This window comes from Pseudomonas sp. Arb-4-2C (assembly GCF_055755015.1).
The window spans coordinates 3,286,488-3,342,640 of the sequence record NZ_CM146899.1 but is presented as its reverse complement, the minus strand read 5'-3'; the positions used below and the strand labels follow the sequence as shown (position 1 = coordinate 3,342,640).

Annotated in this window: 53 protein-coding genes (2 of these 53 cut by a window edge); 23 read left to right on the top strand and 30 right to left on the bottom strand. The window is 60.9% G+C overall.

The genetic code is table 11. The features are described 5' to 3' along the window. From AC0J41_RS14835 to AC0J41_RS14825, 3 genes are all read left to right on the top strand, one after another. Positions 1 to 348, top strand: the 3' end of a protein-coding gene (locus tag AC0J41_RS14835) for an AzlC family ABC transporter permease (protein WP_025111402.1). 351 nt of this gene lie to the left of the window's left edge; the window shows 348 of its 699 coding nt (coding positions 352-699); the start codon falls outside the window, past its left edge; its stop codon occupies positions 346 to 348. Next, positions 348 to 659 (top strand): AzlD domain-containing protein, encoded by a 312-nt coding sequence (locus tag AC0J41_RS14830; RefSeq protein WP_177327350.1) that lies wholly within the window; start codon positions 348 to 350, stop codon positions 657 to 659. Before AC0J41_RS14835 ends, AC0J41_RS14830 begins: the two co-directional genes overlap by 1 nt. A 65-nt stretch (positions 660 to 724) precedes the next feature. Continuing rightward, positions 725 to 868, top strand: a complete 144-nt coding sequence (locus AC0J41_RS14825) for a hypothetical protein (RefSeq protein ID WP_177327347.1) — start codon at positions 725 to 727, stop codon at positions 866 to 868. Between the two features lie 49 nt (positions 869 to 917). Here the strand turns inward: AC0J41_RS14825 and AC0J41_RS14820 are convergent, their stop codons facing one another. Further along, on the bottom strand, positions 918 to 1,190 hold the full coding sequence (locus tag AC0J41_RS14820; protein ID WP_025111404.1) for a hypothetical protein: 273 nt from the start codon (positions 1,188 to 1,190) through the stop codon (positions 918 to 920). Positions 1,191 to 1,521: 331 nt separating this feature from the next. Beyond that, complete coding sequence (locus AC0J41_RS14815; protein WP_473012849.1) at positions 1,522 to 2,625, bottom strand: cytochrome P450; 1,104 nt, start codon at positions 2,623 to 2,625, stop codon at positions 1,522 to 1,524. A 78-nt stretch (positions 2,626 to 2,703) separates the two neighbouring features. On the opposite strand from AC0J41_RS14815, the gene AC0J41_RS14810 reads away from it, so the two are divergent. From AC0J41_RS14810 to AC0J41_RS14800, 3 genes are all read left to right on the top strand, one after another. Continuing rightward, positions 2,704 to 3,423: an ArsR/SmtB family transcription factor gene (locus AC0J41_RS14810; protein WP_473012848.1), complete on the top strand. Its 720-nt coding sequence runs from the start codon at positions 2,704 to 2,706 to the stop codon at positions 3,421 to 3,423. A gap of 112 nt (positions 3,424 to 3,535) precedes the next feature. Next, a complete protein-coding gene (locus AC0J41_RS14805; protein WP_025111407.1) occupies positions 3,536 to 4,756 on the top strand; it encodes a putative DNA modification/repair radical SAM protein in 1,221 nt (406 codons plus the stop codon). After that, entirely contained in the window at positions 4,753 to 5,574 is an 822-nt protein-coding gene (locus tag AC0J41_RS14800; protein ID WP_473012847.1) for a TIGR03915 family putative DNA repair protein, read from the top strand. Before AC0J41_RS14805 ends, AC0J41_RS14800 begins: the two co-directional genes overlap by 4 nt. Before the next feature lie 20 nt (positions 5,575 to 5,594). On the opposite strand, the gene AC0J41_RS14795 is transcribed toward AC0J41_RS14800, so the two are convergent. Continuing rightward, positions 5,595 to 6,203 (bottom strand): LysE family translocator, encoded by a 609-nt coding sequence (locus AC0J41_RS14795; protein ID WP_025111409.1) that lies wholly within the window; start codon positions 6,201 to 6,203, stop codon positions 5,595 to 5,597. A gap of 105 nt (positions 6,204 to 6,308) precedes the next feature. On the opposite strand from AC0J41_RS14795, the gene AC0J41_RS14790 reads away from it, so the two are divergent. Next, positions 6,309 to 7,187, top strand: coding sequence for a LysR substrate-binding domain-containing protein (locus AC0J41_RS14790; RefSeq protein WP_473012846.1), 879 nt, complete (start codon positions 6,309 to 6,311; stop codon positions 7,185 to 7,187). Positions 7,188 to 7,241: 54 nt separating this feature from the next. Here the strand turns inward: AC0J41_RS14790 and AC0J41_RS14785 are convergent, their stop codons facing one another. The 5 genes from AC0J41_RS14785 to AC0J41_RS14765 form a co-directional block, all read right to left on the bottom strand. Beyond that, entirely contained in the window at positions 7,242 to 8,261 is a 1,020-nt protein-coding gene (locus tag AC0J41_RS14785; protein ID WP_473012845.1) for a branched-chain amino acid aminotransferase, read from the bottom strand. A 233-nt stretch (positions 8,262 to 8,494) separates the two neighbouring features. Then, entirely contained in the window at positions 8,495 to 9,868 is a 1,374-nt protein-coding gene (gene lpdA, locus AC0J41_RS14780; RefSeq protein WP_473012844.1) for a dihydrolipoyl dehydrogenase, read from the bottom strand. A gap of 7 nt (positions 9,869 to 9,875) precedes the next feature. Continuing rightward, positions 9,876 to 11,150: a dihydrolipoamide acetyltransferase family protein gene (locus AC0J41_RS14775; RefSeq protein WP_473012843.1), complete on the bottom strand. Its 1,275-nt coding sequence runs from the start codon at positions 11,148 to 11,150 to the stop codon at positions 9,876 to 9,878. Next, a complete protein-coding gene (locus tag AC0J41_RS14770) occupies positions 11,151 to 12,209 on the bottom strand; it encodes an alpha-ketoacid dehydrogenase subunit beta (protein WP_003224000.1) in 1,059 nt (352 codons plus the stop codon). It lies immediately after the preceding gene. Position 12,210: 1 nt separating this feature from the next. Beyond that, positions 12,211 to 13,446, bottom strand: a complete 1,236-nt coding sequence (locus AC0J41_RS14765) for a 3-methyl-2-oxobutanoate dehydrogenase (2-methylpropanoyl-transferring) subunit alpha (RefSeq protein WP_003224001.1) — start codon at positions 13,444 to 13,446, stop codon at positions 12,211 to 12,213. A 185-nt stretch (positions 13,447 to 13,631) separates the two neighbouring features. Between AC0J41_RS14765 and bkdR the strand changes: the two genes are divergently transcribed. Further along, positions 13,632 to 14,120, top strand: a complete 489-nt coding sequence (gene bkdR / locus AC0J41_RS14760; RefSeq protein ID WP_025111414.1) for a Bkd operon transcriptional regulator BkdR — start codon at positions 13,632 to 13,634, stop codon at positions 14,118 to 14,120. Positions 14,121 to 14,133: 13 nt separating this feature from the next. Here bkdR and AC0J41_RS14755 read toward each other — a convergent pair whose 3' ends face one another. Then, a complete protein-coding gene (locus tag AC0J41_RS14755; protein ID WP_025111415.1) occupies positions 14,134 to 14,997 on the bottom strand; it encodes an MBL fold metallo-hydrolase in 864 nt (287 codons plus the stop codon). Between the two features lie 91 nt (positions 14,998 to 15,088). Here AC0J41_RS14755 and AC0J41_RS14750 point away from each other — a divergent pair, with 91 nt between their 5' ends. The 5 genes from AC0J41_RS14750 to AC0J41_RS14730 all read left to right on the top strand — a co-directional run bounded on the left by AC0J41_RS14750 (position 15,089) and on the right by AC0J41_RS14730 (position 20,772). Next, a complete protein-coding gene (locus AC0J41_RS14750) occupies positions 15,089 to 15,430 on the top strand; it encodes an ArsR/SmtB family transcription factor (RefSeq protein ID WP_003224002.1) in 342 nt (113 codons plus the stop codon). Positions 15,431 to 15,598: 168 nt separating this feature from the next. Next, positions 15,599 to 16,843 carry an NAD(P)/FAD-dependent oxidoreductase gene (locus AC0J41_RS14745; protein WP_473012842.1) on the top strand — a complete coding sequence of 415 codons (1,245 nt, stop codon included), beginning with the start codon at positions 15,599 to 15,601 and terminating at the stop codon, positions 16,841 to 16,843. 9 nt (positions 16,844 to 16,852) lie between these two features. Next, the gene (locus AC0J41_RS14740; RefSeq protein ID WP_025111417.1) at positions 16,853 to 17,653 is read left to right on the top strand and encodes a sulfite exporter TauE/SafE family protein; all 801 of its coding nucleotides are present in this window, start codon (positions 16,853 to 16,855) and stop codon (positions 17,651 to 17,653) included. A 324-nt stretch (positions 17,654 to 17,977) separates the two neighbouring features. Next, entirely contained in the window at positions 17,978 to 19,633 is a 1,656-nt protein-coding gene (locus AC0J41_RS14735) for an MFS transporter (protein ID WP_473012841.1), read from the top strand. Continuing rightward, complete coding sequence (locus AC0J41_RS14730) at positions 19,630 to 20,772, top strand: HlyD family secretion protein (protein WP_473012840.1); 1,143 nt, start codon at positions 19,630 to 19,632, stop codon at positions 20,770 to 20,772. The genes AC0J41_RS14735 and AC0J41_RS14730 overlap by 4 nt, the downstream gene beginning before the upstream one ends. A gap of 116 nt (positions 20,773 to 20,888) precedes the next feature. Here AC0J41_RS14730 and copD read toward each other — a convergent pair whose 3' ends face one another. Next, positions 20,889 to 21,746, bottom strand: coding sequence for a copper homeostasis membrane protein CopD (copD, locus tag AC0J41_RS14725; RefSeq protein ID WP_473012839.1), 858 nt, complete (start codon positions 21,744 to 21,746; stop codon positions 20,889 to 20,891). 3 nt (positions 21,747 to 21,749) lie between these two features. Further along, the gene (copC, locus tag AC0J41_RS14720; RefSeq protein ID WP_473012838.1) at positions 21,750 to 22,112 is read right to left on the bottom strand and encodes a copper homeostasis periplasmic binding protein CopC; all 363 of its coding nucleotides are present in this window, start codon (positions 22,110 to 22,112) and stop codon (positions 21,750 to 21,752) included. A 140-nt stretch (positions 22,113 to 22,252) separates the two neighbouring features. Here copC and AC0J41_RS14715 point away from each other — a divergent pair, with 140 nt between their 5' ends. Further along, positions 22,253 to 22,873, top strand: coding sequence for a TetR/AcrR family transcriptional regulator (locus AC0J41_RS14715; RefSeq protein ID WP_025111422.1), 621 nt, complete (start codon positions 22,253 to 22,255; stop codon positions 22,871 to 22,873). 299 nt (positions 22,874 to 23,172) lie between these two features. Here AC0J41_RS14715 and preA read toward each other — a convergent pair whose 3' ends face one another. From preA to hydA, 3 genes are all read right to left on the bottom strand, one after another. Continuing rightward, positions 23,173 to 24,447 carry an NAD-dependent dihydropyrimidine dehydrogenase subunit PreA gene (gene preA, locus AC0J41_RS14710; protein ID WP_473012837.1) on the bottom strand — a complete coding sequence of 425 codons (1,275 nt, stop codon included), beginning with the start codon at positions 24,445 to 24,447 and terminating at the stop codon, positions 23,173 to 23,175. After that, positions 24,448 to 25,815 carry an NAD(P)-dependent oxidoreductase gene (locus AC0J41_RS14705; protein WP_473012836.1) on the bottom strand — a complete coding sequence of 456 codons (1,368 nt, stop codon included), beginning with the start codon at positions 25,813 to 25,815 and terminating at the stop codon, positions 24,448 to 24,450. 157 nt (positions 25,816 to 25,972) lie between these two features. Next, positions 25,973 to 27,412, bottom strand: coding sequence for a dihydropyrimidinase (hydA, locus tag AC0J41_RS14700; protein WP_473012835.1), 1,440 nt, complete (start codon positions 27,410 to 27,412; stop codon positions 25,973 to 25,975). A 624-nt stretch (positions 27,413 to 28,036) separates the two neighbouring features. Between hydA and AC0J41_RS14695 the strand changes: the two genes are divergently transcribed. The 3 genes from AC0J41_RS14695 to AC0J41_RS14685 all read left to right on the top strand — a co-directional run bounded on the left by AC0J41_RS14695 (position 28,037) and on the right by AC0J41_RS14685 (position 31,926). Beyond that, a complete protein-coding gene (locus AC0J41_RS14695) occupies positions 28,037 to 29,521 on the top strand; it encodes an NCS1 family nucleobase:cation symporter-1 (RefSeq protein WP_473012834.1) in 1,485 nt (494 codons plus the stop codon). 132 nt (positions 29,522 to 29,653) lie between these two features. Next, positions 29,654 to 30,937, top strand: coding sequence for a Zn-dependent hydrolase (locus tag AC0J41_RS14690; protein WP_473012833.1), 1,284 nt, complete (start codon positions 29,654 to 29,656; stop codon positions 30,935 to 30,937). A gap of 71 nt (positions 30,938 to 31,008) precedes the next feature. Then, positions 31,009 to 31,926: a DHH family phosphoesterase gene (locus AC0J41_RS14685; RefSeq protein WP_473016007.1), complete on the top strand. Its 918-nt coding sequence runs from the start codon at positions 31,009 to 31,011 to the stop codon at positions 31,924 to 31,926. 8 nt (positions 31,927 to 31,934) lie between these two features. Here AC0J41_RS14685 and AC0J41_RS14680 read toward each other — a convergent pair whose 3' ends face one another. The 9 genes from AC0J41_RS14680 to AC0J41_RS14640 form a co-directional block, all read right to left on the bottom strand. After that, entirely contained in the window at positions 31,935 to 32,144 is a 210-nt protein-coding gene (locus AC0J41_RS14680) for a hypothetical protein (RefSeq protein ID WP_473012832.1), read from the bottom strand. 230 nt (positions 32,145 to 32,374) lie between these two features. Beyond that, positions 32,375 to 33,763, bottom strand: coding sequence for an amidohydrolase family protein (locus AC0J41_RS14675; RefSeq protein WP_473012831.1), 1,389 nt, complete (start codon positions 33,761 to 33,763; stop codon positions 32,375 to 32,377). 13 nt (positions 33,764 to 33,776) lie between these two features. Further along, positions 33,777 to 35,129, bottom strand: a complete 1,353-nt coding sequence (locus AC0J41_RS14670; RefSeq protein ID WP_473012830.1) for a nucleobase:cation symporter-2 family protein — start codon at positions 35,127 to 35,129, stop codon at positions 33,777 to 33,779. A 255-nt stretch (positions 35,130 to 35,384) separates the two neighbouring features. After that, positions 35,385 to 36,425 (bottom strand): CobW family GTP-binding protein, encoded by a 1,041-nt coding sequence (locus tag AC0J41_RS14665; protein WP_473012829.1) that lies wholly within the window; start codon positions 36,423 to 36,425, stop codon positions 35,385 to 35,387. Positions 36,426 to 36,471: 46 nt separating this feature from the next. Further along, positions 36,472 to 37,110 (bottom strand): UbiX family flavin prenyltransferase, encoded by a 639-nt coding sequence (locus tag AC0J41_RS14660; protein WP_473016006.1) that lies wholly within the window; start codon positions 37,108 to 37,110, stop codon positions 36,472 to 36,474. 11 nt (positions 37,111 to 37,121) lie between these two features. After that, positions 37,122 to 38,507, bottom strand: a complete 1,386-nt coding sequence (locus AC0J41_RS14655; protein WP_473012828.1) for a UbiD family decarboxylase — start codon at positions 38,505 to 38,507, stop codon at positions 37,122 to 37,124. 260 nt (positions 38,508 to 38,767) lie between these two features. Further along, complete coding sequence (locus tag AC0J41_RS14650) at positions 38,768 to 39,673, bottom strand: amidohydrolase family protein (RefSeq protein ID WP_007952854.1); 906 nt, start codon at positions 39,671 to 39,673, stop codon at positions 38,768 to 38,770. Between the two features lie 4 nt (positions 39,674 to 39,677). After that, on the bottom strand, positions 39,678 to 40,607 hold the full coding sequence (locus tag AC0J41_RS14645; protein ID WP_064587109.1) for an amidohydrolase family protein: 930 nt from the start codon (positions 40,605 to 40,607) through the stop codon (positions 39,678 to 39,680). Between the two features lie 705 nt (positions 40,608 to 41,312). Beyond that, positions 41,313 to 42,203, bottom strand: coding sequence for a LysR substrate-binding domain-containing protein (locus AC0J41_RS14640; RefSeq protein ID WP_473012827.1), 891 nt, complete (start codon positions 42,201 to 42,203; stop codon positions 41,313 to 41,315). Positions 42,204 to 42,321: 118 nt separating this feature from the next. On the opposite strand from AC0J41_RS14640, the gene AC0J41_RS14635 reads away from it, so the two are divergent. From AC0J41_RS14635 to AC0J41_RS14615, 5 genes are all read left to right on the top strand, one after another. Then, complete coding sequence (locus AC0J41_RS14635) at positions 42,322 to 42,786, top strand: (2Fe-2S)-binding protein (RefSeq protein ID WP_473012826.1); 465 nt, start codon at positions 42,322 to 42,324, stop codon at positions 42,784 to 42,786. Further along, on the top strand, positions 42,786 to 44,999 hold the full coding sequence (locus AC0J41_RS14630) for a xanthine dehydrogenase family protein molybdopterin-binding subunit (RefSeq protein ID WP_473012825.1): 2,214 nt from the start codon (positions 42,786 to 42,788) through the stop codon (positions 44,997 to 44,999). Before AC0J41_RS14635 ends, AC0J41_RS14630 begins: the two co-directional genes overlap by 1 nt. Positions 45,000 to 45,005: 6 nt before the next feature. Beyond that, entirely contained in the window at positions 45,006 to 45,899 is an 894-nt protein-coding gene (locus AC0J41_RS14625) for a LysR substrate-binding domain-containing protein (protein WP_025111439.1), read from the top strand. Positions 45,900 to 46,079: 180 nt separating this feature from the next. Next, a complete protein-coding gene (locus AC0J41_RS14620; RefSeq protein ID WP_473012824.1) occupies positions 46,080 to 47,576 on the top strand; it encodes a helix-turn-helix transcriptional regulator in 1,497 nt (498 codons plus the stop codon). 135 nt (positions 47,577 to 47,711) lie between these two features. Then, the gene (locus tag AC0J41_RS14615; protein WP_025111441.1) at positions 47,712 to 47,969 is read left to right on the top strand and encodes a DUF1652 domain-containing protein; all 258 of its coding nucleotides are present in this window, start codon (positions 47,712 to 47,714) and stop codon (positions 47,967 to 47,969) included. A gap of 975 nt (positions 47,970 to 48,944) precedes the next feature. Here AC0J41_RS14615 and AC0J41_RS14610 read toward each other — a convergent pair. Continuing rightward, a complete protein-coding gene (locus AC0J41_RS14610; protein WP_025111442.1) occupies positions 48,945 to 49,712 on the bottom strand; it encodes an SDR family oxidoreductase in 768 nt (255 codons plus the stop codon). Positions 49,713 to 49,734: 22 nt separating this feature from the next. Then, positions 49,735 to 50,802 carry a phosphotransferase family protein gene (locus AC0J41_RS14605; protein ID WP_473012823.1) on the bottom strand — a complete coding sequence of 356 codons (1,068 nt, stop codon included), beginning with the start codon at positions 50,800 to 50,802 and terminating at the stop codon, positions 49,735 to 49,737. A gap of 190 nt (positions 50,803 to 50,992) precedes the next feature. Between AC0J41_RS14605 and AC0J41_RS14600 the strand changes: the two genes are divergently transcribed. Then, positions 50,993 to 51,388: a DUF4280 domain-containing protein gene (locus AC0J41_RS14600; RefSeq protein WP_025111444.1), complete on the top strand. Its 396-nt coding sequence runs from the start codon at positions 50,993 to 50,995 to the stop codon at positions 51,386 to 51,388. Positions 51,389 to 51,503: 115 nt separating this feature from the next. On the opposite strand, the gene AC0J41_RS14595 is transcribed toward AC0J41_RS14600, so the two are convergent. From AC0J41_RS14595 to tssH, 5 genes are all read right to left on the bottom strand, one after another. Continuing rightward, complete coding sequence (locus AC0J41_RS14595; RefSeq protein WP_473012822.1) at positions 51,504 to 52,046, bottom strand: toxin-antitoxin system YwqK family antitoxin; 543 nt, start codon at positions 52,044 to 52,046, stop codon at positions 51,504 to 51,506. 12 nt (positions 52,047 to 52,058) lie between these two features. Next, on the bottom strand, positions 52,059 to 54,068 hold the full coding sequence (locus AC0J41_RS14590) for a type VI secretion system Vgr family protein (RefSeq protein WP_473012821.1): 2,010 nt from the start codon (positions 54,066 to 54,068) through the stop codon (positions 52,059 to 52,061). An 83-nt stretch (positions 54,069 to 54,151) separates the two neighbouring features. After that, positions 54,152 to 55,033 (bottom strand): F-box protein, encoded by an 882-nt coding sequence (locus AC0J41_RS14585; protein ID WP_473012820.1) that lies wholly within the window; start codon positions 55,031 to 55,033, stop codon positions 54,152 to 54,154. A gap of 57 nt (positions 55,034 to 55,090) precedes the next feature. Continuing rightward, complete coding sequence (locus AC0J41_RS14580) at positions 55,091 to 56,053, bottom strand: hypothetical protein (RefSeq protein WP_473012819.1); 963 nt, start codon at positions 56,051 to 56,053, stop codon at positions 55,091 to 55,093. 30 nt (positions 56,054 to 56,083) lie between these two features. Next, on the bottom strand, positions 56,084 to 56,153 hold the 3' portion of the coding sequence (tssH, locus tag AC0J41_RS14575; RefSeq protein WP_473012818.1) for a type VI secretion system ATPase TssH. Its footprint extends 2,471 nt past the window's final position; 70 of the gene's 2,541 nt are visible here — the last part of the coding sequence; the start codon falls outside the window, past its right edge; its stop codon occupies positions 56,084 to 56,086.

The window sequence follows — 56,153 nt, the reverse complement described above, 5'->3', positions numbered from 1 at the left end:
GCCCTGACCAGCCAGCATGACCGCCAGCAGTTCAATCGCTGGTATGCGTTGGGCGTCGGCCTGACGTTCTACGTTGCCTGGAACCTCTTCACCCTCGCCGGCATCGTGTTGGGCAGCAGCATTCCGGGGCTGGAGCATCTGGGCCTGGACTTCTCGATTGCTGCGACGTTTATCGCGCTGATCACGCCGGTGGTGCGCAATGTGCCGACCGTGGTTTGCGTGGCAGTGTCGTTGTTCTGCTCGGTGCTGTTCAGTTATTGGCAGTGGGGCTCGGCGCTGGTGCTGTCGGGGCTGGCCGGGATGACCGCAGGGTTTGTCTGCAACAAGTTGTACAGGGAGCGCACATGATCATCTGGGCAGTGATTTTCGGCATGGGGATCCTGGTGTTTCTCAACCGTTACGTGTTTCTCGAACCGCGCCTGCCGGTGCGTTTGAGCAGCAATGCACGGCAGTTTCTCGGTTTTGCCGTGCCGGGAATGTTGACGGCGATCTGCGGGCCGATCGTGTTCATGCCTGATAAACAGCTGAATTTGCAGTGGGATAACCCGTATCTGCTTAGTTCGCTGGTGGCGATCGGGCTGGTGCTGTACACGCGCAATACTTTGCTCAGCATGTTATTGAGCATGGCGTTTTTCTTTTTGTTGCGCTGGTGGTTGTAAGTTGCACTGGTAAAATTGTTCTACGCTTTAAGGATTCAGGTTCTTTTTATTCAGGCGAGGTGCACATGACAACCGAGCAAGAGCGAGCGGATGAAGACGAAGACGTCGATGAGCCGACGGAAGAAGAGATCGAGCGCGAGAAGCGCAAGGAGCAGACCTGGAAGCACGATGATGACAAGGAACTCACAGGTCCCGACGTGAAGTTCTGAAGCCATTTTGCAAAAAAAAGCCCCGCAATTGCGGGGCTTTTTCGTTGTGTCAGAGGTCTTCCAGCGACGGGAAGTCCGGGTGTGACGCCCGATAGCCCAAGGTCCTGTCGATCCACGCGTTGAGTTCGTTGACCATCACCGGCGGGTGGCCGGGGTAGCTTTCGAGGGTGGTGCGCAGGATGCGTTCGATGTCCGGCACTGAACGCAGGTTTCGGGTCTTGATGTAGTGGCCGATAAAACAGTCGAGTTGAAAGCGTTCTGTCATCGACAGATAGATACACTCCAGGCCGTTGGCCTGTTTGATTGCAAAATCGTCGCGCAACTTAGTTCTCTGCAAGGCTTGTTAAAGTTGTAGGGGATTCCTGGTTTTGTTGACTCTTTGGTCAACTGATATGCCAATTGGAAATGCGGCGCGCATGCTATCCGTAGTGCATCTAAATGTATGTATGACGGTTGAAATGTCAGACAGGCGGTTAGTTCGCTCAAACGACTGTTTTGTCGATGTCTGTATCGCCATTGAAACACCCGGTGTAACGCCCGGGAATCACTTTGCAGCGCGTCCTCTTTTAACGCTTCAGAGGAGCGGATCTTTAGGCCTCTCGGCCTACGCGTTTGCCCGGCTTCGCCAACAACCCCATCGAGCTGCACAGCGCTTAAAGCTGCACCGCGCTGAACAGCGCAATCCGCCCATTGAGCGATGGGCGGTAATGCCAGGCCAGTTGCTGCAGATTCACACCCTGATCAAGGATTTCTCTGACCGTCGCAGCGGCAATGCTCAGCGCCAGCGCTTGCCCCGGACACTGATGCCGGCCGCTGCCGAAACTGAAGCTGCGCCGACTCGGGCGATCGAGCAGGAATTGGTCAGGCTGTTCATTCAACAGGGGATCGCGGTTGGCTGAAGCCAGCAGCACCAGAATCACCTCGCCGGCCTCGACCCGCACGCCATCGATCTCACACGACTGCGCGACAAATCGCCGGGTGTTCTGCACCGGCGGATCAAAGCGCTGAACCTCGGCCAGCAGCGCATCCAGCGAGGCTTCGCGCAAGCCAGGCTGACGCCGCAGTGCGATCAAGGCATTGCCGATCAGCCCGGCCGTCGCTTCAAACGTCTGCGAACAGAGGCCGATCAGGTTGGCGATCAGCGTATCTTCATCGCCCTCAAAGCGCTGGCCGATGGCCTTGAGCAAGTCGCTGTGCGGTTCTGCCAGCAGTTCGATGAAATAACCGCGTAACTGCTCAGCGGCGATATGGGCCGCCGCCAGTTGCAGATCATTGCTCAGTGGCGAAAGGCAGGCGACGAAATCGGCCGTGAGTTCACTGATCGCTCGACCCTGCGTCGGGCTCAAGCCCAGCAGCGTTGAAACCACGGACACCGGGCCACAAAACATCGCCTTATATAAGCCGTCGGCATCGGCTGTCATCAATCGTGCCGCGACCAGCGTGCGCACCTGATAGTCATCGATCAACTGCAGCGCAGGTTCGACCGCAGAGCGTGGACAGCGCTGGCGCTCGCCATCGTTCATCCGCATCAACTGACCGAACACCTTGCCAGCCATGCCTGAGGCAATCGCCTTGGGCACCGGCTCCTGCATCGGTCGCACCCGGCAATCGGCATGCGCCAACACCGCACACACCGCGCGGGCGCTGCTGGCGACCCATAGTTTGAGTTCGTGATGAAAGGTCAGTCCGCCCTGAGCGCGCAATTCGGCGTAGTAGGGATAAGGATCGGCATGCGTCGCAGCGATGATCGGGTCCACGGTTCACAGCCTTGTCGTCAGGAAAGTGATGCGAGTATCTTCAGTTCGCAACGACGACGATTCGTCGGGGAGCGAAATATGCACGCAGAACATCAAGACATCGGCGTCTCGCAAGTGGCCGCCGCCATCGCCGAGCCGGCGCGCACCAAAATCCTCTGCTCACTGATGGACGGCCACGCCCGCACCAGCACCGAACTGGCGGCCATCGCCGAAGTCAGTGCCTCGACCGCCAGTGCGCACCTGAGCAAACTCAAGGATCTGGCCCTGGTGCGCCTGCACGTACAGGGCCGCCATCGTTATTACAGCCTTGCCGACCCACGTGTGGCACAGGCGCTGGAAGCGTTGATGGTGATCGGCCAGAACGCCGCGCCTACCTTCAAGCCGCACACGCCGGACCGTCTGCAATTCGCCCGCACCTGCTATGACCACATGGCCGGCACGCTCGCGGTGTTGCTGCACGACCGCATGCTGGAGGCGGGGTGGCTGGTGGCAACCGACGAACAGGCCTATCGCCTGAGCGGCAGCGGCGAGGCGTTGTTCGAGGGCTTGGGGATCGAGGTGCAGGACTTGAGTACTTTGCGCCGCAAGTTCGCCTGCCCGTGCCTTGACTGGAGCATGCGTCGACCGCATCTGGGTGGTTCGCTGGGCGCCGCGTTGTTACAGACGGCGCTGAAGCGCAAGTGGCTCACGCAGGATCTGGACAGTCGGGCGCTGGCATTGACGGCGCTGGGGCGCAAGGAAATCGGGGCGCGGTTCGGCATTGAGTTGCCGGTAGAGGGCCAGGTCAAAAGATCATAGCCTGCGGTTGTTCCTACAGGTAGCCGTGTGCCTTTGTAGGATCACGTGTTTGCACCTTGTGCCAATTCGATAGACTCGATACTGTACGCATAACCAGTATCGAGTCTTCGCCATGCAAATCATCGACAAGCTCAGCATTCTCGCCGACGCCGCCAAGTACGACGCCTCCTGCGCCAGCAGCGGCGCGCCCAAGCGCAGTTCCGAAGGCAAGAGCGGGCTGGGCTCGACCGATGGCATGGGCATCTGCCACAGCTACACGCCGGACGGGCGCTGCGTTTCGTTGCTGAAGGTGCTGCTGACCAATTTCTGCCTCTACGACTGCCAATACTGCGTCAACCGCCGCTCCAGCGATGTGCCGCGCGCCCGTTTCACGCCTGAGGAGGTGGTCACGCTGACCCTGGATTTCTATCGGCGCAACTGCGTCAGCGGGCTGTTTCTCAGCTCGGGGATCATTCGCTCGGCCGACTACACCATGGAGCAACTGGTGCGGGTGGCGAAGCTGCTGCGTGAAGAGCACGAGTTTCGCGGCTATATCCATCTCAAGACCATTCCCGAGGCAGACCCGGCACTGATCGAAGAAGCCGGGCGTTACGCCGATCGCCTCAGCGTCAACATCGAATTGCCCACCGACGCCAGCCTGCAAACCCTGGCGCCGGAGAAGCAGATCGGTTCGATCAAGCAGGCGATGAACACGATCTACACCGGTGTGCAAACGGTACTCAACGAACCGCGCTCGGCGAAGTTCGCCCCCGCCGGGCAGAGCACGCAAATGATCGTCGGTGCCGATGACACCGACGACAGCACCATTTTGCACAGCGCCCAGTCGCTGTATGGCAATTACCGTTTGCGGCGCGTCTACTATTCCGCGTTCAGCCCGATCCCCGACAGCCCGAAAAGCGTGCCACTGGCCGCGCCGCCGCTGATGCGCGAACACCGTTTGTATCAGGCGGATTTTCTTTTGCGCAGTTATGGCTACAGCGCCGGTGAGTTGCTCAAGGGGCCGGGCAATCTGGCCTTGGACATCGACCCGAAGCTCGCCTGGGCGCTGCAGAATCGCGAAGTGTTTCCGCTGGACCTGAACCGCGCCGAACCAGCACTGATTGCGCGTATCCCGGGTATTGGCCTGCGCACCACCGAACGTCTGGTGCAACTGCGCCAGCAACGGCGCATCCGTTACGAAGACGTGGCACGCATGCGCTGCGTGCTGGCCAAGGCCAAGCCGTTCATCATCACCAGCGACTACCACCCGCAACAGGCTGAGGTCACCAGCCACATGCTTTATCAGCAATTGCGTGACCGGCCGCAGCCGCAGCAGATGGGGTTGTGGGGATGATCAATCTCGATTGCGATGACCTGTTTGACACCTGGCGCCAGCAGGCACGCTGGTTGCTCAGTCATGAGATCGACCCGAGTCTGGTGGGCTGGGCGTCGGAAGGGGGAAGTGACCTGTTTGCCAGTGACGTGCAGGTGCCCGAAGGGCAGGGGCCGTTTCAGGCGCGCATTCCCCGGGCGCTGCTCGACACCCTGGAGCAAGCTGCGCAATATCGTGGCGACCAGCGCTGGAGCCTTCTGTACGAAGTGCTCTGGCGAGTCAGCCATGGCGACCGCACGGCGATGATGGCCGGCGACAAACTCGGCAGCGAGTTACAGCGGCGGATCAAGCAGGTACACCGCGAAGCGCATCATCTGCATGCGTTCGTGCGGTTCATCGAACGCCCGCAGGATCAGCCGGGCCCGCAATACGTGGCGTGGCATGAACCGGCCCACGACATCCTGCAGCGTGCCAGCGAGCATTTCGTCGGACGCATGGGCCGGCACCGCTGGTTGATCGCCACCCCGCGCGATGGCGTCTATTACGACGGCGAACAATTGATTCATCAGCGCCAATGCCCGATTGAATGGCAGCAACTGGCGCAGAACGTCGACGATCCCCATGGCGATCTGTGGCTGACCTATTACAGCCACATCTTCAATCCGGCGCGGTTGAACGAGAAGGTCATGCAGGGGCACTTGCCGGCGCGGTTCTGGAAGAACTTGCCGGAAGGCGAATTGATCCCCGGGTTGATCACCCAGGCGCGGATGGGCAAGCAGCAGAATGGTCAGGCGAGCGGGATTGCCGGGCGTGCAGGCAAGCGGATCGCGTTGAAATAGTCTGAGCGCAAGCCGTCCGTTCAGCGGGTTGCCGAAGCCATCAACAGACCGAAACCGGCAAAGGTCACGCCCGAAACTTTCGCTGCCAGCCACGATCCTTTCGGGCTCGACAGCCAGCCTTTGGCAGCATTGGCGAGCAGGGCATAGCTGCCGTGCACCAAAATCACCAGTACCGCGTAAGAGGCCACCAGTTTGAAAAACTGCGGGTAAAAAGCCTGTTCCGTGTCGATGAACTGCGGGAACACGGCCAGAAAGAAGAAGATGGCTTTGGGGTTGAGAAACTGCAACGAGGCGGCTTCGAGAAAACGGTAGGCCGGACGAGAGGGGCGAACCTGTTGCAGAGTACGGAAACGATCCGAACGCCAACTCTTCAAGCCCAGGTACAACAAGTAAGCAGCCCCGGCGTATTTCAGCACGGTGAAAGCCTCCGCCGAGGCGCTGAGAATCAGGCCGACGCTGGTGGCGCTGAGGGCGGCCACCACGAAGGCTCCCGAGGCGATCCCCAGAATCCCTGGCACTGCGCCGGTCCAGCCCAGGCGCACGGCGTTGGACAGGGTCAGGATCACCCCCGGACCGGGACTTAGAATGGTCAGGGCGGCGAACAGGACAAAGAGGCCGTAGCTGTGCATGGTGTTGCTCCATCGGTTCGCGTGTCTGCATGCAGGCAGATTGGCGTCGCGACAAAGCGCTGACAAACGCTTTAAATGCAGCACACATGTGACTAAATTAGACGCATGAAAAATCAACTTCCCCCGCTCAATGCGGTTCGCGCTTTTGCTGTAGCTGCCCGACATCAGAGCTTCAGTCTGGCGGCCGAAGAACTGCACGTCAGCCACAGTGCGGTCAGCCGTCACGTCAAACTGCTTGAAGAACACTTGGGCGTCTTGCTGTTTGAACGACGTATTCGGCAGTCGCTGCTGACGCCAGCAGGTCAGCGTTTTTATCTGCAAGTCAGTGCCGGTCTGGCGCAGATTGCCGACGCCGCGGCCGAGTTGAAGCAGCAGGCGGCGCGGCCGACGGTCAAGATCAATATCCGGCCGTCCTTCGCGCTGTTATGGCTGACACCTCGATTGGCAGACTTCACGGCGCAGCATCCGCACATCGACACCCAAGTTGTCACGCAGACCCAATCGCCGGATCCGGCCCGCGACGATTTCGATATTGTCATCCGGCGTGGCCGTGACGACTGGGCGCCGTCACTCGAGGCGCGCGCGTTGTTCGAGGATGAGCTGGTGCTGGTCGCGGCGCCGGCATTGATTGCGCGACTGCCGCTGGCAAACCTTGCAGGCCTCGGCGCTCATACCTTGCTGACCGTCAGGGCGCGGCGCGAAGACTGGCACCACTGGGCCATGCACTTCGGGCAAAGCCAGAGCACTACGCAGGTGATCCGGCAATTCGACTACATGCACCGGGTACTGGAGGCGGCGGTGAACGGCGAGGGTCTCGCGCAGTGTCCGACCACATTGCTGGGCACGCATTTGTCGAGCGGTCGGCTGGTCTGCCCGTTGCCGGACTTGCGCATGCCACTGCCACGCTACTATTACGGCATTGCGCCGCAAGCGTCGGCCCACACCCAGCTGTTCATTGAGTGGTTACACAAACAGCGTCCATGAAAAAGCCCCCATCGAGCACTCGATGGGGGCTTTTGTGCATCAACCGCTGTCAGGTCAAACCTTGACGATCCAGCCTGCTGGCGCTTCGATGTCACCGGTCTGCACGCCAGTCAGCTCTTTGTAGAGCTGCTGGGTGACCGGGCCGACTTCGGTTTCGCTGTGGAACACGTGCAGGTGGTCGTTGTAGCTGATGCCGCCGATCGGGGTGATCACCGCAGCGGTACCGCAGGCACCGGCTTCCTTGAAGTCCGACAGTTTGTCGATCAGCACGTCGCCTTCAACCACTTCCAGGCCCAGACGGGTCTTGGCCAGTTCGATCAGCGACAGACGGGTGATGCCTGGCAGGACCGACGGCGAGTTCGGCGTGATGAACTTGTTGTCGTGGGTGATCCCGAAGAAGTTGGCCGAACCGACTTCCTCGATTTTCTTGTGGGTCAGCGGATCCAGGTAGATGGCGTCAGCGAAGTGTGCCTTCTTGGCCTGGGAACCCGGCATAAGGCTGGCGGCGTAGTTGCCACCGACCTTGGCCGCACCGGTGCCTTGTGGGGCGGCGCGGTCGAAGCTGGAGATCTGGAAGTTGTGCGGGGTCAGGCCGCCCTTGAAGTAGGCGCCGACCGGGATCGCGAACACCGAGAAGATGAACTCCGGGGCGGTACGCACGCCGATGTTGTCACCCACACCGATCACGAACGGACGCAGGTACAGCGCGCCGCCAGTTCCGTAAGGCGGGATGAAGCGTTCGTTGGCGCGAACCACTTCCTTGCACGCTTCGATGAACTGCTCGGTGGACACGTGCGGCATCAGCAGGCGGGCGCAACTGCGTTGCATGCGGGCGGCGTTCTGGTCCGGACGGAACAGGTTGATCGAACCGTCTTTGCAACGATAGGCCTTCAGGCCTTCGAAGCACTGCTGGCCATAGTGAAGGGCAGTCGAGCCTTCGCTGATGTGCAGCACGTTGTCTTCGGTCAGGGTGCCTTTGTCCCACTCGCCATTGCGAAAGTACGACAGATAGCGTTTGTCGGTCTTGATGTAATCAAAACCCAGCTTGTCCCAATTGATGCTTTCGTTACCCATGACACCCTCTATCACTGAACAACCGTCGAAACGGTTCAAGGCTTCTGACGTTTTTTTGGATGGGCACAACAATACTTCATTCTTGAGCGGTTTCGCAGCCCGGACTATCGGATGACAGACAGATAGTTGGTGTTGAACTCAAGAATTCGCGAGCAAGCCCGCTCTCACAGGGCAATGCATTCCAAATGTGGGAGCGGGCTTACTCGCGAAGGGGCCATCACAGCCACCCTCTATTACAGGTGCAACGCATGCCCCAAGGCACGCAACGCCGCTTCCTGCACCGCTTCACCCAGAGTCGGATGCGCGTGGATGGTGCCGCCGATGTCTTCCAGTCGCGCACCCATTTCCAGGCTTTGCGCGAACGCGGTCGACAATTCCGAAACACCCACCCCGACCGCTTGCCAACCGACAATCACATGATTGTCACGACGCGCGACCACCCGCACGAAGCCGCTTTTCGACTCCAGGGTCATCGCTCGGCCGTTGGCCGCGAACGGGAAGCTCGAGACGATGCAGTCCAGCCCCGCAGCCTTGGCCTCGTCCGGGGTCTGGCCGACCACCACCAGTTCCGGGTCGGTGAAGCACACGGCGGCGATGGCGGTCGGGTTGAATTCGCGGGATTTGCCGCTGATCAGCTCGGCGACCATTTCGCCCTGAGCCATGGCGCGGTGCGCGAGCATCGGTTCGCCGCTCAGGTCGCCGATGGCGTAGACGTTGCGCATGCTGGTCTGACAGCGGCTGTCGATCTTGATCGCCGAACCGTTCATGTCCAGGTTCAGTGCTTCGAGATTCCAGCCCTGCGTGTTCGGCTTGCGACCGACCGCCACCAGCACCTGATCGGTTTCCAGATTGAGGGTGTCGCCGTTCGGGTCACGCACCTGCAAGGTGCCGTCGAAACCCAGCACGCTGTGCTTCAGATATAGCTTCACGCCCAGTTGCTTCAGCGCTTCGTGCACCGGTTGCGTCAGTTCGGCGTCGTACGCCGGCAGGATGCGATCCTGCGCTTCGACCACGCTGACCTCGGCGCCGAGCTTGCGGTAAGCAATGCCCAGTTCCAGACCGATGTAACCACCGCCGACCACCACCAGACGTTTTGGCACGGATTTGGGGGCCAGCGCTTCGGTGGAGGAGATGATCGGCCCGCCGATCGGCAGGATCGGCAAGTTGACACTGGTCGAACCGGTGGCCAGCACCAGGTGTTCACACTGGATCCGCGTGTCGCCGACTTCCACGGTTTTGCCGTCGATGACCTTGGCCCAGCCATTGATGACCTGAACCTTGTTCTTTTTCAGCAGCGCCGCGACGCCAGTGGTCAGGCGATCAACAATGCCATCCTTCCACTCGACGCTTTTACTGATGTCCAGGGTCGGCGCCGCAACGCTGATGCCCAGCGCCGAATGCTGACTGTGGTGCCGGGTCTGATGGAACTGTTCCGCCACGTGAATCAGCGCTTTCGACGGAATGCAGCCGATGTTCAGGCAAGTACCGCCCAGCGATTGGCCTTCGACCAGAATGGTGGAAATGCCCAGTTGCCCGGCGCGAATTGCCGTGACGTAACCGCCGGGGCCGCCGCCAATGATCAGCAGCGTAGTGTTCAGAGATTGCATGCGTGCCTTACTCCACAAACAAAGTGGCGGGTTGTTCGAGCAAGCCACGGATGGCCTGGATGAAGAGCGCCGCGTCCATGCCATCGACCACGCGGTGATCGAACGAGCTGGAGAGGTTCATCATCTTGCGGATCACCACCTGGCCTTTGACGACCATTGGCCGTTCGACGATTTTGTTGACGCCGACAATCGCCACTTCCGGCAGGTTCAGCACCGGGGTGCTGACGATGCCACCCAGCGCACCGAGGCTGGTCAGGGTGATGGTCGAGCCGGACAGTTCGTCGCGGCTGGCCTTGCCATTGCGTGCGGCGTTGGCCAGACGCGAGATTTCCGCGGCGCTGTCCCACAAGCTACGCGCTTCGGCGTGACGCACCACCGGCACCATCAGGCCGACATCGCTTTGCGTGGCGACGCCGACATGCACCGCGCCGAGGCGGGTGATGACCTGCGCTTCGTCGTCGTAGCGGGCGTTCATCTGCGGGAAGTCGCGCAGGGCCACGACCAGCGCGCGGACGAGGAATGGCAGCAAGGTCAACTTGCCACGGCTGGCACCGTGTTTTTCGTTCAGGTGCGCGCGCAGTTCTTCAATCGCGGTGACATCGATTTCCTCGACGTAGCTGAAGTGGGCGGCACGCTGGGTGGCGTCCTGCATGCGCTGGGCGATCTTGCGGCGCATGCCGATCACTTGAATCTGTTCTTCGTCGTTACGCTGGGCATAAGCGGCGGCAACCGGCGCCGAAGCGTTCGACTGACCTTGCGCCAGATAGGTATCGAGGTCTTCGTGCAGTACGCGACCGGCCGGGCCGGTGCCGCGTACCAGACGCAACTGAATGCCCAGATCCAGCGCGTGTTTGCGCACGGCCGGCGAAGCCAGAGGACGCTCATCGGCCTCGCGGGCAACCATCGGGCCTTGGCAAACCGGAGCCTGACGCGGTGCAGCAGCGGCGGCAGGTTTGCTCTCGACCAGCGCTTGAGCTTTCGGCGCAACCGGCGCCTCTTTAACCGGAGCTGGCGCGGCGGACTCTTTCAAGTTGCCGGCACCTTCCACCTCGATGCTGATCAGCACACTGCCGACCGCCATCACTTCACCCGGCTGACCGCCGAGCGCAATCACCTTGCCGTGCACTGGCGACGGAATATCGACCATCGCCTTGTCGGTCATCACGTCCGCCAGCACCTGGTCTTCAACCACCAGATCGCCAACCTTGACGTGCCACTGCGACAGTTCTACTTCTGCGATGCCTTCGCCGATGTCCGGCATCTTGATAACGTGCGTGCCCATTCAGACCTCCATGACCCGTTTCAACGCCGCGCCCACTCGGGACGGCCCTGGGAAATACGCCCACTCTTGCGCGTGCGGGTAGGGGGTGTCCCAACCGGTGACGCGTTCGATCGGCGCTTCCAGGTGATGGAAGCAGTGCTCTTGTACCAGCGACACCAGCTCGGCGCCGAAACCGCAGGTACGAGTGGCTTCGTGCACCACCACACAGCGACCGGTTTTCTTCACCGACTTGACGATGGTTTCCAGGTCCAGCGGCCACAGGCTGCGCAGGTCGATGACTTCGGCATCAACACCGGATTCTTCGGCCGCGACTTGCGAGACGTAGACGGTGGTGCCGTAGGTCAGCACGGTCACGTCCTTGCCCGGACGCGTGATCGCTGCGACGTCCAGCGGCACGGTGTAGTAACCGTCCGGCACCTGGGCTTGCGGGTGTTTCGACCACGGGGTTACCGGGCGGTCGTGGTGGCCGTCGAACGGGCCGTTGTACAGGCGTTTCGGTTCGAGGAAGATCACCGGGTCATCGTTTTCGATGGAGGCGATCAGCAGGCCCTTGGCGTCGTACGGGTTGGAGGGCATCACGGTGCGCAGGCCGCACACCTGAGTGAACATCGCCTCGATGCTCTGGCTGTGCGTCTGACCGCCATAGATGCCGCCGCCGCACGGCATGCGCAGGGTCATCGGCGCAGTGAACTCGCCGGCCGAGCGATAACGCAGGCGCGCCGCTTCGGAAATGATCTGGTCGGAGGCGGGGTAGACGTAGTCTGCGAACTGGATCTCGGCGACCGGACGCAGGCCGTAGGCACCCATGCCCACGGCAACGCCGACGATGCCACTTTCGGAGATCGGAGCGTCGAACACCCGCGAGGTGCCGTACTTGGTCTGCAGGCCTTCGGTGCAACGGAACACGCCGCCGAAGTAGCCGACGTCCTGACCGAACACCACCACATTGTCGTCACGCTCAAGCATCACATCCATGGCCGAGCGCAGGGCCTGGATCATGGTCATGGTGGTTGTGGTCATCGCGGTTTCCAACTGAATATTGTTGTTGTGATCGTTCATGTCAGATCCCCAACTGCTGACGCTGGCGCTTCAAGTGCTCCGGCATCTCTTTGTAGACGTCTTCGAACATGGTCGCGGCGCTTGGAATCTGGCCGCCGGCGAGGGTGCCGTACTGTTCGGCCTGTTTCTGCGCGGCAATCACTTCGGCTTCAAGCTCGGCGCTGACAGCGGCGTGCTCTTCTTCCGACCAGTGGCCGACCTTGATCAGGTGCTGCTTCAGGCGGGCAATCGGGTCGCCGAGCGGGAAATGGCTCCAGTCATCGGCAGGGCGGTATTTCGACGGGTCGTCGGAGGTCGAGTGCGGGCCGGCGCGGTAGGTGACCCATTCGATCATGGTCGGGCCGAGGTTGCGGCGGGCGCGTTCGGCAGCCCAGGCGGAAGCGGCGTACACCGCGTAGAAGTCGTTGCCGTCCACGCGCAGCGAGGCGATGCCGCAACCGACGCCGCGTCCGGCGAAGGTGGTGGCTTCACCACCGGCGATGGCCTGGAAGGTCGAGATCGCCCATTGGTTATTGACCACGTTGAGGATCACCGGCGCGCGGTATACGTGAGCGAAGGTGAGGGCGGTGTGGAAGTCCGATTCGGCGGTGGCGCCGTCACCGATCCACGCCGAGGCGATTTTGGTGTCGCCCTTGATCGCCGAAGCCATGCCCCAGCCGACAGCCTGAATGAACTGGGTCGCGAGGTTGCCGGAAATGGTAAAGAAACCGGCGTCCTTGACCGAGTACATGATCGGCAGTTGCCGGCCTTTGAGCGGATCGCGCTCGTTGGACAGCAGTTGGCAGATCAGGTCGACCAACGGCACTTCGCGGGCCATCAGGATGCTTTGCTGGCGGTAAGTCGGAAAGCACATGTCGTCGATGTTCAAGGCCAAGGCCTGGGCGCTGCCGATGGCTTCTTCGCCAAGGCTTTGCATGTAGAACGACATTTTTTTCTGACGCTGGGCAACCACCATGCGATTGTCGTAGATCCGCGTCTTGAGCATGGCGCGCATGCCCTTGCGAAGGATCTCGACCGGCACGTTTTCAGCCCATGGGCCGAGGGCGTTGCCCTGATCGTCGAGCACGCGGATCAGGCCACGGGCCAGGTCGGCGGTGTCGGCGGGTTCGACGTCGATGGAAGGTTTGCGCACCGTACCGGCATCGGTCAGATGCAGGTAGGAGAAGTCGGTTTTGCAGCCTGGACGGCCCGAAGGTTCAGGGACGTGCAGACGCAGCGGTTCATACGCTTGGGTCATGGCTTCTACGCTCGATCTTGTGAATTTCTTGTAGTGAGCTGGCAGTCATTCCTCGGTAGAGGAAATCTTGTCCTACAACAATCATAGGCCCGGGCCAGAAGAATATTTCTCTCTGTTTCGTTGCGCTGGAGACGATTTGCAGATAGAAATTCTGCATAAACATAAAAAACAGGTGGTTTTGTCTCATGCGCAAACTGGACCGTACCGACATCGGCATTCTCAACAGCCTTCAGGAGAACGCGCGCATCACCAACGCCGACCTCGCACGCTCGGTGAATCTGTCGCCGACGCCGTGTTTCAACCGGGTCAAGGCAATGGAGGAGTTAGGGCTGATTCGCGAGCAAGTGACGCTGCTGGACGCCGACCTGCTGGGCTTGCATGTCAACGTGTTCATTCACGTCAGCCTGGAGAAGCAGGTCGAGGAGGCGTTACAGCATTTCGAAGAGGCGATCTCCGACCGCCCCGAGGTGATGGAGTGCTACCTGATGGCCGGTGACCCGGACTATCTGATCCGGGTGCTGGTGCCGACCATTCAGTCGCTGGAGCGCTTCATGATGGACTTTCTGACCAAGGTGCCGGGGGTGGCGAACATCCGGTCGAGCTTTGCCTTGAAGCAGGTGCGGTACAAAACCGCGTTGCCGTTGCCGGCGAATGGGTTGACGCTGGGCGCCTGAAGATCTCTTTTTGTCAGAGCTTGTTGATCGGCACTTTCAGATACACGACGCCGTTGTCCTCGGCCTGCGGAAAATTCCCCGCCCGCACATTCACCTGAATCGCCGGCAGCAACAGTGTCGGCATGCCCAGCCCGGCATCGCGTTTGGTGCGCATCTGGACGAACGCCGCTTCATCGATCCCGTCGTGCACATGAATATTGCTTTGGCGTTGTTCGCCGACGGTGGTCTGGCACTGCGCAGCGCGGCCTTCGGGCGGGTAGTCGTGGCAGACGTAGAGTTTGACGCTGGCGGGGAAGGCCAGCAGTTTGTGAATTGAATTGAACAGTTGATGCGCGTTGCCGCCGGGGAAGTCGCAGCGGGCGGTGCCGACGTCGGGCATGAACAGCGTGTCGCCGACCAGAATCTGTTCGCCGTCGATCAGGTAAGCCATGTCCGCCGGGGTGTGGCCGGGGACGTGCAGGGCGGTGGCCTTGAGGTTGCCGATCATGAACGACTCGTTGGGCGCGAACAGGTGATCGAACTGCGAGCCGTCGACGCAGAATTCCGGTTCCAGATTGAACAGTGCCTTGAACACGTTCTGCACTGTGCTGATCGACTCGCCAATCGCGATCTGGCCGCCGAGTTCGCGGCGCAAGTACGGCGCGGCGGACAGGTGATCAGCGTGGGCGTGGGTTTCCAGCAACCATTGCACCTGCAAGCGGTGTTCACGCACGAAGGTGATGATCCTGTCGGCCTGCGCGGTGCAGGTGCGACCGGCAGCGCCGTCGTAATCGAGTACCGGATCGACGATTGCACACTGCCCGCCGCTAGCTTCATAGACCACGTAGCTGTAGGTCGAGGAGGCGGGGTCGAGGAAAGCTTCAATCTGCGCGGGCATGGACACGAACCTGAACAAGGGAAATGGGTTGCAACACTTTATGTAAAAACATAATGTTCACAGCTTAAGTGACGTTCAAGGCATCGTGCAAATGCAATCCAGTCTGACCGAATGTGAAGTCGCCCAACTACGGGCTTCCGCCTCCAAGGCCTGCGCGCTGCTCAAGGCACTGGCCAACGAGGATCGCCTGTTGATCCTGTGCCAGTTGACCCAGGGCGAGCGCAACGTTGGCGAACTGGAAAAAATGACCGGCGTGCGTCAGCCAACCCTGTCCCAGCAACTGGGCATCCTGCGCGATGAAGGGCTGGTGGCGACCCGTCGCGAAGGCAAATACATTTTTTACGGCCTGGCCAGCCCTGAAGTCATCCAGGTGATGAAAACCCTCTCCGGGTTGTATTGCGGGGCGGTGCTCAAGAGCTGGGGTCACCCATAAATGCTGGCCAACACTTTTATCCTCTGTGGGAGCGGGCTTGCTCGCGAAGGCGTCGAATCAGTCGACATTACTGCTGAATGATACGACGCCTTCGCGAGCAAGCCCGCTCCCACATTGGTTTTATGTGAAGGCTAAGACAACCTTGCGTGCAGCAATAAGGAACAAGCAATGAACGATCAACACTGGGGCTCATCCATCAGTGCAGATATCGTGGTCATCGGCGGCGGTACCGCCGGCATCGGCTTCGTCGCCAGTCTGCTCAAGCGTGATCCCCATCTGAAAGTCACGGTCATCGAGCCGAGCACCCGGCACTACTACCAACCGGCGTGGACCCTGGTCGGCGGTGGCGCCTACGACGTCAAGGACACCGCTCGACCGATGAGCAAGGTGATGCCGCGTCAGGCCACCTGGATTCAGGCGGCGGTAACCGGCATCGATCCCGACCAGCGCCAGTTGACCCTCGACGATCAACGCACCGTCACTTACCAGAACCTGATTGTTTGCCCCGGCCTGCGTCTGGCCTGGGAGAAGATCGAGGGTTTGCAGGAAAGCCTCGGCCAGTACGGCGTGACCTCCAATTACAGCTATCAGCATTCGCAATACACCTGGGATCAGGTGCAGAAACTGCGCGGCGGCAAGGCGCTGTTCACCCAGCCGGCGATGCCGATCAAATGCGCCGGCGCACCGCAGAAGGCCTTGTACCTGTCGTGCGACCACTGGCGCAAAGCCGGTGTGTTGAACCAGGTCGAGGTTGAATTCAACCTGGCTGGCGCGGCGTTGTTCGGCGTCGCCACCTTCGTTCCGCCGCTGATGAAGTACATCGAAAAGTACAACGCGCAACTGGCCTTCAACAGCAATCTGGTCAAGGTTGACGGCCCGGCGAAAACCGCCTGGTTCGAGGTCAAGGACGCCGACGGCAACGTCACCCGTGAAGCGAAAACCTTCGATCTGCTGCACGTGGTGCCGCCGCAAGTCGCGCCGCAATTCATCGCCCAGAGCCCGCTGGCCGACGCCGCTGGCTGGTGCGAGGTCAATCCGCACACTCTTCAACACACGCGCTATCCCGAGGTATTCGGCCTCGGTGACATCTGCGGCACCAGCAATGCGAAAACCGCTGCTGCCGTGCGCAAGCAGGTCGTCGTAGTCGCAGAAAACCTGCTGGCTCTGCGCAAGCAGCAACCGCTTCCACTGAAGTACGACGGCTACGGTTCCTGCCCGCTGACGGTGGAGAAGGGCAAGGTGATCCTCGCCGAGTTCGGCTACGGCGGCAAACTGCTGCCGACCTTCGCCCTTGATGCGACCGTGCCGCGACGCTCGGCGTGGTTCCTCAAGGCAACGCTGCTGCCGTGGTTCTACTGGAACGGCATGCTCAAGGGCCGCGAGTGGCTGACGTCCTTGTCCAAGGTTGACTGAGAAAACGTTATGTTGCTGGCGAGTCTGTTTGGCGTGGTGATGGGGTTGATTCTCGGGCTGACCGGCGCGGGCGGCGGAATTCTCGCGGTGCCCGCGCTGGTGCTCGGTCTGGGCTGGAGCATGACGCAAGCGGCGCCTGTGGCGTTGTTTGCGGTGGGCAGTGCGGCGGCGGTCGGGGCGATTGACGGTTTGCGCCATGGGCTGGTGCGCTATCGCGCGGCGCTACTGATTGCCGCGCTCGGAGCGGTGTTTTCGCCGCTGGGCATCTACTTCGCGCACCAGTTGTCGGAGAAGATCCTGATGATCCTTTTCAGCCTGCTGATGGTCATGGTGGCCTGGCGCATGTTGCGCCGTGAGCGTCAGCAGGAGGGGCCGAGCGATCACGGTCACGCGAGCTGGGGGCAGAAGAACTGCATGCTCAATGAACAGACCGGGCGTTTCGACTGGACCGCCAAATGCACCGCGACCCTTGCGGCATTGGGCGCGGTGACCGGTGTGGTTTCGGGTTTGCTCGGCGTTGGCGGCGGCTTCCTGATCGTGCCGGCGTTCAAGCAACTGACCGATGTGCAGATGCGCGGCATCGTCGCCACTTCGCTGATGGTCATCAGCCTGATTTCCGCCATTGGCGTGATTGGCGCGTTCCATGCCGGGGTGCGCATCGACGGGCAAGGTATGGCATTCATTGTGGCGAGTATCGTCGGCATGATCATCGGCCGCAAACTCTGCGCGCGGGTGCCGGCGCGGGCGCTGCAGGTCGGATTTGCCAGTGTGTGTCTGGTGGTCGCCGCCTATATGCTGCTCCGCGCCTGAAAAGATCGGACGGTCTTTCGTTCTTCAGTCGATCAGCGGATTTTTCTCGGTCAGCACGATCTGCGTGATCTGATCCTTGCCCATGAAGCTGACTTTCGGGTGCGCCTGTGCGTCCCGAATGAAGCGTTCCTTGAAACAATTCTTACGAATTAAACTATGTGCAAATCCCGGTGGGAGCGGGCTTGCTCGCGAAGGCGCAGTGCCAGTCCATAAATATGTCGACGGATACACCGCCTTCGCGAGCAAGCCCGCTCCCACTCTGGATGAGTGTGAAACCGATGATTTTGCGGCAAACTTCAGTCATCTCCCGCACAAGGCCATTCAATGGATCGATACGCCCCGCGCAACTGGCAGCCTCACGAGAAGCCCAGTCTGCCCGGTTCCCCCTCGACGCCGCTGCATTCCAGCCGCAAACGTCTGGCCTATGCGCTGGTCGGGCTGTTGGTGGCGGTGACCGGTGGCTTGGGCAACTCGCTGGTAGTCGCCAACCTGCCTTACCTGCAAGGCGCGCTGGGCGCGACCACGGCGGAGATGGCCTGGCTGCCGGCCGCGTACGTGATGACCAACGTCTCGATGAACCTGCTGCTGGTGAAGTTTCGCCAGCAGTTCGGCCTGCGCGCATTCACCGAGGTGTTTCTGGTGCTGTATGCGCTGGTGACGTTCGGTCATCTGTTCGTCAATGACCTGAGCTCGGCCATCGCGGTGCGCGCGGCCCACGGCATGGTCGGTGCAGCACTGAGTTCGCTGGGCCTGTATTACATGGTTCAGGCGTTTCCGGCCAAGTGGCGACTGAAGGCGCTGGTGCTGGGACTGGGTGCCTCGCAACTGGCGCTGCCGCTGGCGCGACTGTTTTCCGAAGACCTGTTGCAGATCGCTGAATGGCGCGGCTTGTACCTGTTCGAGCTGGGCATGGCTTTGTTGTCGCTGGGTTGCGTACAGATGCTCAAGTTGCCGCCCGGTGACCGCTTCAAAACCTTCGAACCGCTGGATTTCCTTACCTTCGCCATCCTCGCCAGCGGCGTGGCACTGCTCTGCGCGGTACTGTCGCTGGGGCGCATCGACTGGTGGCTGGAGGCGAACTGGATCGGCTATGCGCTCGCCGCCTCGATTGCCTTGATCCTCGCGGGCCTGGCCATCGAGCACAACCGCAGCAACCCGATGCTGATGACCCGCTGGCTCGGCAGCGGCACGATGATCCGCCTGGCGCTGGCGGTGACCCTGATTCGCATGGTCACTTCGGAGCAATCCACCGGCGCCGTCGGTTTCATGCAAAACCTGAACATGGGTTATGAGCAGTTACACAGTCTGTACGTGGTCATGCTCATTGGCAGTATCGCCGGGTTGGCGACCAGTGCACTGACCATCGACCCCAAGCACTTGCTGATGCCATTGATCATCTCGCTGGCGTTGATGGCCACCGGCTCGGTGATGGACAGCTTTTCCAACAACCTGACCCGCCCGGCGAACCTGTATTTCAGCCAGTTCCTGCTGGCCTTCGGCAGCACGTTTTTCCTCGGTCCGACCATGGTCTTCGGCACCCGCAACGTGCTGACCAATCCGCGCAATCTGGTGAGCTTTTCGGTGTTGTTCGGGATCTGCAACAACCTCGGCGGGCTGCTCGGCGCGGCGCTGCTGGGTACGTTTCAGATCGCGCGCGAGAAATTCCATTCCAGCCACCTTGTCGAGCACCTGACGCTGTCCGATCCGCTGGTGGCCGCCCGGGTGCAGAGCGGCGGGTCGGCCTATGGCTCCTTGCTGGCCGACCCGAGCCTGCGCAACCTGGCCGGGATTCGCAGCCTGTCGAATGCCGCGACCCGCGAAGCCAACGTGCTGGCCTATAACGATGTGTTCATGTTGATCGCCGTGATTGCGGTGCTAACCATGATCTGGCTTTCCATTCGTGCGCTGTGGCTGATGAGCACCACCAAAGCCGTCGACCCTGCGCCTTCCGTACCTTCTAGCGGTGCCTCCAATTCATGACCGAACCGACCACCACAACCACCAACGCCATTGCCGCCACCCCGGAAGGCGTCGCGCCGCCGTCCTCGCCGAACACCGAGCCGCGCTCGTTGCGGGTGCGGATCATCTCGTCGCTGGGCTTTGCCGCGATTGCCATCGTCGGCGTGCTGATCGTGCTGTACGCCTGGCAACTACCACCGTTCAGCAGCGCGGTCGAGACCACCGAAAACGCGCTGGTGCGCGGGCAGGTGACGATCATCGGGCCACAGCTCAGCGGCTACGTGTATGAAGTGCCGGTGCAGGACTTCCAGTTCGTCAAGGCCGGCGATTTGCTGGTGCGCCTGGACGACCGGATTTATCAGCAGCACCTCGATCAGGCACTGGCGCAACTGGCGGTGCAGAAGGCTTCGCTGGCGAATGTGGTGCAGCAGCGCAACAGCGCCGAAGCGACGATCAAATTGCGCCAGGCGGTGGTCGCCGACAGTGAGGCCCAGTTGCGCAAAAGCGAGGCGGACTTGCGGCGCAACAAGGAACTGGTGAGTGACGGCTCAGTGTCCAAGCGTGAGATGGACGTCGCCCTGGCGGCTAACGCGCAAGGCATCGCCGCCGTGGCACAGGCCAAGGCCAATCTGGAAATCGCCCGTCAGGACCTGCAAACGGTGATCGTCAATCGCGGCTCGCTGGAAGCTGCAGTGACCAGTGCCGAAGCGGCGGTGCAACTGGCACGGATCGATTTGTCGAACACCCGCATCGTGGCGCCGCGTGATGGCCAGCTGGGGCAGATCGGTGTGCGCCTCGGCGCCTACGTCAACTCCGGCGCGCAGTTGATGGCGCTGGTGCCGAACCAGAAATGGGTGATCGCCAACATGAAGGAAACCCAGATGGACAACGTGCGCGTCGGGCAACCGGTGCGCTTCACTGTCGATGCCTTGAACCACCGCAGATTCACCGGGCATGTACAGCACATTTCACCCGGCACCGGCTCGGAGTTCGCCCTGTTGCAGGCCGACAACGCCACCGGCAATTTCGTGAAAATCGCCCAGCGGGTTCCGGTACGGATCACCATCGATCCGGATCAGCAGGAAGAGGAGCGCTTGCGCCCGGGCATGTCGGTGGTGGTCAGCATCGATACCGCCAAGGGCGATACCCAACCTCACTGATCAGCTCATAACCCTGTGGGAGCGGGCTTGCTCGCGAACGCGGTGTGTCAGTTGATATTTGCGTATCTGACACGCCGCCTTCGCGAGCAAGCCCGCTCCCACCGTTTGAGCTGGGTTCAGGCGGAAATCATCGGCGGCAGGGTGCCGAGTAGTGAAACGGCTGCCACAGCCCCCATCCCCAGCATCCATTCCAGCACCACACTGCGTTTGAGCGCGCCCATGCGCTGTTGGCAATCATCAATCCGCAGACGATTGAACAGCGCCAGGGCGAGCATGCCCAGCACCAGCGCAGCCTTGATCAGCAGAATCAGGGCAAAGCCTGCGAACAGCGGCGTCGGCCACCACTGGCCGGTGAGCACGCGGACGTTGATCAGCCCGGTGAGCAGCAGGCCCGCCACCACCGCGTAACCGACACCGCTGAAGCGCTGCAGGATCCGGCTCATCGGTTCGCCTGGCTGGCGCAAAATCAGCACCAGCAGCAACAAACCGCCAAGCCACGCGGCTACGCACGTCAGGTGAATGATCTGGTTGAGGATCAGCAATTGCCCGCTGAGGCCATCGAGCATTGCGCCGTGACCGACCGGCGCCAGCGTCGCCAACAATAACGCACTCAAGCCCAGACGCAACGGTGCGCTCGAACGCCACGGCGTGAACAGCAACGCCAGCAACAGCGCATTGATCAGCAGATGCCAACGCCAGACCTGACCGAAAAACGTGTTGCCCAGCACCACGCCAACGGTGTCCGGATCGAACGCTGCCGCTGCCGAACCGGCCATGCTCGCGGTGATCAACAGCGCCCAGGTAACGCCGCTGACCAGCGCAATCGTCGCCAGCCAGCGCGCCAGTCGCGCCACTTGCCGATCCAGCGCCGGCACTGGCGCCTTGAGCAACAGCGGCCGGAACAGCCAGGCCCCGAACAGCATCAACACCACGCTGAAGTGCACAAAGCGGCACAGCACCAGCGCTTCATTCATGAATTACTGGCCAACCTTGAACTGATAGGCGCCTTCGCTCTTGTGCGTGTCGACCGACACTGCGTGCCATTCGACCTTGTACTCACCGGCGCTGAGTGGCGCTGCCGGGGTGACGATCAGGGTTTTCTTGTCGCCTTCGGTGCTCAGTGGCTTGATCGCGACCGGAGCGCCATCGTGGGTCAAGGTGACTTTGGTGAAACTGGCTTCGACGCCTTCGGAGAAGGTCAGGCGCAGGTCCGCAGGTGCGGCGACGGTGCTGTCGGCAGCCGGGGTCTGGCTTTTCAGATGGGCGTGGGCGAAGACGCAAGACGCGGTGAACAGGGAGGTGAGCAGGGCAGTGGTGGTCAGGACGTTCTTGAGCAGCATCGCGGATACCTCTGAGGCAGGAACTGAGAGGTGCCCAGTTTACTCATCCGCGTGCGTCTGTACGAAGTTTCGTTTTCAGCGGTCGCCCCGGCACCAGAGCGGGTGCTAGTCTTGGGCAACGCTGTTGTCAGGGAGCCCACATGGGCAATCACAAGATCGAGATTCGTCGCAGCAACGTCGAGAAAATCCTTCTGGCGGCGGAAAAAGTCTTCGCCGAAAAAGGCTTCGGCGGCACCGCCATGGCTGACATCGCTGCTGAAGTGCAATTGCCGCGTTCCAATCTGCATTACTACTTTTCCACCAAGAGCGAACTGTACAGCGCGGTGCTGTTTGATCTGCTGGAAGTGTGGAAGCAGGATGCGCTGTGCTTCGAGATGTTCGACGATCCGCGAGTGGTGCTCAGCAGCTACATCCGCGCCAAGATGAACCACTCGCGCAGCCGGCCATACGGGTCGAAAGTCTGGGCCAATGAGATCATCCACGGCGCGCCGACCTTGGGCGAGGCGCTGGACATCAGCCTGTACGACTGGGCGAAAATGAAGGAAGCGAAGATCCGTCAGTGGGTCGAAGACCAGCGGATTCTGCCGGTGGAACCGTCGAGCCTGCTGTACATGATCTGGGCCTCGACCCAGCATTACGCCGACTTCGATCATCAGGTGAATATTCTGAATGAGCACCAGCCGCTGTCGGACATGCAGTTCGAGCGGGCGGTGCAGACGGTGACCAGTGTGATTTTGCGCGGAATCGGATTGGAACCCTGATTGATGTGTTGAAGCCGCTGGCCTCTTCGCGAGCAAGCCCGCTCCCACAGGAGGAACGCATTCCAGATGTGGAGGCTGCTGGCCCCTTCGCGAGCAAGCCCGCTCCCACAGGAGGAATGCATTCCAGATGTGGAGGCTGCTGGCCCCTTCGCGAGCAAGCCCGCTCCCACAGGAGGAACGCATTCCAGATGTGGAGGCTGCTGGTCCCTTCGCGAGCAAGCCCGCTCTCACAGGAGGAACGCATTCCAGATGTGGGAGCGGGCTTGCTCGCGAAGGCGTCAGTTCAGACGCTACCGGCCTTAAGGTGAGACATGGTACGGATTGCGCGGATCATGATTCCAGTCCAGAAACGGCTTGCCCGTCTGCATCGGCACCATCTCGATGCAGTCCGCCACCGGGCAGGTGATCTGGCACAGATTGCAGCCCACGCACTCATCATCGATCACTTCATATATATGCGTGCCATCGGCCTGCTTCAGGCTGCTGATCGCCTGGTGTGAAGTGTCTTCGCAGGCAATGTGGCAACGCCCGCAACCAATGCACGCCTCTTGGTCGATCTTGGCGATCACCTGATAGTTGATGTCGAGGTACTTCCAGTCGGTGGTGTTGCCCACCGCACGCCCGGAAAACGCGGCAATGTCCGCATAGCCCTGACTGTCCATCCAGCGCGACAGGCCGTCCTTCATCTCCTCGACAATCCGGAACCCATGCAGCATCGCCGCCGTGCATATCTGCACCGCGCCGCTGCCCAGTGCGATGAATTCCGCCGCATCGCGCCAACTGCCGATGCCGCCAATGCCACAGATCGGCAGGCCTTGGGTCTGCGGATCACGGGCAATCTCGGCGACCATGTTCAGCGCGATCGGTTTGACCGCCGAACCGCAATAACCGCCGTGGGTGCTTTTGCTGCCGACGGTGGGCAGGGCGACCATGTGTTCCAGATCGACGCTGGTGATCGAGTTGATGGTGTTGATCAGCGACACCGCATCGGCGCCACCGCGATGCGCAGCGCGAGCGGCGACGCGGATGTCGGTGATGTTCGGCGTCAGTTTGACGATCACCGGCAGCGAGCAATAGGTCTTGCACCAGCGCGTCACTTGCTCGACGTACTCCGGCACCTGACCCACCGCCGCGCCCATGCCGCGCTCCGGCATGCCGTGGGGGCAGCCGAAATTCAGCTCGATGCCATCGGCACCGGTGGCCTCCACCAGCGGCAGGATGTGTTTCCACGACTCCTCCACGCACGGCACCATCAGCGAGACGATCAGCGCGCGATCCGGCCAGTCTTTCTTCACCTGGGTGATCTCGCGCAGGTTGATCTCCAGCGAGCGGTCGGTGATCAGTTCGATGTTGTTGATGCCCAGCACTTCGCGGTTGTTGCCGTAGTGCGCCGAGTAGCGCGATGAGACGTTGACCGCCGCCGGGTCCTCGCCGAGGGTTTTCCAGACCACGCCGCCCCAACCGGCCTCGAAGGCGCGGACCACGTTGTAGGCCTTGTCGGTCGGCGGCGCGGAGGCCAGCCAGAACGGGTTGGGGGCTTTGATACCGGCGAAGACAATCGAGAGATCGGCCATTTATGCAGCCTCCACGTTGAACATCAGTTGTGCGTTGATCGCCTCGGCGGCGCGTTTGCCGTGCTGTACGGCCTGCACAGTGAGGTCCTGATCGAGGCTGGTGCAATCGCCGCCGGCATACACGCCGGGGATGCTGGTGCGCAGATTTTCATCGACCTGAATCCGTTCGCCCTGACGCTTGAGTTCGCGGGCCAGCGGGTCGGCGAGGGCGCTGCCGTCGAAGGCCTGACCGATGGCTTTGAAGATCGCGTCAGCGGCCAGTTCGAAGGTTTCGCCGGTGGTTTGCAGGCGACCGTCGATCAGTTGCGTACGGGCGAAACGCATGCCGCGCACCTGGCCTTGTGCGTCGAGCAGCACTTCCTCCGGTTGCGCCCAGGTCAGCAGCCGCACCTGATTGGCCTTGGCGATGTCCTGTTCATGGCCGGTTGCGCCCATGTCCGCTGCGCCACGGCGATACACCAGATTGACATCGCGGGCACCGAGGCGGGCCATTTGCACGGCCATGTCGATCGCGGTGTTGCCGGCGCCGAGGACGATGCAGTGCTCGGCCAGCGGCAGTTGCGAGAGGTCATCGGCCTGGCGCAGTTCGCGGATGTAGTCGGTGGCGGCGAGCAGGCCGGGGGCGTCCTCGTGGGCCAGACCGAGTTGTTTACTGGCGTTGAGGCCGAGGCCAAGGAACACCGCGTCGAACTGCTGATGCAATTCGCTGAGGGTCAGGTTGTCGCCGAGTTTCTGCACGTGGCGGATCTCGATGCCGCCGATCTGCAGCAGGAAATCCAATTCTTTCTGCGCATAGTCGTCGACCAGTTTGTACTTGGCGATCCCGTATTCATTAAGGCCGCCAGCCTTCTCCCGCGCTTCGAAAATCACCACGTCATGACCGTGCATGGCGCTGCGATGGGCGCAGGACAAGCCTGCCGGCCCGGCACCGACCACGGCGATGCGCTTGCCGGTGCTGGCCGCACGCTGGAACGGATGCTCGGTGAAGTGCGCGTTGTCCACGGCGTAGCGTTGCAGCAGGCCGATCAGCACCGGCGCGCATTCGTGGGCGTTGTTACGCACGCAGGCTTGCTGGCAGAGGATTTCGGTCGGACAGACCCGAGCGCAACTACCGCCGAGGATGTTCGCCGAAAGAATCTTCTGCGCTGCACCGGGCACGTTGTCCTGATGGATGTTGCGGATGAACGACGGAATGTCGATCTCGCTCGGGCACGCATTCACGCACGGTGCGTCGTAGCAATACAGGCAGCGCGATGCTTCCAGATGCGCCTGCCGGGCATTGAGCGGCGGCGCCAGATCGGTGAAATGGCCGGCGAGGGCGGCCGCGCTTTCGTGCGGGTGCGGGAGATGGTTCAGGGTCTCGATCACGGTTTTGTGCCTCACGGTTATTGAGGTTCTCTGCCTCTGTCGGGCAGTGGTTTTTGTGGTGTCCGAACGGGCCCTTTCGCGAGCAGGCTCGCTCCCACAGGGGAATGCATTTCAAATGTGGGAGCGAGCCTGCTCGCGAAGGCCGAAGGCCTCGGTGTCAGCGTTTAACGGCAGTCGGCTTGTGCATCTCAGCCCGCTTGCTCAGCAAATCAAACACCGCCGGATACGCCGGCCGTTCGATATAGCGTCCGGCCCCGCGCTCGGCGCGCAGATCACCGTCGGCCCAGACCACTTTGCCCTGGCTGACGGTATGGCTCGGCACGCCGCGCACGGTCTTGCCTTCGAAGATGTTGAAGTCCACCTGCTGATGGTGGGTCTTGGCGGAGATGGTGCGGGTGCCTTGCGGGTCCCACAGCACCAGGTCGGCATCGGCACCGACGCGGATCGCGCCCTTGCGCGGGTAGAGGTTGAAGATTTTTGCCGTGTTGGTGGAGGTCAATGCGACGAAGTCCTGCATCGACAAACGCCCGCTGTTGACCCCTTCATCCCACAACACCGCCATGCGGTCTTCGATGCCAGCGGTGCCGTTGGGGATCTTGCTGAAGTCGTCGCGGCCGGCGGCTTTCTGTTCGGCGCAGAAGCAGCAATGGTCGGTGGCGGTGGTGTGCAGATTGCCGCTTTGCAATCCATGCCAAAGTGCCTCTTGATGGCCGCGCGGACGGAACGGCGGGCTCATCACGTAACCGGCGGCGGTCTGCCAGTCCGGGTGCTGGTAAACGCTGTCGTCGAGCAGCAGATGCCCGGCCAGCACTTCGCCGTACACCGGTTGGCCCTTGCTGCGCGCATAGGTGATTTCGTCGAGGGCTTCCTTGGTCGAAACGTGCACCAGATACAGCGGCGTACCGATGGTCTCGGCGATACGAATCGCCCGACTCGCGGCTTCACCCTCGACCTGTGACGGCCGTGACAGCGGATGCGCTTCCGGCCCGGTGATGCCCTGAGCCATCAACTTGCGTTGCAGGTGATAGACCAGCTCGCCGTTTTCCGCGTGCACGGTCGGCACTGCGCCGAGTTCCAGGCAGCGCTCGAAGCTCGCTACCAACGTGTCGTCGGCGGCCATGATCGCGTTCTTGTAGGCCATGAAATGCTTGAAGCTGTTGATCCCGTGATGACTGACCAGCTCGGCCATTTCCTCACGCACCTGCTCGCTCCACCAGGTGATCGCGACGTGGAAGCCATAGTCGGATGCGGACTTTTCCGCCCAGCCGCGCCACTGGTGAAACGCTTCCATCAGCGACTGCTGTGGGTTGGGAATCACAAAGTCGATGATCGAGGTGGTCCCGCCAGCCAGACCGGCCGCCGTACCGCTGTAGAAGTCTTCACTGGCCACGGTGCCCATGAAGGGCAGTTGCATGTGAGTGTGTGGATCGATGCCGCCGGGCATCAGGTATTGACCGCTGCCGTCGAGCACCTCGGCGCCGGCGGGAATATCAAGGTTTTCACCGATGGCTTTGATCACACCGTCGGCGCAATAAACGTCGGCGCGATAACTTTCATCATGGGTAACAACGGTGGCGCCACGGATCAACAGAGACATTCCGAGTTCCTCGCAGGCATGACCGACTTGTGCCGGTTCTAAATGTTTTATTGATGTACAGCGATGATCGGCGTATTCCTGTCAGCGCTGTCAGGAATAGAAGCTAGTCGCAGTTCTGCAATTGTTCAAGATTATTTTTTATAAGCTTATTGCTATTTTAAGTGTATGAAAAATAACAATAAAAACTATAAATCACCAAAATGGTGAGGCAGTTCACCATTTTGACGCACTTGACAGGATGGAAATATGAGCAAGATTTCCTATGTGAAATCAGCCGCTTGAAGTTGAGCTGCGGTTGCACGTTCACAATGAAAATAAATGCAGTGCACCAGTTTGAGTCCTGTCTGTTCGAACAACTTGCCAGGTGTTTAGCCTGAGCACCCAGACAAGTTTTCGAGAACTCATCAGGTGAATAATTAAAACTGATAAATATCATAAAGTTGCAAAACGTTTGAAGCATGGCCCGATGCGCAAGCGGGGCACCCGGCACGTTTATTGATGCCGCCGCTGACACCGTGGCCGGTACACGAAAGTTGTCAGTTCCTCCGGCCATCGTCCGGCTCGCACCCTGGTGTGCAGCCGCCTGATGAGCAAAAAAATAATCAGAAAAACAGTGGAGCGGCCATGCAACAGAACAGATCGCAAGTGACCGAGCGCGACGGCTTGTTCGAACTCGAAGCCGGCAGCGACGTGCTCGACAGTCCCCGATACAACCACGATATGGCACCGACCAAGGTGCGCGAACGAACCTGGAACAAATGGCACATCACCGCGCTGTGGGTCGGCATGTCGGTGTGCGTGCCCACCTACACCCTGGGCGGTGTGCTCACTGCGTATTTCGGGCTGAGCGTTGGCGAAGCGCTGATGGCGATTCTGCTGGCCAACGTCATCGTACTGATCCCGCTCACGCTCAACGCCTTTCCCGGCACCAAGTACGGCATTCCATTTCCGGTGCTGCTGCGTTCGTCGTTTGGCGTGCTCGGCTCCAACGTGCCGTGCCTGATTCGCGCGTTGGTGGCGTGTGGCTGGTTCGGTATTCAAACGATGTTCGGCGGATTGGCGATTCACCTGTTTCTCGGCTCGATCTTCGAGGGCTGGAAATCCCTTGGCGGCACCGGCGAAGTGATCGGCTTCATGATCTTCTGGTCGCTGAACCTGTGGGTGGTGATCCGTGGCGCCGAGTCGATCAAGTGGCTGGAAACCCTGTCTGCGCCGTTGCTGGTAGCCGTCGGCATCGGCCTGCTGATGTGGGCGATGCCCAATGTGTCGATGACCGAGCTGTTGGCGATTCCACCGAAACGCCCCGAAGGCGCCAGTGTGGTCAGCTACTTCGCCGCCGGACTGACGGCGATGGTCGGCTTCTGGGCCACGCTGTCGCTGAACATTCCTGACTTCAGCCGCTACGCCAAGAGCCAGAAGGACCAGATCCTCGGGCAGATTTTCGGCCTGCCGCTGACCATGTTCCTGTTCGCTTCGCTGGGTGTGGTGATGACCGCCGCTTCGGTGAAACTGGTGGGCGTGACCGTGTCCGACCCGGTGAGCCTGATCGGACACATTCAAAGCCCGGTGTGGGTCGCAGTGGCCATGGCGCTGATCATCATCGCCACGCTGTCGACCAATACGGCGGCGAATATTGTCTCGCCGACCAACGACTTCCAGAACATCGCGCCCAAGGTGATCAATCGCACCAAAGCGGTGTTGCTCACCGGCTTCGTTGGCCTGGCGCTGATGGCCCACGAGCTGCTGAAGAAACTCGGGCTGATCGTCTCCGACGTTAGCCTGGAGACCGTGTATTCCAACTGGCTGCTGGGTTATTCGAGCCTGCTCGGGCCGATCGCCGGGATCATGGTGGTGGACTACTTTCTGATCAAGAAACAGCAACTGGACCTGGCCGGGTTGTATCGCGATGACGTCTATCCGGCATGGAACTGGGCCGGGTTTACCGCGTTTGGCGTGCCGGTGCTGCTGACCCTGCTGTCGCTCGGCAGCGACGCGTTCAGCTGGTTCTACAGCTACGGCTGGTTCACCGGCTCGGCGCTGGGCGGGGTGATTTATTACGGGTTGTGCGTGATGCGGGCGCAGCCTTCGGTCGTGAAATCTCCAGTGTAAGGGAGGGCCTCATCGCGAGCAGGCTCACTCCTACAAGTGAAATGCGTTTCCCTGTAGGAGTGAGCCTGCTCGCGATAGAGGTCTACCAGATACCACAGCAACCCCCATAAGAAACTGCCTGAGGAGATCACCATGAACGCAGCCGTAGACGTTCTGCAATCCACCCATCAGCACATCAACCGCGATCGCCTCTGGGCCTCGCTCATGGAACTGGCCAAGCTCGGCGCCACGGTCAAGGGCGGGGTCTGTCGCCTGGCCCTGACCGACCTCGACCGCCAGGCCCGCGACCTGTTCGTGCAATGGTGCAAGGACGCCGGGTGCAGCGTCACGGTGGATGAGGTCGGCAACATCTTTGCCCGTCGTCCGGGGCGCAATCCCGACCTGCCGCCGGTGATGACCGGCAGTCACATCGACACCCAGCCCACCGGCGGCAAGTTCGACGGCTGCTTCGGCGTGCTTGCCGGCGTCGAAGTGCTGCGCACCCTCAATGACCTCGGCGTGGAAACCGAAGCGCCGCTGGAAGTAGTGGTCTGGACCAACGAAGAAGGTTCACGCTTCGCCCCGTGCATGATGGGCTCGGGGGTGTTCGCCGAGAAATTCACCCTCGAAGAAACCCTGGCCAAGGTCGATGCCGAGGGCGTTACCGTCGGCGAAGCGCTGAATGCCATCGGCTACGCCGGCCCGCGCAAAGTCAGCGGGCACAAGGTCGGCGCTTATTTCGAGGCGCACATCGAGCAAGGCCCGATTCTGGAAGACGAGCAGAAAACCATCGGCGTGGTACTCGGCGCGCTCGGGCAAAAGTGGTTCGACCTGAAGTTGCGCGGCGTCGAAGCCCACGCCGGTCCGACGCCGATGCACCTGCGTAAAGATGCGCTGGTCGGCGCCTCGGTCATTGTCGGCGCCATCAATCGCGCCGCCCTCGGCCATCAACCCCACGCCTGCGGCACGGTCGGATGCCTGCAAGCCTATCCCGGCTCGCGCAACGTCATCCCCGGTGAAGTGCGCATGACCCTCGACTTCCGTCATCTGCAACCGGCGCGCCTGGACTCGATGATCGCCGAGGTGAAGCAGGTCATCGAAACCACCTGCGAAGAACACGGCCTGACCTATGAGCTGACCCCGACCGCCGACTTCCCGCCGCTGTACTTCGAAAAAGGCTGCGTCGAAGCCGTGCGCGGCGCCGCGAAAGGCCTCGGCCTGTCGCACATGGACATCGTCAGCGGCGCCGGCCATGACGCGATCTTCCTCGCCGAACTCGGCCCGGCCGGGATGATTTTCGTGCCGTGCGAGGGCGGCATCAGCCACAACGAAATCGAGAACGCGGCGCCAGACGATCTGGCCGCCGGATGTGCGGTGTTGTTGCGGGCGATGCTCGCGGCTTCGGCAGCGGTGGCCGCGGGGCAGCGCGCGGCCTGACTTCACATCGTCACGCAGATGTGCGACGTTGCCGGCCCTGAAATATTGGCCAGGGACGCGCAATGTCGCCCATCACCGTGATCACCTCAGGCTCGGCCTATCTGGATATCGACGCCTACGCCTGCTGCATCGCCTACGCAGAATTGCTCAGCCTGCAAGGCGTTCCCGCCCGCGCCGTCAGTAGTGCAGCACCCAACAGCAGCGTGTCGCCAACCGTTCTGAGTTGGGGGGCTGCTTTTCAGCGTTACACGCCGCAAGCAAACGACACGTTTGTACTGGTGGATGTTTCTGACTATCACCACTTCGACCCGCTGGTGATGCTCGACCAAGTGGTGGAGGTCCTCGACCATCACCCGGGTTTTGAACGGTACTGGGCTGAGCGACTGGGTTCCGCCGCCGACATCCGCCCGATTGGCGCGGCAGCGACTCTGGTTTTTCAGCGCTGGCAAGCCGCCGGCATGCTCTCGCGAATCAGTGAGCCAAGCGCGGCACTGCTGGCTACGGCGATCCTCGACAACACGCTCAACTTCACCGGGCAGATGACCACCGAGCTGGATGTTCTGGCTTATGAATGGTTGGCGCAGCGGGCGAATCTGGCAGCGAACTGGCCCGAGCAGTATTTCCTCGAATGTCAGGCCGCCATCGAAGTCGATCTACAGGGCGCGTTGGCGGCGGACCTGAAACGCTTCAAACCGGACAGCAACCTGCCGCAGGTTTTCGCGCAGATGACGGTGTGGGATGCCGACGGGTTGCTTCACAAACATTACAACAAGATTTGTGGATGGATGGCCGGGCAGGGCGATGACTGGTTGCTTAACGTCATCGGCATCCGTGACTGCAAGAGTTGTTTGCTGGCCGAACCCGTGGTCAGCCAGCAGAAGCTGACTCGGTTGTTACCGCTGCAATGGCAGGCGGCAATGGCTGTAGTGAAACCTTCGATGCTGCGCAAAGAGCTGTTGAAGCTGGCACTGAACCTCAACCCGGTCTGATGGTGTGATCAACCTGGCCGCTCATTTTTGCGCGCAGTGCCTTGGCGACGGTCAGGGCCGTTCGGGTTGCCCACATCCAGCAATCGGCGTTCGACCAAGACATTCTCCAGTGCCTGACGCTCGACCGGCGCCATTTGGTGTTCGCGCTTTTTCAGCTCCAGCAGAATCGGGCTGGACCAGGTGCGGTAGGTCTGTTCGATGTTGCGACGCGACGTCATCAGTCTCTCCTTGATCAAGAGCCCGGTGTCACTGGCAGGGGCTCAATCCGATGAGGGGATAACGTTAGTCGACAAAACCCGAGTCCGCGAATACCTGGCTTTTCTGTGGGAGCGGGCTTGCTCGCGAAGGCGCTGGTTCAGTCGGCACAATTGCTGAATGACCCACCGCTTTCGTCGGATCGCCGCCCGGACCAAGTCCGCTCACACCAGGGATCCGGGCGGAACTTGAGTCAATCCTCGACCTTCATCATCGCCTGCACACCTTCCCACGCCTCGGCCCGCATCCGCTCGATATCCAGCCCCGGAATCACGCCGTTATCAACCACGATCCGCCCGCCCACCAAACTGTATTTCACGCTGATCGGCTCGCCGGCCACCACCGGTGCAACCGCGCTGTCGTGGAAGCCGAAGAAGCGTGGATGATCGAGGCTGTAGATCACCAGGTCCGCTGCCTGACCGATTTCGAGCGTGCCGACCGCTCCGAGGCCGAGTACTTGCGCGCCACCCGCCGTGCCCCAGTGAATGACATCTTCAGCCGTGGTCGCCGAGGCGCCTTGCTCCGCACGGTGGATCAGCCACGCGGTGTTGGCTTCGCCGACCATGCTTCCGGACTCATTGGACGCGACACCATCGACGCCGAGGGAGATCGGCACGCCAGCCTCGTACATTTGCGGCACTGGCGCGACACCGCTACCGAGACGCGCATTGCTCACCGGGCAGTGCGAGATGCCGGTGCCGGTCTGGGCGAGCATGCGGATTTCTCCCGGTTGCAGGTGCACGGCGTGGGCGAACCATACGTCGGGGCCGAGCCATTCGTGCTCGGCGACGAATTCCACCGGCAGGCAGTTGTATTTCTCGCGGCAGAAATTCACGTAGTTCCGTGTTTCCGACAGGTGTGTGTGCAAACGCAAACCGAGGCCGCGCGCGCTGTGCGCCAGTTCGCGCAGCAGGGTCGGCGGCAGCGAAAAGGTCGGCGTGGTGGGCGCCACCACGACCCGGCGCAGGGCGTCCGGGGTGTCCTGGTGATACAGCGATTTCAACCGTTCGAGGTCGCCGACCATTTGCTCGAGGCTTTCCGGTTGCAGCGCGGTTTTCGAGAAGCCCGGGTGGGCGCTCGCCGACTCCAGCGCGCCACCGCGACACAGCACAAAGCGCAGACCGAATTCATCGGCCAGATCGAACAGTAAATCCCCGGTCTCGGTCGTGCCGTGTGCGTGGTAGAGGTAGTGGTGATCAGCGCAGGTCGTCACGCCGGACAACAGCAATTCAACCATGCCCAAACGTGCGGCGATCCGCGCCAGTTGCGGGGTGAAGCGGTTCAGGCGCGGGTAGGGCACGCTCGCCAGCCAGCCCTGCAGATCCTGATTCAAGCCTTCGGGCACGGCTTTGAGCAGGTTCTGGAACAGGTGGTGGTGAGTGTTGATCCAGCCCGGATAGACCACGCTGTTACGGGCATCGATGACCCGTTCACCGGGTTGAGGCTCAAGGTTCGCGGCCATTTCGGCAATGCGTCCGTTGACCACGCGGACGTCCACCGCACCCGCCCGGGCACGCGGGCCGCGCAGGCCAGTCATCACCGCGAGCGGGTTTTTGATCAGGATGTTTTGAAGTTGAGTCATGGGCAGGCTCCAGTCAAAGGATGTGCGAGGCGGATTTGCCGGCTGTGGTGTCTGGCACGCTGACGCCGTTGAGCGCCGCGTTGAGCAGCACCGACACCAGGCAGGCGATCACCACGCTGCTGTGCAGGAACGGCTGTGACCACTCGGGCATTTGTTTGAACAGGGAAGGCGCGAGCACCGGAACCAGCGCGGCGGCGATGGTGAAACCGACGATGAGTACGTTGAAGCGATTGCGTTCGTAGTCGACCTTGGCCAGGGTCTGGATGCCTGCCGCCGCGACCACACCGAACATCGCAATACCGGCGCCACCCAGTGCGGCCGTCGGCATCGAGGCGATGATTGCGCCAGCCTTGGGCACCAGTGCAATCGAGCACATCAGCAGGCCGCTGACCGCCACCACCCAACGGCTGCGCACGCCGGTCAGGATCACCAGGCCGACGTTTTCCATGAAGGCAATGAACGGAAATGCGGCGAACATCCCGGCGATGGTGCTGGCCAGGCCATTGGCGCGCAGGCCGTTGATCACCTGCTTGTCTTCCACTGGTTTGTCGACGATGTCACCGATGGCCACGAACAGCCCCATCGACTCGACCATCTGCACGATCATCACCACTACCATCGTCGCGATGGGGATCAGGCTGAAGGTCGGCAGGCCGAAGTAGAACGGGTAGGGCACGGTCAGCCATGGCGCGTCTTCGACGCTGTGAAAATTGCCCATGCCCAGCGCGTACGCCAGACCGGCGCCGATCAGCATGCCGATCAGCACCGCCATGTTGCGCAGCAACGGGCTGCCATAACGGTTGACCAGCAGAATAGTCAGCAACACCACCACCGCCACGCCGAGAAACGCCGGGGCGCCGAAGTTGCTTGCGTTGCGTCCGCCACCGACCCACTCGTAGGCAATCGGGAACAGCTGCAAACCAATCACGGTGACGATGCACCCGGTGACCACCGGGGGGAAGAACCGCCGCAATCGGCCCACGAACGGCGCCATCAACATGGTAAAGAACCCGGCACCGATCACCGCGCCACAGACCCCGGCGAACCCTACCTGAGGGTCGCTGCCAATGGCGATCACCGGCCCGACGCTGCTGAACGCCACGCCTTGCAGAATCGGCAGACGCACGCCGAACTTCCAGAAACCGACGGTCTGCAGCAGGGTGGCGATGCCGGAGCAAAACAGCGTGGTGCTGATCAACACCACCGTGTCGGCATGGGACATCTTCAGGGCACTGGCGACAATCAACGGCACGGCGATGGCGCCGATGTACGAGACAGCCATGTGTTGCAGGCCGAGGGTGAGCATCTGTCGCACCGGCAGGACGCGGTCGACGGGGTGGACGGTGGAGGGAGTGGCTGACGACATGGGGAATCACCTCTAGCTGTTGTTATTCGGTAAAGAGGGGTATTCGTCTGATGCTGTCTTAGAGACACCGAAATCCTTGTGGGAGCGGGCTTGGTCCGGGCGGCGATCCGACTAATGCGGTGTGTCAGTCGATATCAATGTTCAATGACCCACCGCATTCGCGAGCAAGCCCGCTCCCACCGGGGTTGTGTTGTAAAAAAATGGCATCAGTCATTCGTGCTGCGAAGCCGCCATCCACCGGCTCCAACACCTTGTTCAGCCTGCCAGGCAGGCGGCAAAGCCCTGGTTCAGGGCCGCGCGGTCCAGGTCACGGCCGATGAACACAATCTTGCTCGAACGGGGCTCCGTGCCCCATGCGGTCGAGGCGCGGAACTCCACCAGGCTGTGCACACCCTGTAGCACGTAGCGCTGGTCTTCGTTGACCACCGCCAGCACGCCTTTCATGCGGTACAGATTGTCGGCCTGCGATGAGCGCAGCTCGCTGATCCAGCGGTGGAAGGCCATCAGGTTGACCGCGCCGTCCACGGCGATGCCCACCGAGGACACGCTTGGATCGTGCTCGTGGTCGGGCTCTTCATGATCGTGGTGGTCATCGTGATCGTGCTGGTGCGCGCCGATTTCCATGAGCTTTTGCGTGCACTCGAACGCGCCGATGCCGAGGATTTTCGTCAGGTCGATTTGCGCGTGAGTCGAAGTCACCAGATCCGCCGTGGCGTTCAAACCACGGATCTTGCCGCGCAGGGTTTCCACCTCGTCGCTGCTGACCAGATCGACCTTGTTGATGACGATGCGGTCGGCGCAGACGATCTGGTCCACCGCCTGATTATCGACGCCATCCAGTTGCAGATCCTCCAGGTGCTGGGCGATGTGCTTGGCGTCGACCATGGTCACGATTGCATCGAGTTCGACTTCCTCGGCGATCGGGTCGTTGATGAAAAAGCTTTGCGCCACCGGGTACGGATCGGCCAGGCCGCTGGTCTCGATCAGAATGTGATCGAGGCGTACCGGACGCGCCACCAGTTCACGGACGATGCGCACCAGGTCCTCGCGAACCTCGGCGGTGCAGCACACGCAGCCGTTGACCATTTCGTAGATTTCTTCGGTCTCCGAACTGAGCACCAGATCGCCGTCGATGCCGACCTCGCCGAACTCGTTTTCGATCACGGCGATTTTACGGCCGTGGTTTTCCTTGAGGATGTAATTGAGCAGGGTGGTTTTGCCGGCACCGAGAAAACCGGTGAGGATGGTCACGGGGATTTTGGTGTTGGGGGTTGGGGCGTTGAAGGGGGTGTTCATCTGGATCTCCTTAGCTTTTTTGTCGGAGTGCGATCAACTGTGGGAGCTAGCCTGCTAGCGAATGCGGTGTGTCATTCAGCGCGGAGGCGACTGATCCACCGCTTTCGCGAGCAGGCTCGCTCCCACAGGGATTTGGGTGTTCACGCCAGCGGCGGGCAACGCCGGCATCCAGGCCGAACAGGTCGAGCACTCGGCCCAGGCTGTGATCGACCATGTGCCCGAGGTTTTCCGGGCGGGCATAGAACGCCGGCACCGGCGGCGCGATGATCCCGCCCATCTCGGTGACCGCCGTCATGTTGCGCAGGTGGGCGAGGGTCAGCGGCGTTTCGCGGGCCATCAGCACCAGGGTGCGGCGCTCCTTGAGGGTGACGTCGGCGGCGCGGCCGATCAGCCCCGACGAGGTGCCAGTGGCGATTTCCGCCAGCGTGCGCATCGAACACGGCGCGACTACCATGCCCAGGCAGCGAAACGAACCGCTGGCGATCCCGGCGGCGACGTCATCGGCGCGGTGGTAGTGGCTGGCGAGTGCAGCGACGTCGGCCAGTTTGTAGTCGGTTTCGTGGGCCATGGTCAGCAGCGCGGCGCGGCTGATGATCAGGTGGCTTTCGATGTCCAGTTCGGCGAGCAATTGCAGGAGGCGCACGCCGTAGATGAAACCCGACGCGCCACTGATCCCGACCACCATCCGCTGGCGGTTCACACTGGCAGCCCGTTGAGCAAAACCCGCGCCCGCTCGAGCACATCCTGATCAAGCTGCGCCCTGATCCCGTCGAAGCCGGAGCCGCGTGTGGCATCCAGGCCCATGCGCGAGGTGGTGCCATTGACGGATGAGGACGGATCCAGCGGACTGCCGGGCAATCCGTCGATCATGAACAGGTCCAGATGCGGCTGGAAATGCGTGGCCAGCGCCCACAGCACCTGGCTGTCGTCAGTGATGTCGATGTCGCTGTCCACCGCGATCACGTTTTTCAGGTACGGGTCCCAGCCGAGCAGGGCGAGCATGATCTGCCGCGCCTCGCCATCGCGGCTTTGGTCCAGCGCCACGTAGCAATGAAAATGCGTGCCGGAGTTCGGGTAATGCACGGCGGTGACGGCAGGGAAACGCGCCTTGAGCTTCTCGCTCATTTCCGCCTCGCGAGGTAGCCGGGCGAGGGTCAGGTGCTCGGCGTAGCGGCCACCCATCACGTCGACCAGCCAGGCGTCCTTGCGCTTCAACAGGGTGTCGACTCGCAATACGTTGTTAGTCGAACGATCCGAGGAATAGCCGCTGAACTCGCCGAACGGGCCTTCCTCGGCGTAGGCCGCCGGGTCAATGGCGCCTTCCAGAACAAACTCGGCGCAAGCCGGTACGCCGATGCCGTAGCGTGGGGTTTTAACCAGTTCCAGCGGTGCGCCGAACAAGCCGCCAGCCACTGCGCGTTCATCGCTACCGTAGGGCAAGCGTGCCGCGGCGGCGAGCATGAACAACGGGTGCGCGCCGACCACCATCGCCACGCGCAACTCTTCGCCGCGTTCACGGGCGGTCTGCAGCATCCGCCACAAGTGCCCGCGTGAGTGCAGGCTGGTGGCGAGGGCCTGCCGGGCGTGGCGCATCGAGCGGTGGTAGCTCATGTTGGCGATGCCGGTCAGCGGGTCCTCGGCGATGATGATCGCGTTGGTGATGTAAGGGCCGCGATCACTGTCGAAATGCTTGAGCATCGGCAGCAGCGCCAGATCCAGTGCTTCGCCTTCGAACACTTCATCGAGGATCGGGCCGCTTTCCACATAGCGCGGGGCGATGGGCTGGTTGGCGCGGCGCTGGAAAGTTTCGTGCAATTGCGCCGGGGTGACGCCGAAAAACCGTGCAATGCGGGTACGCGAGGCGAACAGGTTGGTCGCCACCGGCCCCTTGAGATTGCCGACGTTTTCACAGATCAGTAGCGGATCGCGACCTTGGGCGGCGAGGGCATCGACCAGGGCGGTGACGTCCTGATCGGCAGAAACAGGTTGGGTGATGGTCAGCACATCGTCCGGGTACTCACGGCGATAGGCATCGATGAACACGTGAAAGTCCTGGGAGTCGCCGAGCGTCGAACGGGTCATGGTTTCACCTCGTAAAAAGCAGGCACGCAGGGGTGAGTTGGTGTTCGATCGAGCAGCCGTTGGCCTGCCGGTCGAAGGAACGCCGGGTCATCTTCGTGCCTGTAAAGTCGCTGTGTTGCCTGTGGTGATACTGCTCCCCTGTGGGAGCGGGCTTGCTCGCGAATGCGGTGTGTCATTCAGCGGTGAAGGTGACTGATCCACCGCATTCGTCGGATCGCCGCCCGGACCAAGCCCGCTCGCACATTGGAATGTGCGTGTACCTAGAGATACGTGGTGGTCAGGCGTATGTCCGCCTCGGCCAGGTCCTTGGGCGGTGGCGTCGGTTCGATCCCGCACAACCGGGCGATGTTGTTGCCCAGGTAATCCTCAAGATGATCCTCATCGATGCCCAGCCCTTGTGGCGCCGGTGAGCACAACACCTCCAGCTCGCGCAGCCACATGCCCGGCTCGTTCGGCGGCGAGTCGGTGCCAAACACGATCTTGTTGCGCGGCAGTTCCTTGGCAAACTCGACGATCCGCGACTGGAAGCACCAGCCCGATTCGCAGTACACGTTCGGCGTGTCCATCGCCATCCAGAACGCTTCGAACGAGTAGTTGCCGCCGGTCTGGATGCCGAAGTGGCCGATGATGAAATTGACCATCGGGAACTCGCGGATGATCGGGTAGAACATTGTCGGGATCGTGTACGGACCGTCGCCGGTGTGGATCAACACGACGATGTTGTATTTGGCGCAGACTTTCATTGCCGGGCGCAGCCAGTCGAGTGCGCGGTCCGGGCGATAGCCGTGCATGTTGGCGTGCAGCTTGAGCATCTTGAAGCCGTATTCCTTGATGTGGAATTCCAGCTCTGCCGCACCGTTTTCCGGCCCCCAGCGCGGGTTGAAGTTGAAGTTGCCGATGAAGCGATCCGGGTACTTTACGCACAGCTCGGCGACGTACGACATGTAGTCGCGCACGCCCTCGCGGCCCCGGCGGTTGCCGTCGCGATAACCGGTGTTGCCCGGTGGCGGCTGGATGAAACCCATGTCGATCCGGCGTGGTTTGCCGTTGATCATGTAGGGGCCGTCCATCAGCTTGAGCATGCGCTCGCCGGTGAACGGTTCGCCGGTGTGGCGCCAGGCCTCGTCGACCAGGTTGGTGGGGTGCAGATGGGTGTCGATGATCATCGGTTCAGCTCCTGGCCAGTTGAGTGGTGACGGGGCGCTTGAGTTGCGCCTCTGCTTCGGAAACGGAACGCGGTGGCGGGGTGGGCTCAAGGCCGATCATCCGCGCGGTGTTGTTGCCCAGGTAGTCTTCGAGGGTGTCCTCGTCGAGGTTCAAGCCCTGTGGCGGTTCGTGGCAGAGCACTTCGAGCAGGCGCAGCCACATGCCCGGTTCGTTCGGTGGCGTGTCGGTGCCGAACAGGATCTTGTGCGTAGGTAATACCTTGGCGAACTCGACGATTCGTGATTGCAGGCACCAGCCCGATTCGCAGTAGACGTTGGGCAGCTCCATCGCCCATTGCATCGGTTCGAACACGTAGACGCCGCCGGTCTGCACGCCGAAGTGGGCCATGATGAAATCGACGTTGGGGAATTCCTTGATCATCGGCACCCATTCCGACGGAATGCTGTACGGACCGTCGCCGGTGTGCAGCTTCACCGGAATGCCCAGCTCGGCGCATTTCTCGAAGCACGGGCGCACCCAGTCGAGTGCACGGTCAGGCCGGTAGGCGTGCATGTTGGCCTGCATCTGGACCATCTTGAAGCCGTGTTCCTTGACGTAGCGTTCGATTGCCTCGACGCCGTTTTCCACGCCGCAGCGCGGGTTGTAGACGAAGCAGCCGATGAAGCGATCCGGGTAGGTCTGGACCATTTTCAGGGTGTAGGCCATGTAGGCGTCGATGGATTCGCGGCCCGAGAGTTCGCCGTCGGTCCAGGTGTAAATGGTGTTGCCCTGCGGCGGCTGGATGAAGGCTTTGTCGATACGGCGAGGTTTGCCGTTGACCATGTACGGGCCATCCATCATCTCCAGCAGACGCTCGCCGGTGAACGGGTCACCGTCATGCCTCCAGGCGAGGTCCACGAGATCCGTGGGATAGCAGCTGATATCGATGATCATTGAAGTCGATCTCCTGATAGCGGGGAAGGGAGCCTTGCGGCTCTCGGCATCCACGTCCCGGGCAATCGGCCGTTTCTATGCGCAAGACACGCGCATTCCCTCGCCTGTTCGCATCCGGCCCGGGTGGGTGGTTGCTGAGGGCGAGTATTGGAAAGGGGGGAGGGGTTCGTACAATATTAATTGGGCGCGGTGGTGATACTTGGGCGATATGGTTTTGGATTTGCGCTGACTGTACCGGCCCCTTCGCGAGCAGGCTCGCTCCCACAGGGGGATGCATTGCAGCTGGCGGATGCGCTCGAAATGTAGGAGCGGGATTGCTCGCGAAGGCGGAGTGTCATTCAGCGGTGATGTGATTGACAGGGCCTCTTCGCGAGCAAGCCCGCTCCCACAGGGGGGATGCATTGCAGCTGGCGGCATGCGCTCGAAATGTAGGAGTGAGCCTGCTCGCGAAGGCGGAGTGTCATTCAGTGGTGATGTGATTGACAGGGCCTCTTCGCGAGCAAGCCCGCTCCCACAGGGGGGATGCATTGCAGCTGGCGGATGCGCTCGAAATGTAGGAGTGAGCCTGCTCGCTAAGGCGGAGTGTCATTCAGCGTTGATGTGGCTGATGGGCCTCTTCGCGAGCAGGCTCGCTCCCACAGGGGGGAATGCATGTCAGTTGGCGGATGCGTTCGAAATGTGGGAGCGGGCTTGCTCGCGAAGGCGTCAGCGGGGTGTTTGCAAGGCTAGCTGCCTGATCACCTCAACCACCGGAGCCACACGCTCGGCCTGTCCGTGCGGCCACACTGCATAGAGGTTGTAATGCGCTGCAATCTGCGCCTCGTTCAACGCCACCAGCCGCCCGCTGCGCAACGCGTCAGCCGCCAATAAACCACGCACCAGTCCTGCTCCGACACCGGCCTCGGCGGCCGCAATCAGGTTCGCCGCGTTATCGAAAATCACCCGCGCCGGCGGCTCGGTCGGCGTCATCCCGGCCGCGTCCAGCCACGGAATCCACGAGCGTCGCGTATAGCCCAACAGCGGCAGTTCGAGAATCTGCGCGGGGCTTAACGGCAGTTGCAAGCCATGGCGCTCAAGCAACTCAGGCGAAGCCACCGCCAACACCCGATCACCACAGATCTGCGTCATCTCGCAGTCATCCCAGTCGCCATAACCGTAACGCAACGCCAGATCCACCCGCTCGAACGCGCTGCGATCATTGCGCGGCATCGACAGCAGCGTCACCTCGTAATCCGGTAGCCCATCGAGCAACTGCAGCAGGCGCGGGTTGAGCCAGCTCTGCGCCAATTCACTGTCGACGTCCAGCGTCAAACGTTGCGTCATGCTGCGGTTTTTCACCGAGGAAATCGCCCGATCAATCTGCGCCAGACCGTCCGATAGCACACTGGCAAACAACTGCCCGGCATCGGTCAGATTGCTGCCGCCACCTTCACGCACGAACAGCGGCTGGCCGATGAAATCCTCCAGCGCGCGGATCTGTTGGCTGATGGCGCTGTGGGTCAGGTCGAGTTTGCGCGCGGCGCTGGAGAAACTGCCGCTGCGCGCCGCGTGGATGAACGCGCTCATGGACTGCACCGACGGGTATCGCTTGTACATGTTGTTAGTCCTGCTTACAGCGGTTGGCAGAAATCGTCGCTGGCCGCGTTTTGCCCGGGGTCCCAATAATCGATGACCAGGCCCGCACAAAGACGGGCCGCTCTTTTGGAGCCTGACAATGATTGCATTCACGGTAAACGGCGTACGACGCGAGCTGGATGAAGCGTCCCCCTCCATGCCCTTGTTATGGGTCCTGCGTGATCTACTGAAACTCACCGGCACCAAGTTCGGCTGCGGCATGGGCCTGTGCGGTGCCTGCACCGTGCATCTGGACGGGGTCGCGGTGCGTTCCTGCCAGTTGCCGCTGGCCGCCGTCGCGGGCCACAGCATCACCACCATTGAAGGCTTGTCGCCGACGCAAAGCCATCCGCTGCAACTGGCCTGGGTCGCCGAAGATGTGCCGCAATGCGGCTACTGTCAATCCGGGCAGATCATGTCAGCGGCTGCGTTGCTCAACACGGGCGCGGTGGTGAACGACGATTCGATCCGCAATGCGATGACCGGCAACATCTGTCGCTGCGGCACGTACGGGCGGATCAACAAAGCGATCAAGCGCGCGGCGAATGCGCCGAAGGAGGCGTGATGAGCCCGCTCGACGACACCTTGATCGAACCTTCACGCCGGGTGTTTCTCAAGCAAGCGGCGACGGTGGCTTCGGGTCTGGCGATTGCCCTGTATCTGCCGAGCGGCATGGCCGCCAGCGACCCGAAAGCCCCGGCCCCGGCCACGGAATTTGAACCCAACGCCTGGGTGCGGATCTTCCCCGACGGTACCGTGAAACTGGTGGTGCACAAGCACGATTCCGGCACCGGTACGCAAACGGCGCTGGCTGCGTGTGTGGCCGAGGAGCTGGATGTGAACCCGATGACCGTGCAGGTCATCACCCCGGAAGACCCGTTCTTCGACACCTACATTCACCCGATCTGGAAAGTTTTCTCCACCGGCGGCAGCACCAGTGTGTCGCTGGAATACGAACGCTTGCGCATGGCCGGGGCTACCGCGCGGGCGCTGCTGATCACGGCGGCGGCGAAACAATGGAAAGTCAGCCCCGACAGTTGCAGCACCGAGGAAGGCCGGGTGGTTCACCTGTCCAGCAAGCGCAGCCTCGGATACGGCGAACTGGTCGACGTGGCAGCACATCTCCCGGCACCGGCCAAGGTCACGTTGAAGGATCCGGCGCAGTTCAAATACATCGGCAAACTGCGGCACAAGCGTGACGCGGCGGCCAAGGTTTGCGGGGGCTTCAAGTACAGCATCGATGTGCAGTTGCCGGGGATGCTGGTGGCGGTGATTCAGCGGGCGCCGGTGGTCGGTGCGAAGGTGCTCGGCGTCGATTCGGTGGCAGCGTTGCAGATACCGGGGGTGCGCAGGGTGATCGCAATTCCGGGGCGGCCCGATGTGCTCGGCGGCAACCTGGAAGGCGTGGCAGTGCTGGCCGATACATTCTGGGCGGCGCAGCAGGGGCGCAAGGTGCTGGAGATCAAGTGGAGTGATTCGCCGTTGGCCGGGTTCGACAGCGCAGGACTGGCCGAGGCGCAAGCGGCCGCTATTTCCGATCCCAAAAGCCAAACCATCAAGGCCATGACTCATGGTGACGTCGGCGCGCAATGGCCGCTTGCGGCGAAGCTGATCGAAGCCGATTACACCATGCCCTACAAGGTGCAGAACCCGCTGGAGCCGATCTGCATCACTGCGCAGGTCAAGGACCAGGCGATCACCTATTGGGGCGGTGTGCAGGTGCCGTCCTCGGCCCTGGAAGCGGCGCAAACCGTGTGCGGCATCGACAAGGACAAAGTCACCATCAACGAGCTGGTGTCCGGTGGCAGCTTCGGTGCGCGGGAGGCCAAATACTGGTTGTTCGAAGTGGCGTATCTGGCGCAGCAGAGCGGTGTACCGGTAAAACTGCTCAACAGCCGCGAAGATGAAATGCACGCGCTGTTCAATCACCCGGCGACGCTGCACCGGGTCAAAGGCGCGCTCGACGCCCAGGGCAAACTCAGCGCGCTGCAGTTGCACGCGGTGTCACCGGCGTCGCCGGAGCAGTGGGAGCCGGGTTACTTCGAGCGCCCGGATCACATGGATTACAGCACCACCGAAGCGATCACCGCGTGGGACTTCGCTTATCGTCCGCCACATCTGGAACTGAACTGGGTCAAGCACGAAAGCCAGGTGCCCAGCGGCTGGTATCGCTCGGTGAGCTTCATCCCCAACGTGTTCGCCGTGGAAAGCTTCATGGATGAACTGGCCCATGCGGCGGGCGCCGATCCACTGGCGTTCAGGCTGGCCAACATGCAGGAGCGGCCACGGCATGTGGCGGTGCTCAAACAGGCTGCCGAGCGCGCCGGGTGGGGCCAGTCGTTGCCGCCGGGCACCGCATTGGGGATTGCGACGAATCAGGGCTACACCAGTTTTATCGCGGTGGTGGCGCAGGTTGCGACGGTCGATGGCAAGGCCAAAATCCAGAAGCTGACGTGCGTGGTCGATTGCGGCCTGGCCGTGTCGCCCGGTGGCGTCGAGGAGCAGATCTACGGCGGCCTGATGTGGGGCCTCGGCCATGCGCTGTTCGACCGGCTCGACATCCAACAGGGCAGGGTGGTGCAGAGCAACTTCCACGACTACCGCGTGACCCGGATGTCGGACATGCCGGTCACGGACGTTCTGGTGCTGGACGGCGAACCGGGCAAACCCGGTGGCGTCGGCGAGTTGGGCAGTCCGTCGGTGGCTCCGGCGATAGCCAACGCCTTGTTCGCGCTGACCGGCGTGCGCCAGCGCTCAACACCGCTGAGCCTGGGGTAAGCCGCCATGGACCTGCGCCTGTTGCGCTATTTCATGGCCCTGGCCGATGAGCTGCACTTCGGCCGGGCCGCCGAGCGCCTGCACATCTGCCAGCCGCCGCTGAGCCAGCAGATTCGGCTGCTGGAGGAGGAGCTGGGCACGCCACTGTTCGAGCGCAGTCACCATCGGGTCGAGCTGACGGCAGCGGGGCAGATGCTCAAGGAGCAAGCGCCGCTGGTGTTCGAGCAGCTTGAACGGGCGCTGGACCTGACCCGCCAGACCGGGCGCGGGCAGCTCGGCGAGCTGGAAATCGGCATGATCAGCTCGGTGATGGTTGGCGTGCTGCCCAAGGCCTTGCACCTGTTTCGCGAGCGCTATCCGCAAGTGAGCTGGCGGCTGCACGAAATGACCCCGGCGGCGCAGGTCAAGGCGCTGAAGGAAAAGCGTATCGACGCCTGCGTGTTTCGCGTCGGTTATGACGATCCGCTGCTGCGCAATGAACTGCTGATCCACGAGCCGATTCACGTGGTGATGCCGGCCGATCATCCGCTGGCCGGTCGCGAACCGCTGGCGCCGGCGGATCTGGCTCTGGAGCCGTTTGTCGCGCTGGAATTGAAGCAGTCGCGGTTCGCCAATTTTCTCTATCAGTGTTGCATCCAGGCCGGGTTCACTCCGCAGATCCGCCAGCAGGTGATCGAGGTGCAGACCTTGCTCAGCCTGGTGCGCGCGGGTTTTGGCGTGGCGCTGTTGCCGGCCTCGATCGCGCAGTTGGCGCCGGCGGGGCTGGTATTTCGCAAGCTGACTCCGGCGTTGCCGGAAGTGCCGTTGTATGCCACTTATCGCGCGGACGATGCTTCGCCGGTATTGAAGCTGTTTCTCGACACCCTGCGCGAACTGGTGGAATCTGCAAATCACCGCTGACCCCTTGTGGGAGTGAGTTTGCTTGCGAATGCGGTGTGTCCTTCAACTGAATTTTCAACTGACACGACGCCTTCGCGAGCAAGCCCGCTCCCACAGGTTTCGCAGTGTGCTGAACTCGTCGGCACGATCACGGGCGTCTGCGGTCGTAATCTTCACACGCGCATTCCCTGTGGAGATCCAATGAGCCAGGAAGTCCTGACCCGTGAAACCAATCGTCGCCAGTTGCAGCAGATTATCGCCGGGCTGTCCGACGGGGTGATTCTGCTGGAACTCGATCAGAGCATCCTCTGGGCCAACGAGGCAGCGCTGGCCATGCACGGGGTCAGCCGGATCGGTGAGCTGGGCAGCAACGCTGACGAGTACGCCAAGCGTTTCAGCCTACGCTATCGCAACAATCATCCGGTGCCAGCGGACAACTACCCCATCAGCCGTGCGGCACGTTGCGAGGTCTTCAGCGACGTGCTGATCGAGGTGTCTGCCGTGGACGACCCCGAACACGTCTGGGTGCATAGCGTGCGCAGCATGATCCTGACTGACCGCGAAGGGCAGCCGGAGTCGCTGGTGTTGATCATGAGCGACGTCACCGATTGGGCCAACGCCGAACAGCGCTTCGAAAAGACCTTCAACGCCAACCCGGCACCGGCGGTGATCTGCCGCCTCAGCGATTTGCGCTACATCAAGGTCAATCCCGGTTTTCTCGAGATGACCGGCTACACCCGCGAGCAAGTGATCGGTACTTCAGCTTACGAAATCGACATCTTTGAACAGGCTGAAAAAAAGGACCTGGCGATTCAGCGCCTGCGCGATGTGGCGACCATTCCGCAAATGCAGGCCGAACTGCGTCTGCCCGATGGCGGCAGCAAGCAGGTGATCGTCGCCGGTCAGCCGCTGCAGCTCAACGACGAGGACTGCATGCTGTTTTCCTTCGTCGACATGGAGCTGCGGCACAAGGCTGAAGTGGCGCTGCGCCAGAGTGAAGAGCGGTTTGCCAAGGCGTTCCGCCTGACCCCGGTGCCGATTCTGATCTGCAGCGCTGACGAGCAGCAGGTGATCGACGTCAATCAGGCGTTCCTCGACACCCTCGCGTACGACAGCGACGAGGTACTGGGCAGAACCGTGACGCAGCTGAACTTCATCGACGACGATGGCGCCCGCGCCCGGCTGCTGGCCGCACTGGCAAAAAACGGACGGGTGGATCGGGTCGATGTGCGGGTGCGCAAGAAGGACGCGGACCTGCTGGAGTGCGCGGTGTCCGCCGACACCGTGAATATTCAGGACACGCCGTGTTATCTGCTGGTGCTGATGGACATCACCGAGCGCAAACGCACTGAGCTTGAGCTGGTGGCGGCGATTGAAGAGGTGATGAAAGACGCCTCGTGGTTCAGCCGTACGCTGATTGAAAAACTGGCCAATGTGAAGAAGGTCAACTCGCCGCAGCTGCCCAGCGTGTCGTTCACTGACCTGACGGCGCGCGAGCGTGATGTTCTGGGGCTGATCTGTGAAGGGCTGGCCGACAAGGAGATTGCGGCGCGGCTGAAGCTGGCGCCGAACACGGTGCGTAATCATGTGGCGACGGTATATTCCAAGCTCGATGTGCACAGCCGTAGCGAGGCGATTGTCTGGGCGCGCGAGCGGGGTTTGTTTTCCGGTGAGCGCGGTGGCAAAGGTCAACGGTAGGTGCAAATGCACTAGTTGATCCGGTGCAAATGGAGGTGTTGGCGTGCGCGGGGTGTTCTTAGTCTGGTGAAGTGCGATACGAGCCTGTTGGCTTGGGATCGTGCTCCCTTCGAAGCAGCTAAAGGAACAGCCTCCATGATGAATCTTGCGCAGTTGCGCGCGCGCCTGGAGCAGAGTTTTTCGCCGTTGGCGTGTGAGTGTCTGGTGGATGGTGATCATTCGCTGACGGTGAAGTTGTATCACCCGGAGACGGGGCAGGTGGATCTGGTGATCAGCGGGTTGAAGCTCGATGCGTTGCGTACGCCAGAGTCAGTGGCGGCGTTGGTGGATGAGTTGCGGTATGAGTTGGAGAGCAATTCGTTGCGATCCTCGCGGGATCCGGATTTGGCTTAGGCCGGGGTTTTGGGGGCAGATCCGTTGCTGCGGCAACGACTGCCTGGGTTTGAATGGTCAGGAGCACAGCGGGCGCGCCGCTTTGCTTCACTGCAGGCCTTCGCCCGCTGGCGAAGGCGGCCCGACAGCCGATCAATCTCCATCAGGACGCCCCCATTCCCACTGTGGGAGCGAGCCTGCTCGCGAAGGCGGCCTCACGATCCCCCGTTCCCCCTGAATTCACTCCCCCGATCCTTCCCCGCAAAATCGACAGCCCATTTCCCCATCCCCCTCCGTTTAACTGGCGCTTACAAGGTGGTCGGCTATAAAGAATGAGTAGTCAGGTCTTCTGTCATCCGCTGCAGTCGGGCGTGATTGCGGAAGTGGCTCTTCCATTTATCGCGGGTCATCCTATGAATAATCCTGGGAAACGCGTGTATCCACTCTTGTCGCTGGCCTTTTGCGTCGCGCTGCTCGGCGGTTGCGCCAGTCCTCCGCCACCGCCGCCTGCTGCACCTCCGCCGCCGCCGGTTCGTACGTGTCAAACCCTGGAAAATACCCAGGTGTCTGGCGATATGTACGTTGACGAGCAGGTCACTCGGCACATCACCACCACTCGCTGTGTCACGCAGTAGCGTGGGGCGGCGTTTGCGTTGAGGGCTCGGGTCGACCGCAGTGTTTGCCGTTGACGGCGCGATTGCGGCGGGTGGACTTTGGGTGGCAGTTGCCCAAGATCATCGATGCCTGAAATACAACCCATGTGGGAGCGGGCTTGCTCGCGAAAGCGGTGTGTCAGTCAATAAACCGGTCGGCTGACACACCGCATTCGCGAGCAAGCCCGCTCCCGCAGAAGATAGGCGGTAGATGGCGGTTCAGGGCCCGGCCGAGATCAAGGGTGGGAGTGGGCTTGCTCACGAAGGGGCCGGCCCATCCAGCATCAACGTTGACTGACTCGACGCCTTCGCGCTCCCACAAGGTTATTGATTGTCAGCTGGATCAGGACAGGAACCCACCGTCCACATTCAGCGAAACCCCGGTGGTGTAGCTCGACGCATCGCTTGCCAGGTACAACACCGCCCCGGCCATTTCACTCGGGTCGGCCACGCGCTTGAGCGGGATCTGCGTCAGCGCCTGCTTGAGGATTGCGTCATTCTTCACCAGTGCCGAAGCAAATTTGGTGTCGGTCAGGCCGGGCAACAGGGCGTTGCAACGGATGCCGAACTGCGCGCATTCCTTGGCGAAGACCTTGGTCATGTTGATCACGGCGGCCTTGGTCACCGAATAGATGCCCTGGAACACGCCCGGTGAAATACCGTTGATCGACGCGACGTTGATAATGCTGCCACCACCGTTTTCGCGCATCAGCTTGCCGGCTTCCACCGACATGAAGAAGTAGCCCCGGATGTTCACGTCGACCGTCTTCTGGAACGCACCCAGATCGGTGTCCAGCACATTGCAGAACTGCGGGTTGGTCGCGGCGTTGTTGACCAGGATATCCAGGCGCCCGAATTGTTCCTTGATGCCGGCGAAGACCTGGCTGATCTGCTCCATTTCACCGATGTGGCAGGCCACGGCGGTGGCTTTGCCGCCGGCGGCGACGATTGCGTCGGCGACGTGCTGGCAGCCTTCGAGCTTGCGGCTCGAAACGATCACGTGGGCGCCTTGCTGGGCCAGCAGTTTGGCGATGGCTTCACCGATGCCGCGGCTGGCGCCGGAGACGAAAGCGATTTTGCCGTCGAGGTCGAACAACTGAGTCTTGGACATAGGGGTTCCTTGGTGTGGGCCGTCAGAGGCTCGATTTCGCAATGACCTGCAGGCTCATGTGCTCCAGCAGTTTGTTCATGTGAATGAACTGCGCGAAGCGTTTGTCCTGGGTCTGGCCGTGGTAGAAGCGGTAGTAGATCTGCTGCACGATGCCGGCCAGGCGGAACAGGCCGTAGGTGTAGTAGAAGTCGAAGTTGTCGATCTGGATGCCCGAGCGCTCGGCGTAATAATCGACGAACTCGCGGCGGGTCAGCATGCCCGGGGCGTGGCTCGGCTGGCGGCGCATCAGTTGCACCGGTGCCGGGTCGCCGGCTTCGATCCAGTAGGCGAGGGTGTTGCCCAGATCCATCAGCGGGTCGCCGAGGGTGGTCAGTTCCCAGTCGAGCACGCCGATGATCTGCATCGGGTTGTCCGGGTCGAGGATCACGTTGTCGAAACGGTAGTCGTTGTGGACGATACTCGAAGTCGGGTGGTCGGCCGGCATCTTGTCGTTGAGCCAGGCTTTGACCTGTTCCCAATGTGGCGCATCCGGGGTCAGGGCTTTTTCGTAGCGTTCGCTCCAGCCCTTGATCTGGCGGGCAACGTAGCCTTCCGGCTTGCCCAGATCACCGAGACCGCAGGCGTTGTAATCGACACGGTGCAGCTCGACGAAACGGTCGATGAAACTCTTGCACAGTGCTTCGGTTTTCACCGCATCGAGGCCCAGTTCCGGCGGCAGGTCGGAGCGCAGAATGATGCCCTTGACCCGCTCCATCACGTAGAACTCGGCGCCGATCACCGATTCGTCGGTGCAGTGCACGTAGGCCTTGGGGCAGTACGGGAAACCGTCGCGCAGTTGATTGAGGATGCGAAATTCGCGGCCCATGTCGTGGGCGGATTTGGCCTTGTGACCGAACGGCGGCCGGCGCAGGACAAACTCCTGCTGCGGGTATTCCAGAAGGTAGGTCAGGTTAGACGCACCGCCGGGAAACTGGCTGATCGCCGGCAAGCCGGTCAGGCCCGGAATGTGCGCCTTGAGGTACGGATCGATCAGGCTGGCATCGAGTTCTTCGCCAGAGCGGATCCGGGTGGACTGGTCAGTAAGCGCCATGCTTATCCCTTCTGCTTATTTTGGAGGCCAGACATCATTGGCTAATCTAATGGTGCGCTCGGATGGTCACAAGCGCGGGTCGGTCTTATAGGTTAGCGTGTTGCCGGATAATCACCTTTGGGAATGTGCGCGACGGGCCGCGGCAGACTAAGGTTTAGGGGGTATGCCGTGTCCAGCAAGGAGCTATGAAATGGGTTGCCCGCAAGTCTGTGCCAGCGCCACCCTGCAATGCAGTTTCGGCGCCGCCCCGGCGGTGCTCAACGTGTTGCCGGTCAATCGCACGCTGACCGGCGGGATGCCGGCGGCGAACATCATGGATCACATACCACTGGTCAATATCCTGCCGTTCGGGGTGTGCATGAGCATGGCCAACCCGATGGTGGCAGCGGCGACGGCTGCGGCACTCGGCGTATTGACGCCGATGCCGTGCATACCGGCGACCGCCACGCCGTGGATTCCCGGCGGCGCGCCGACGTTGTTGTTGGGCGGTATGCCGGCGATTGATGCCAACAGCACGTTGATGTGCAACTGGGCGGGGGTGATCAAGATCGTCATGCCGGGGCAGATGCAGATGCTTATTCCCTGAGGCTTGTGTTGCCGAGTCTGGCCTCTTCGCGAGCAAGCCCGCTCCCACCCTGGAATGCGATCAAATGTGGGAGCGAGCCTGCTCGCGAAGAGGCCAGTGCTGCCAATAGAGAACCTCAGGCCTGCTGCGGATCCGCCCACCGCTGATACCACCAGCGCACCCGGGAAATCGGTTTGCCGTCCGCCCCCAGCGGCCGCCCGTCCTCGGCAAACCCTTGCTCTGGCTCCATCAACTGGCCGTTCAGATACCGTGCCTCCGCCGCTGGCTTGCCGTTGGGGTGAAAGCGTTGATAACGCCCCTCACGCACACCATCGCGGTAAAGCTCCGCTTCCGCCACTTGCCCATCCGGAAAGTAATTGAACGCCTCGCCATGCAACAAGCCACGCCGATACGTGGCCTTGCGCTGCAACCAACCCTCGGCCGAATAAAAACCCGCCACGCCTTGCAGTTTGTCGCGCACAAACGGCATCTGCGCCGAGACCTTGCCGTTAGGGTGATAGAGCAGCGACATGCCCTGCAATTCACCTTGGCTGTAATTCAGATCCGCCTGTTTGCGCCCGTCATCCTTGATCTGCAACGCGCCGTCGAGCTGACCGTCCTGCAAACGACCCTTGAGTTGTTTGTCATCCTGCTGCAAATCCAGCGGTGTGATTGCCATGCCTGCTCCCTGTCAGTTGACCTGCACCAGCCCGCCCTTGATGGTCAGCATGCCGCCGCCGTCCACAGTCTGCGAGGCCGCGCCCTTGTTGGTCAGGCTGATGCCAGCGTCGTTGGTCAGCGTAGTCCCGGCCTTGTTGTCCAGCGAGGTGCCGGCCTGATTGGTCAAGGCAGTTCCAGCCTTGTGGGTGATCGAGGTGCTGGCCGACGTCGCCAGATCCGCACCGCTCTTGATCGTGAAACTGCCGCCGCTTTGCAGGGTGAGAGTGCCGCTGACCTTGATCGTCAGGTTGCCGTCCACCGTCAGGCTGTAATCGCCGGTGACCTTGTCGCTGTAGTTGCCGCCGGTGCTGTGGTTCTGGTCGGCGCCGACTTTTACCGTGCGACTGTCCTTCACATCGAGGCTGTCGCTGCCGGTCTGAATCGTCACGCTGCGCTTGCCTTTTTCCAGGGTCACGGTCTCGTCGCCGTCCTTGACCGTGCGGGTGCGGGCGTTTTGTACGGTGAGTGTTTCGTCGTGGCCGACGGTGGCGGTGGTGTCGTTGAGCACGTTGATTTTCAGGTCTTTCTGCGCCTGCAAGAACACCTCTTCCGCGTCTTTCTTGTCCTCAAAGCGCAATTCATTGAATCCGCCCCCCCCCTTGGACGACTGGGTCTTGATCCCCGATTGCGTCTGGTTGGCCGGCAGCGCATAGGGCAGGGCGTTGTCGCCGTTATAGACGCAACCGGTCACCAGCGGCCGATCCGGATCACCGTCGATAAAGGTCACGATGACTTCCTGACCGATGCGCGGAATGAACTGCATGCCGAAACCCTTGCCACTCCACGGCAGCACCACGCGCACCCAGCAGGAACTGGTTTCGTCATTCTTGCCGTCGCGATCCCAGGGAAATTGCAACTTGATCCGCCCGTATTCGTCAGTCCAGATTTCCTCGCCGGACTTGCCCACCACAATCGCGGTTTGCGGGTGCATGCGCGGTTTTGGTGTACTGCGTTGCGGGCGAAACGGTGTGGCTTTGGGGATCGCCTCGAAGCGGTTGCGATAGCTCTCATGGCTGGCGTCGTGGGTCACCCGCGTGACGACCCAATCGATGTTCAGGCTTGCGTCTTCGTGGCCGTCGAGGGTGAACCAATGGCCCGGAATCAGCCAGCGGCAGTCGCTCTCGCCGACAAAGCGTTTTTCCTCACTGCGCAAACCGTCGACGCGTTGCTTGGTCAACGTATCGCCGCGAGCCTTGGCGTTGTAACCGCCGGGATGTTCATAGATCGAACGCGGCCCGGCCACGGCTTCGGCCTGGCCATAGAGCGAGGTGGTCGGCGTGGTGAATTCGTAATCCGTCGCCTTGTACACGCCGGCCACGGCTTGCACACACACCTGGCCTGAGCGGATGCCATGCAACTCACGCTCGCCCATTTGCTGGCCCAGATATTTGACCTTCGGCCCGTTGGGGATCGGTACGAAAGCGTCGTTGCTGTCACCCAGCACCAGCGTGTGCTTGCCGTCCTCGTGGGTGAAAAACCAGAAGATGCCTTCCTCTTCCAGCAGCCGCGAGACAAAAGCAAAATCGGTTTCGCCATACTGCACGCAGTATTCACGCGGGGTGTAGCTGCCGGTCAGCGAGAGTTTGAAATCGGTAAAACCGTGGGCCTTGAAGATCGTCGTGACGATGTCCGACGTGGCGAAGTTCTGGAATACGCGGTTGTTGCTGGCCAGCGTCAGCCACCAGAGCCAGGGTCTTAGCAACAACTGATAGCGCTCGGCGGTGGCGTCGGCGGGGAGTTGGCGGATCTCGGCGACCAAGGCATCGAGCGGACGCATCACAGAGTCGTTGTGAAAAGTTGTCGTGACGTGGCTGGCGACGGCGCTGGTGAGGGTGAGCGAGGTACCGTCGTTGAGGCCGTTGAGGGTTTGCGAAGCGAGCACGTTAAGGGCTTCGTCGCCGCAGAGCGACTCAGGGAACAGCGCCGACAGCGAGGTGGCGGTGAGGGCAAGCGTGGTGCTGCTGTCGGTGGCACGGGGCATGGATCGATCCTTGAGTGGAGATACTGCGTTAATTCATCTTTTGAATAATAGGGGGGGTATTGAATGCTTAAAGACTACCGTATTCACTCCCAGCGCCCATACTTCAATGAGCCAAGCAGCATGGCTGCTTCATCAATGGTGTCCAGGATCATGTCAATCTGCTCCTGCATTACAAGATTCAGGTTTTCGGCAGTTAATGCTTGGCCGTTGTACGTGATTAGTAAGCTGTCGAGTGTGTTGTTGTTTCTGTTCCACAGGTCTGGGATGAGTCGGCTTCTAATGTTTGTATAGGGGGGTCTTGGAGGTCTTAATATAATCAGTTGATGGTTTTCAGCGTTTCTTAATTTGTGCGGTGTTTCTTCGGGGGCTGCTAAGTCTACGGTATATCCAGCGGAAAGGATTTGCAGTATTTCTCTTGCGTAAATGGCGGGTCTGGTAATCAAGGCTCGATGGTTTACATTGCCTTCGATAAAATTTGATTGCTTCGTAGGGAGCGATACTAGAAAGAATGGCAGTCGGGAGTAAATGCCGCCCAGTATCCAGGCAGCTGTTTTTTCCACGGTCCAAAATGGGGTGATCTGGTTGTGTTCAAGATTGAATCTTGATCGGCCCTGTGCTGTTGAGGGTACGGTGGATTTTTTCTCTTTTGTAGTTAGATTGTCTTTGTCCGAGTTTCGGTATAAGAAAATCTGCTGGAAAGTTCTGGGTGACACTCTGATTCCGAAACATTGCTCAAGCGTAAGGTGGGCTGCCACAGAGTGCTGTAATGCGGTAATGGGGGTTACTGTTTTTCCGCGAGGAGTGACCGGCGTGGCGTCGGAAATATACTGGATGTTGGACAGTAGCGTTATTGAACGTAGTGCGTAGAAACGCTTGCTTGTCTGGGCTATTCTGGCCAGATCCATGTCAGACAGGTAATCAAGGATTGCAATGATCAAACTTTGATGAAGATCCGTTATGTCCATGGTCCTTTCCTGCTAAAAGCAACTGTGCTTATGGTCCGTCAGACAAATGTATATGGCTCAGTGATGGAGTCCCCGATCAGTGAGGTGATGTGCAAGAAAGCCTCTGCATGAGTCGCAAGGGAGCATTAAATCGCCTTTGCTTCTTTTGTTATTGAGTGCGTAGTGTTCCGGCATGAGATCAGAACCCAACCATACGACAACAACGCTGTCATATTGAAATGCCCGGTCCGCGAACAGTTTTGATTCGGCGCAGTTTTTAACGGTCAGCTTCGCTGGTTTGCCTGAGGGTGTTTTGAATTCGTTGACGAAAGTTGACCATAAGTCATTTTCGGCCGGTAATAGTGATATCTCGCCACCGCTAAATAGTTGCAGGGTATTTTTCGCGGCTGTAGTTTGGTCAATCGAGCTCTCGGCGTTTTCTTTTTTTCCGGAGAAAGCGATTTTTATGGTGTTCTCGCCTTTTAGCTTTCCTACTGCGAAGCAGCCTGATGGCAACTCTATGTCTTTGATGAGGTGAAAGAATGCGCGGGCGAAGTAAAGTGTTTGGTCATTTGGAGCTGGGCAAAAAGTAGTCAGTGGGATGGTTGAGTCGCTTAGGCCTTTGTTGCACACGTCATCAAATGTTTCTTTGTCAAACAGGCTGAGAATGTTTGTTCTGGTCTGCTTTTCATTTGTTAGAGCGAGTGCGTATTCGTTAATTATCGATTGTGGTGCGGCGATGCCAGTGGTAGTTGCGTGCTTCGTATTTAATAGCGCTTTTTTATTCCAGGCGGCAAACACGATTTCTTTACAGGCGCTGGCTGCGGTTGTGAGTTCGGCGGTTTTTATTATTTCGGGCGCTCTCAGGTAACTGCCTTCAGCAAGCGCTGAAGGTGCCGCTACGGTATGGTTTACTTTGCACGTTTCACATTCTATTTTTCCGTCAATAGTCGTTTTTGCAATGTAGGTGAAACAAGTGGCTGCTGGCGGTGGATAGACTTTGTAGGTTTCATTTTTCCAAATAAGGTTTACGTCTGCCATTTGAAAGCTCCTTGTATTAAAGTTGATGCGTTATTCCAATACCCACTCCGCCAACTTCCCCGTCACCTGCGTCATCAACACATTCTCGACATCCCGCGCA

What these genes read in the sequence shown, in the direction of transcription:
- AC0J41_RS14580 (WP_473012819.1), bottom strand. Translation starts at nt 56,053, where the DNA reads ATGGCAGACGTAAACCTTATTTGGAAAAATGAAACCTACAAAGTCTAT.
- AC0J41_RS14800 (WP_473012847.1), top strand. Translation starts at nt 4,753, where the DNA reads ATGATCAATCTCGATTGCGATGACCTGTTTGACACCTGGCGCCAGCAG.
- AC0J41_RS14625 (WP_025111439.1), top strand. Translation starts at nt 45,006, where the DNA reads ATGGACCTGCGCCTGTTGCGCTATTTCATGGCCCTGGCCGATGAGCTG.
- AC0J41_RS14695 (WP_473012834.1), top strand. Translation starts at nt 28,037, where the DNA reads ATGCAACAGAACAGATCGCAAGTGACCGAGCGCGACGGCTTGTTCGAA.
- AC0J41_RS14670 (WP_473012830.1), bottom strand. Translation starts at nt 35,129, where the DNA reads ATGTCGTCAGCCACTCCCTCCACCGTCCACCCCGTCGACCGCGTCCTG.
- AC0J41_RS14735 (WP_473012841.1), top strand. Translation starts at nt 17,978, where the DNA reads ATGGATCGATACGCCCCGCGCAACTGGCAGCCTCACGAGAAGCCCAGT.
- AC0J41_RS14675 (WP_473012831.1), bottom strand. Translation starts at nt 33,763, where the DNA reads ATGACTCAACTTCAAAACATCCTGATCAAAAACCCGCTCGCGGTGATG.
- AC0J41_RS14660 (WP_473016006.1), bottom strand. Translation starts at nt 37,110, where the DNA reads ATGGTGGTCGGGATCAGTGGCGCGTCGGGTTTCATCTACGGCGTGCGC.
- AC0J41_RS14595 (WP_473012822.1), bottom strand. Translation starts at nt 52,046, where the DNA reads ATGGCAATCACACCGCTGGATTTGCAGCAGGATGACAAACAACTCAAG.
- AC0J41_RS14650 (WP_007952854.1), bottom strand. Translation starts at nt 39,673, where the DNA reads ATGATCATCGACACCCATCTGCACCCCACCAACCTGGTCGACGAGGCC.
- preA (WP_473012837.1), bottom strand. Translation starts at nt 24,447, where the DNA reads ATGGCCGATCTCTCGATTGTCTTCGCCGGTATCAAAGCCCCCAACCCG.
- AC0J41_RS14610 (WP_025111442.1), bottom strand. Translation starts at nt 49,712, where the DNA reads ATGTCCAAGACTCAGTTGTTCGACCTCGACGGCAAAATCGCTTTCGTC.
- AC0J41_RS14750 (WP_003224002.1), top strand. Translation starts at nt 15,089, where the DNA reads ATGCAATCCAGTCTGACCGAATGTGAAGTCGCCCAACTACGGGCTTCC.
- AC0J41_RS14790 (WP_473012846.1), top strand. Translation starts at nt 6,309, where the DNA reads ATGAAAAATCAACTTCCCCCGCTCAATGCGGTTCGCGCTTTTGCTGTA.
- lpdA (WP_473012844.1), bottom strand. Translation starts at nt 9,868, where the DNA reads ATGCAATCTCTGAACACTACGCTGCTGATCATTGGCGGCGGCCCCGGC.
- AC0J41_RS14645 (WP_064587109.1), bottom strand. Translation starts at nt 40,607, where the DNA reads ATGATCATCGATATCAGCTGCTATCCCACGGATCTCGTGGACCTCGCC.
- AC0J41_RS14755 (WP_025111415.1), bottom strand. Translation starts at nt 14,997, where the DNA reads ATGCCCGCGCAGATTGAAGCTTTCCTCGACCCCGCCTCCTCGACCTAC.
- AC0J41_RS14730 (WP_473012840.1), top strand. Translation starts at nt 19,630, where the DNA reads ATGACCGAACCGACCACCACAACCACCAACGCCATTGCCGCCACCCCG.
- AC0J41_RS14810 (WP_473012848.1), top strand. Translation starts at nt 2,704, where the DNA reads ATGCACGCAGAACATCAAGACATCGGCGTCTCGCAAGTGGCCGCCGCC.
- AC0J41_RS14690 (WP_473012833.1), top strand. Translation starts at nt 29,654, where the DNA reads ATGAACGCAGCCGTAGACGTTCTGCAATCCACCCATCAGCACATCAAC.
- bkdR (WP_025111414.1), top strand. Translation starts at nt 13,632, where the DNA reads ATGCGCAAACTGGACCGTACCGACATCGGCATTCTCAACAGCCTTCAG.
- AC0J41_RS14740 (WP_025111417.1), top strand. Translation starts at nt 16,853, where the DNA reads ATGTTGCTGGCGAGTCTGTTTGGCGTGGTGATGGGGTTGATTCTCGGG.
- hydA (WP_473012835.1), bottom strand. Translation starts at nt 27,412, where the DNA reads ATGTCTCTGTTGATCCGTGGCGCCACCGTTGTTACCCATGATGAAAGT.
- AC0J41_RS14655 (WP_473012828.1), bottom strand. Translation starts at nt 38,507, where the DNA reads ATGACCCGTTCGACGCTCGGCGACTCCCAGGACTTTCACGTGTTCATC.
- AC0J41_RS14615 (WP_025111441.1), top strand. Translation starts at nt 47,712, where the DNA reads ATGATGAATCTTGCGCAGTTGCGCGCGCGCCTGGAGCAGAGTTTTTCG.
- AC0J41_RS14635 (WP_473012826.1), top strand. Translation starts at nt 42,322, where the DNA reads ATGATTGCATTCACGGTAAACGGCGTACGACGCGAGCTGGATGAAGCG.
- AC0J41_RS14745 (WP_473012842.1), top strand. Translation starts at nt 15,599, where the DNA reads ATGAACGATCAACACTGGGGCTCATCCATCAGTGCAGATATCGTGGTC.
- AC0J41_RS14620 (WP_473012824.1), top strand. Translation starts at nt 46,080, where the DNA reads ATGAGCCAGGAAGTCCTGACCCGTGAAACCAATCGTCGCCAGTTGCAG.
- AC0J41_RS14680 (WP_473012832.1), bottom strand. Translation starts at nt 32,144, where the DNA reads ATGACGTCGCGTCGCAACATCGAACAGACCTACCGCACCTGGTCCAGC.
- AC0J41_RS14600 (WP_025111444.1), top strand. Translation starts at nt 50,993, where the DNA reads ATGGGTTGCCCGCAAGTCTGTGCCAGCGCCACCCTGCAATGCAGTTTC.
- copD (WP_473012839.1), bottom strand. Translation starts at nt 21,746, where the DNA reads ATGAATGAAGCGCTGGTGCTGTGCCGCTTTGTGCACTTCAGCGTGGTG.
- AC0J41_RS14715 (WP_025111422.1), top strand. Translation starts at nt 22,253, where the DNA reads ATGGGCAATCACAAGATCGAGATTCGTCGCAGCAACGTCGAGAAAATC.
- AC0J41_RS14605 (WP_473012823.1), bottom strand. Translation starts at nt 50,802, where the DNA reads ATGGCGCTTACTGACCAGTCCACCCGGATCCGCTCTGGCGAAGAACTC.
- copC (WP_473012838.1), bottom strand. Translation starts at nt 22,112, where the DNA reads ATGCTGCTCAAGAACGTCCTGACCACCACTGCCCTGCTCACCTCCCTG.
- AC0J41_RS14785 (WP_473012845.1), bottom strand. Translation starts at nt 8,261, where the DNA reads ATGGGTAACGAAAGCATCAATTGGGACAAGCTGGGTTTTGATTACATC.
- AC0J41_RS14825 (WP_177327347.1), top strand. Translation starts at nt 725, where the DNA reads ATGACAACCGAGCAAGAGCGAGCGGATGAAGACGAAGACGTCGATGAG.
- AC0J41_RS14665 (WP_473012829.1), bottom strand. Translation starts at nt 36,425, where the DNA reads ATGAACACCCCCTTCAACGCCCCAACCCCCAACACCAAAATCCCCGTG.
- AC0J41_RS14630 (WP_473012825.1), top strand. Translation starts at nt 42,786, where the DNA reads ATGAGCCCGCTCGACGACACCTTGATCGAACCTTCACGCCGGGTGTTT.
- AC0J41_RS14795 (WP_025111409.1), bottom strand. Translation starts at nt 6,203, where the DNA reads ATGCACAGCTACGGCCTCTTTGTCCTGTTCGCCGCCCTGACCATTCTA.
- AC0J41_RS14765 (WP_003224001.1), bottom strand. Translation starts at nt 13,446, where the DNA reads ATGACCCAAGCGTATGAACCGCTGCGTCTGCACGTCCCTGAACCTTCG.
- AC0J41_RS14640 (WP_473012827.1), bottom strand. Translation starts at nt 42,203, where the DNA reads ATGTACAAGCGATACCCGTCGGTGCAGTCCATGAGCGCGTTCATCCAC.
- AC0J41_RS14805 (WP_025111407.1), top strand. Translation starts at nt 3,536, where the DNA reads ATGCAAATCATCGACAAGCTCAGCATTCTCGCCGACGCCGCCAAGTAC.
- AC0J41_RS14585 (WP_473012820.1), bottom strand. Translation starts at nt 55,033, where the DNA reads ATGGACATAACGGATCTTCATCAAAGTTTGATCATTGCAATCCTTGAT.
- AC0J41_RS14770 (WP_003224000.1), bottom strand. Translation starts at nt 12,209, where the DNA reads ATGAACGATCACAACAACAATATTCAGTTGGAAACCGCGATGACCACA.
- AC0J41_RS14590 (WP_473012821.1), bottom strand. Translation starts at nt 54,068, where the DNA reads ATGCCCCGTGCCACCGACAGCAGCACCACGCTTGCCCTCACCGCCACC.
- AC0J41_RS14775 (WP_473012843.1), bottom strand. Translation starts at nt 11,150, where the DNA reads ATGGGCACGCACGTTATCAAGATGCCGGACATCGGCGAAGGCATCGCA.